The following is a 53449-nucleotide window of genomic DNA, read 5'->3' on the forward strand; positions in this document are numbered from 1 at the left end:
GCATCGGCATCACGACGTACTTGAAGCGGTCGTTGCCGGGCAGCGTAACCAGCGCGCTGGAGTTGGCGTCGTTGAAGCTCCACTGGATTTCGTCGGCATGCACGTTGTTCAGCACATCGAGCAGGTAACCGACGTTGAAGCCGACATCGATGGCATCGCCAGTGTAATTCACCTCGATCTCTTCCTGGGCTTCTTCCTGTTCGGCGTTGGCCGCGATCAGCTTCAGGCTGTTCTCACCGAGCACGACGCGTACACCGCGGAATTTCTCGTTGGTCAGGATGGCGGCGCGCTGCATGGCCTGCATCAGCGTCTGCCGCGCCACGGTCATGTGATTCTTCAGCGTGGCCGGAATCACGCGTTCGTAGTCCGGGAACTTGCCATCGATCAGCTTGGAGACCAGCACGATGGAACCAAAGGCGAAACGCACCTGGTTGGGCGCCAGCGTGACGTTCAGCACATCGTCGGTATCGACCAGCAGACGGTTCAGTTCGAGCACCGTCTTGCGCGGCAGGATCATTTCCTGGCGCGGCAGTTCAGTTTCGATGCCGACGCTGGCATAGGCCAGACGGTGACCGTCGGTGGCCACGGCACGCAATTCCTTGCCATCGACCATCAACAACAGGCCATTCAGGTAGTAACGAACGTCCTGTGCCGCCATCGAATACTGGGTCTTGGCGATCAGCTGGCGGAAGTCCTTCTGCGTGATCTGGAAGGTCTTGGTTTCGCCATCGGCCAGCGTCATCCGCGGGAAATCGTCGGCTGGCAGCGTTTGCAGGCTGAAACGGCTCTTGCCACCCTTGACCTGCAGACGCTTGTCTTCCAGGTTGAGCGTGATCTCGGTGCTGTCCGGCAGCGAACGGAGGATTTCCTGAAGCTTGCGGGCACCGACCGTTACCGCACCGTCGCCTTCGCCGTTGCCGACATCGGTGCTGGTGGTGATCTGAATTTCGATATCGGTGGCCAGCAGGGTCAGCCGATCGCCCTTCTTTTCCAGCAATACATTGGACAGGATGGGCAGGGTGTGGCGACGTTCAACGATACCCGACACGGACTGCAGCGGTGCCAGAAGCGTGTCTCTTTGGCTTTTAATAAGAACCATAAATTAAATTCCTTTGTAGACAATATCGGGAACAGTTCTGTGGATAACTAAAAAATTCTTTTTCGTTTCATCAACTTGAAATCAAAAACAGGTTCTGCGAAAGCCTCTGAATTGGCTGTGGATGAAATCTGGACAATTTTCCCACAAAGCGGGTTTTGCCGGACCATCCACAATCCACCGACAGCTTGTCCACAGACTTGTCGACAATTTCATCCTTTCAGCACCTGCAACAGGACGTGTAGATCGTGATTGAGCTCGTTGTCCTTGGCGCGTAATGCGTCGATCGTCTTCACTGCATGAATCACGGTGGTGTGATCGCGGCCGCCGAAAGCATCGCCGATTTCCGGAAAACTGTGCGAGGTCACTTCGCGGCACAGCCACATGGCAACTTGGCGCGGCCGGGCGATGTTGCGCGTACGTTTTTTGGAGAACAGGTCGGCGACCTTGATCTTGTAGTAGTCGGCAACGGTCTTCTGGATGTTGTCGATACCGACGTTGCGTACCGAACCGATGACATCCTTCAGCGCTTCCTTGGCCAGATCGAGGGCGATGACCCGGCCGTGGAAGGACGAATAGGCCAGCACCTTCTTCAGCGCACCTTCGAGCTCACGAACGTTGGAGCGCAGGTGCTTGGCAATGAAGAAGGCAACTTCGTCGTCGAGCTGCAGGCCTTCGGCTTCGGCTTTCTTCTTCAGGATGGCGACGCGCATTTCCAGTTCGGGCGGCTCGATCTGGACGGTCAGCCCCCAGTCGAAACGCGTCACCAGGCGGTCGTCGAGACCGTTGATGTCCTTCGGATAGGTGTCGCAGGTGATGATGATCTGCTTGCGCGCTTCGATCAGCGCGTTGAACAGGAAAAAGAACTCTTCCTGCGAGCGGTTCTTGCCGTTGAAGAACTGGACGTCGTCGAGCAACAGCACATCGAGTGTGCGGTAGGCCCGCTTGAAGGCATCGAAGGATTTCTGCTGATAGGCGCGGACGACGTCGGAGTAGTAATCCTCGGCGTGTACGTAACGAACGATCTTGTCCGGGTTGTCGGCAATGATGTGATTGCCGATGGCGTGGATCAGGTGAGTCTTGCCGAGGCCGGCACCGCCGTAGATGAACAGCGGATTGTAGGCACCGCCCGGATTGCTGCCGACCTGCAGTGCGGCGGCGCGGGCCAGGTCGTTGGCCTTGCCGACGACCAGATTGTCGAAGGTGAAATTGGGAAACAGCCGCGATTTTTCGTAGGGGCTGTTGCCGCGACCGCGCGGCTTTTCCTGACTGGCCGGTCTGGCGGCGGGCTTTTCCGGTGCCGTCGCCGCGGTTTTTTCACCAATCGGGCTGTTGACCGCAGCCGGCATCATGCTCGGCTTGCTACTGCCGATGACCAGCGAAATGCTCACCGGTGCCGAGAAAAAGTTCTTCGAATAGTCTTCGATGCGCGACAGATAACGGTCGCGGACCCATTTCAGGATGAAGCTGTTCGGCGCGATCAGGCGCAAGCCGTCGTCGAGCGCCGTGCTTTCCCCTTCCAGGCGCAGGGGCCTGATCCAGGTATTGAATTGTTGCGCAGGCAATTCCTGTTCAAAGCGCTGCAGACAGGATTCCCAAAAACCGGCCATTGAAACGACAACTCCTCCCGGTGCCCCGTTGAGGATCGGGGCCGGTGAAATATAACACCATGATTATATGAGATTATTTTGGCCTGGAATCTTGTGGAAAGACGGCCGGGCAAGGGGCGATTCTATCCCTTATCAACAAAGTTATCCACAGCGTCAGTAAATAATTCAGGTTGACAGTACCGGGTGAAACAAGGTGTAATCACGCGTTTTTCTCAGTACATCAAGGAATTACGACATGAAACGCACGTATCAACCGTCGGTCGTGCGCCGCAAGCGCACCCATGGCTTCCTGGTCCGTTCGCGCACCAAGGGCGGTCGCGCAGTTCTCGCTGCTCGTCGCGCCAAGGGTCGCAAGCGTCTGGCCGTTTAATTAGCCGGACGCCCGGCGAGGTGGTTTCAAGCTTCGCCAGATGCCATCGCCTGACAAAAACGGATGAATTTTCATCCGTTTTTGGTTTTCGGCGGGCCATTCGCGGTCAGTGGCTGATGCTGCATTACCAGCCGAGCCAGGATGCCGCACGCGGTGCCCGGATCGGACTGGTGGTCGGCAAGAAGCAGTTCAAGCATGCGGTCGACCGCAATCGCGTCAAGCGCATCGTCCGCGAACAGTTCCGGCTTCGCCGCGCGGCATTGCCGGCTTTCGATCTGGTCGTCCGCTTGCATGCCAAGCAGGCGCCGTTGACCGGACCGGCGCTGGCCAGGGATCTGAACGATCTGCTCGACCGTCTGGTCCGACGTAGCAGGAAAGAGGAGGAAAACGGATGAAATGGCCCCTGATCGCGCTGATCCGCTTTTATCAATATGCGATCAGTCCGCTGTTCGGCCGTCGTTGCCGCTATTTCCCCACCTGTTCCGAATACACGCTCGAAGCGATCGGCAAGCACGGCGCGCTGAAAGGCGCCTGGCTCGGTGCCAAACGTATCGCCCGTTGCCATCCCTGGCAGCCGGGCGGGTATGATCCGGTACCCTGATTTTATATTGCAACCCAATTTAGGCCGCCCATGGATACCCGTCGCCTGATTCTCGTCATGATCTTCGCCTTCTCCAGCTTCATGCTGTGGGAAAACTGGCAGCAGCACAAAAATCCCAAGCCGGCGCCGGTTGCCGCGGCCAGCGTCGAAACCGGCGCTGCCGCCGGTAGTGCGACGCCGACGCCGTCGGTCAGCCTGCAGGCTGGCGGTTCGGCCGTCACCGCCAGCGCACCGGCTGCGGTTGCTACCGCCGAAACCTTCACGATCAGCACCGATCGCGTCAAGGCCATCGTTTCCTCGCAAGGCGGCGATCTGGTCGAACTCGAACTGCTCGGTTATCGCGAGCACGACGACAAGGACAAGCATTTCGTGTTGTTCGGCAACAAGCACCAGTATGTTGCCCAGAGCGGTCTGATCGGTGACGGTCTGCCGAATCACCGTACCGTGTTCAAGCGCGTGCCGGGTCCGGATGCGCTGGCCGATGGCCAGGACGAACTCCGTGTCCGCTTCGAAAGCGAAGGTCCTACCGGGATCAAGGTCGGCAAGACGCTGGTGTTCAAGCGCGGCAGCTATGTCGTGAATGTGATCTGGGATGTTGCCAACGGCAGCGACAAGCCGCTGGCGCCGCACGCTTACTACCAGATCCAGCGCGACGACGTGGCGCCGGTCGGCGATACCGCGATGATGCATACCTTTACCGGTATGGCCGTCTACACCGAAGCCGACAAGTACCAGAAGGTGGCTTTCTCCGACATCGCCGACAACAAGGCCAAGTTCGCCAAGACGGCCGATAACGGCTGGCTGGCCATGGTTCAGCATTATTTCGTCGCCGCCTGGGTGCCGCAGGCCGGTCAGCAGCGCGAGTTCTACATGCGCAAGCTGGACGGCAGCAAGCTGTTCCAGGCCGGCGTGATCGTGCCGGTCGGTGAAATCGCACCGGGCGCCAAGGTGGAAAGTACCGTCGAACTGTTTGCCGGTCCGCAGGAACAGGCTGCGCTGAAGCAGGTCGCGCCGGGTCTCGAGCTGGTCGTCGATTACGGCTGGCTGACCGTCATCGCTGCGCCGATCTTCTGGGCGCTGCAGGCAATCCACGGCCTGGTCGGCAACTGGGGCTGGGCCATTGTCGTGCTGACCGTGCTGATCAAGCTGGCGTTCTTCCCGCTGTCGGCCGCGTCGTACAAGTCGATGGCCAAGATGCGCCTGGTCACGCCGCGCCTGATGCAGCTCAAGGAACGCTACGCCGACGACAAGCCGCGTCTGAACCAGGAAATGATGAAGCTGTACCAGAGCGAGAAGATCAACCCGCTCGGCGGCTGCCTGCCGATCCTGATCCAGATTCCGGTCTTCATCGCGCTCTACTGGGTGCTGCTCGGCGCCGTCGAAATGCGCGACGCGCCGTGGGTCGGCTGGATCACCGATCTGGCTTCGCCCGATCCCTGGTACATCCTGCCGGTGATCATGATGGCTTCGATGTTCATCCAGATGAAGCTCAACCCGACGCCGCCGGATCCGATCCAGGCCAAGGTGATGATGATCATGCCACTGGTGTTCGGCGTGATGTTCTTCTGGTTCCCGGCCGGCCTAGTGCTCTACTGGGTGGTCAACAACATCCTGTCGATCGCCCAGCAATGGCAGATCACGCGGATGATGGAAAGCGGCGGCAAGGCTGCCAACGATGCCAAAGCCTGAGGTGTGAAGAACGACACCATCGCCGCCATCGCCACGGCTCCCGGCCGTGGCGGGGTCGGCGTGATCCGGGTTTCGGGCAGCAATTTGCTGCCCTTTGCTTTTGCGCTGACCGGCAAGACGCCAAAGCCGCGCTACGCGACCCTGGCCGATTTCCGTGCCGCCGACGGTGCTGCGGTCGACACCGGTTTGCTGCTGTTTTTCCCCGGCCCGAATTCGTTCACCGGCGAGGACGTGCTTGAACTGCAGGGCCACGGCGGCCCGGTCGTCATGCAACTGCTGCTGGCCCGCTGCCTGGACCTCGGCGCGCGGCTCGCCGAACCCGGCGAATTCAGCCGTCGCGCTTTCCTCAACGGCAAGATGGACCTGGCCCAGGCCGAGGCCGTCGCCGACCTGATCGACGCCGCCACCGCCAGCGCCGCCCGCTCGGCGGTACGTTCGCTGCAGGGCGAATTCTCGCGCGCCATCGGCGAACTCAACGAGGAACTGATCAACCTGCGCATGCTGGTCGAGGCGACCCTCGATTTCCCCGAGGAAGACATCGATTTCCTCAAGGCTGCCGACGCCTTCGGCCGACTCGACCGGCTACAGAAGAAACTGGCCGAGATCTTCGACCGCGCCGGCCAGGGCAAGCTGCTGCAATCCGGGCTGCACGTCGTTCTCGCCGGCCAGCCCAACGTCGGCAAATCGTCGCTGCTGAACCGCCTGGCCGGCGACGAGCTGGCCATCGTCACGCCGATCGCCGGCACCACCCGCGACGCCCTGCGCTCGACCATCCAGATCGAGGGCATTCCGCTGCACATCATCGATACCGCCGGCCTGCGCGATACCGACGACGAAGTCGAGAAGATCGGCATCGCCCGCAGCTGGCAGGAAATCGAGAAGGCCGACGTGGTCCTGCTGCTGGTCGACGCAAATCAGGGGATTTCTGCGGTCGACCGCGAGATTCTCGGAAAAATGCCGGCCCGGCTGCAGCGCATCACCGTCTACAACAAGATCGACCTCGCCGGCCGCGAACCCGAACGCCACGACGAAGCCGAGGGCGTTGCCATCTCGCTGTCGGCCAAGGCCAACCGCGGCGTCGACCTGCTGCGCAGCGAACTGCTGCGCGTCGCCGGCTGGCACCAGGCCGAGGATGTCTTCATCGCCCGCGAACGCCACCTGCGGGCCCTGGCCAGCGCCCGCGACCATGTCGACAGCGCGCGTGCCGTGGTCAGTGGCGCCCTGCCCGCCCTCGAACTGTTCGCCGAGGAACTGCGCCTGGCTCAGCAGGCGCTCGGCGAAATCACCGGCGAATTCACCGCCGACGACCTGCTCGGCGTCATCTTCAGCCGTTTCTGCATCGGCAAGTAAGCGCGGCCGGTCGGCCGTCGTTCAGGCCGCTGGCAGTGCGTCCAGCCAGTCGGCCAATGTCTGTGCGGCCACCGGCCATTGCGGGTCGAGGATCAGCATGTGGCCGGCTCCTTCGATGACGACCGTGCGCGCTTGCCAGACGGCGGCGGTGAAATGCAGCATCGACGCGGGAAACACCGCATCCCGGCTGCCGCCCATGACCAGCGCCGGAATCCGCGGCCGGGCGCTGCGCGCGCGCCACGGCGGGCAGACCATCTCGGCGACGGCCAGGTCCGACTCGGGGCCGATCAGCGGCAGATATTGCTCGGTTTCCTCGGCTTTCAGATCCGGCGAAAAATAGACCTGGGCCATCACCCGCAAGGTATTGGCGGTGGGCGTGCCGCCGACCGCGTTGGGCAATTCCGCGAAGAACTCGGGAACCTGCAGCAGCAGGCGGCTGGCCGAACCGCCAGTCCCGCTCGGCGGCACCGGTGCCAGCAGTGCAACGGCGACGGCGCGGGCATCGGCCCGGGCCAGGTAGCGCTCGATCACCATGCTGCCCATCGAATGACCGATCAGCACTGGTGCGCCGTCCAGTTGGTCGACGGCCCAGGCGAGATCTTCGGCATAGTCGTCCAGGCCGAAGCGATTGAGCTGTTCCCGGCCGCCGCTTTTTCCGTGTCCGGACAGGTCGACCGCAAAACAGTCGTAACCCAGCCCGTTCAGGAAGGGGATGAAGTTCAGTTGCCAGCCGCCAGCGTGCGTGTAGCCGCCGTGGACGAAAAGCAGCGGGGGATGGCCGGCGGATCGGGGAGCCGGGTGGCGATGCAGCGCGATGGTGGTTTGGGGCATTGGGGAAATTTTCGTTGGGGTGATCGGCCATCGTCCGTGGCCGTGAGGGCGATACCGGGGAAGGTTCAGCCGCGCTCCGATTCCATCCGGTTGCGGCGAACGATCGCATCGGCAATTTCGCGACCGATCGTGTCGGCGTCCGGCAGCTTGTTCGGGCGGAAGACGATCAGCGGTACGCCCAGACTCTGCAATGCTGCGCGCTTTTCATCTTCGGCGGTATCGCTGGCGGTGGTCGGCCAGGCCAGTTCGATGGCGGCGATGATCGAGAATTCCGTGTCGCAGACGACGAAATCGACGCCCCGGCCGGCCATCCGTGCCAGCCGCTGGGCTTCCTGGCGACCGCGGGCCAGCGCCAGCTGGGCGACGCCGACCTGGGCGAAGACCAGCATGTTGGGCATCGCTTCGCACAGCCGGTGGTAGAGTTCCTGCTCGCTGTCGTTGAGCAGCCGGTAAGGTTTCCGTTTCGGCATGTCGACGAAGCGCGTTTGCGGATCGAGATCGAGCTGCTGCTGCGCTTTTGCGGCAGGTCGCGGAGCTGCCGCCGGCATCGGCTGATAGGCCGGCTCGGGCAGCGGAGCCGCGTCGCGGCGGCGCAGCACCAGAAAGGCGACGAGCAGCACAGCCGCCACGACGAGACCCAGGCTCAGGTAATCCATGTTCGTGTTCCCCCTTAGATGCAAGCCATTATACCGACAGCGTAATGTCCGTTGCGGACGGCAAGCCCGATGAGTGCAGCCTTCGAGCATGCCGCTCCGCTGCTTCTGTTCGCCCTGGTCGGCGCGGCTTTCGTCGCCGGCCTGGTCGATGCGGTGGTCGGCGGCGGCGGTCTGGTACAGATTCCGGCCTTGTTCACCGCCTTTCCCGGCCAGCCGCCGGCCACCCTGTTCGGCACCAACAAGCTGGCCAGCGTGTTCGGCACGGCCAATGCCGCGTGGCGTTACGGAAGGCGCATCGCGATGCCCTGGACGACGGTGCTGCCGGCGGCGGCTGCTGCCTTCGCCATGTCCTACGCCGGTGCCGCGGCGGTCGCCTGGCTGCCGCGCGACGCGCTGCGGCCGTTGATCCTGCTCCTGCTCGTCCTGGCTGCGGTCTACACGCTGTGGCGCAAGGATTTCGGCAGCCTGCACCGGCCCAGCCGCGACGGCCGCAACGCTTTTTTCGCCGCCTGCCTGCTGGGCGGCGCGATCGGTTTCTACGACGGTTTCTTCGGACCGGGCACCGGCAGCTTCCTGATTTTCCTGTTCGTCCGTTTCTTCGGCTTCGATTTCCTGCACGCATCGGCCGCGGCCAAGGTGGTCAACGTGGCGACCAATCTGGCGGCCCTCCTCTTCTTCCTGCCGGCCGGTCATGTCCTGCTCGGACTGGGTATCGCCATGGCCGTTGCCAATATCGCCGGTTCGACTGCCGGCGCCTGGCTGGCCTTGCGGCACGGCAGCGGTTTCGTGCGCGGTGTGTTCCTGTTCGTCGTCGGCACGCTGATCCTGCGTTTCGCCTGGGACACTTTCGCCGCCTGAAATTGCGGGAACCGATGGCAACGGTCTTTTTCCAATAGAATCCAGCCCGTTCTCCGAGGATTTCCCATGCGCGTCACACTCGTTCATCCGGCCGGCTTCAACTTCGTTCCCGGGCAGCCCGATTTTTCCGTGCTGGCCAACCGCATGCCGCCGATCGGCATCATGCAGCTCGCGTCGTGGCTGGAAAAGTTCGGGCACAGCGTGCAACTGCACGATTGCCTCGGCCCCTACGCACCGCCGACGACGGCCGAGAACGCCGAGATCGTGCTGGCCACGGATCCGGAAATGGTCGGTTTTTCGGCGACCACCTCGGGTTTCATGGATGCCTTCGAGATCGCCGCCTACATCCGCGAACGCCGGCCGGAAATCAGGATCGTCTTCGGCAACGTGCATGTCTCGTCGCTCGGTGCGCCCATCCTCGAGAAGTTTCCGGAAATCGACTATCTGGTGATCGGCGAGGGCGAAGGCGCCATGCTCGAACTGGCCGACGGCAAGCCGCTGGCCGGGATCGGCAACCTGATCTGGCGCGACGCCGACGGCCGCATCGTCGCCAACCCGCGGCGCGACCGCATCCTCGATCTCGACGAACTGCCCTTCCCCGCCTACGAGAAGCTGGCCGGTTTTCCGCATGCCTACCATCTGCCGCTGTTCGCTTACGAAAAGCGGCACGGTGCGACGATGATCACCTCGCGCGGCTGTCCCTACACCTGCTCGTTCTGCGACCGGACGGTGTTCGAGCGCCTGTACAAGACCAATTCGCCGCAGTACATCTACGATCACATGAAGTACCTGCGGGACAACTTCGGCGTCTGGCACATCAACATGTACGACGACCTGTTCACCGCCAAGAAGCAGCGCGTGCTGGACCTCTGCGAACTGTTGATCGAGAAGCCGCTGGGCATGCAGTTCAACTGCGCGATCCGCGCCGGCCATACGTCGGACGAGATGCTGCACAAGTTGAAAAAGGCCGGTGCGCTGATGGTGTCGCTGGGTATCGAATCGGCCGACCCGGAGATGATGGATCGCCACAAGGCCGGCGTGACGCTCGACGCGGTGCGCGATACGGTGAAATCGATCCATGCCGCCGGTTTGCGCGCCAAGGGCCTGTTCATCTTCGGTATGCCCGGCGAGACGCCGGAAACGGTGCGCACGACCAGCGATTTCATCCTGTCGCTGGAACTCGACGAAATGAACATGACCAAGTTCAGCCCGCTGCACGGTGCGCCGATCTGGGACGAATGCGTCAACGACCCGAACGGCGATTTCGTCGAGGACTGGCGGCTGATGAACTGCCTGAACTTCGTCTACAAGCCGGAAGGCTTTGCCACCCGCGAAGAGATGGACGCGCTGTACAACTGGCACGTCAAGCGCTTCTACGACAGCAAGGGCTATCGACGCCGCTTTGCCAAACGTCTGTGGCAGCACCGCTGGAGTTTGTGGCACGTGTTGAAGCACCTGCCGGAAACCATCGCCGCGGCGCGCTATTTCAGTGCCAACAAGGAACAGCTTGAGAAGGCCAAGCGCGAATTCGCATTGCATCCGCGCCAGCCGCTCGGTCTGCAGCCGCAGTTGTCGACCGACCTGCAGATCGACAACATCGTGTCGATGTCGCCGGTCAAATTGACCCGGCGCGATGCCGCCAAGCTGATCATTCCCGTGGTGTACGAGGGTGCGGCGGCGGAATCCGCCTGTTGCACGCCGGCGGTCGCGCGCGCGGCGGTATAATCCCCGGTCGCCGGCGGGGCCATGTTGCACCGTACCGGTGCAGACAATAATGTGTGCCGCGACAGAGATGGCATGGACGGGGTAACCGGATGGATCAATTCACTCAGACGGTCGAGCGTCGCCAGTGCGACGTTCTGGTGATCGGCGGCGGGCCGGCAGGATCGACGGTGGCGCCGTTGCTGGCGGAAAAAGGCTACAAGGTGGTGATGCTGGAAAAAGCGCGGCATCCGCGTTTCCACATCGGCGAATCGCTGTTGCCGGCCAATCTACCGCTGTTCGAGCGGCTCGGCGTGGCCGACGAGGTGAAGGCGATCGGCATGGAAAAATGGGGTGCCGAGTTCGTCTCGATGTTCCATGACAACACATCGCAGGTCTTCCATTTTTCGGAAGCCTGGAACAAGTCCATGCCCTACGCCTACCAGGTCAAGCGCGACGAATTCGATACCGTGCTGATCCGCAATGCGGCACGCAAGGGGGTCGAGGTTCACGAAGGCTGCAAGGCGAAGACCATCGATTTCCTGCCAGACAACAGCGTGGCGATCCGCGCCGCGCACGATGACGGTCATGAAACCGAGTGGCAGGCCCGTTTCGTGGTCGACGCCTCCGGCCGCGATACTTTCCTGGCCAACCGTTTCCGCATCAAGCACCGCAACCCGAAGCACAACAGTTCGGCGATCTACGGTCATTTCCGCAACGCCCGCCGGCACGACGGCCAGGCGGAAGGCAACATCACCATCTTCTGGTTCGAGCACGGCTGGTTCTGGTTCATCCCGATGATGAACGACGTGACCAGCATCGGCATGGTGACCTGGCCCTACTACATGAAGACCAAGGGCGAGCGCAGCCTGGAGCAGTTCCTGCGCGACGGCATCGCGATGTGCCCGGCACTGGCCGAGCGGCTCAAGGACAGCGAGCTGATCAACGAGGTCGAGGCCACCGGCAACTTCTCCTACGTGTCGGACCGCAACCACGGCGCCAACTATCTGCTGCTCGGCGATGCTTATGCCTTCATCGATCCGGTGTTCTCGTCCGGTGTGTTGCTGGCGATGAACAGCGGCCTGATCGGCGCCGAGGCCATCGACACCTGCCTGCGCGATCCGGCGCATGCCCCGGCGGCGCTGAAGCGTTTCGATACGCTGATGAAGCATGGCCCGAAGGAATTCTCGTGGTTCATCTACCGGGTGACCAATCCGATCATGCGCGATTTCTTCATGTATCCGAAGAACATCTTCCGGGTGAAGGAAGCGCTACTGTCGGTGCTGGCCGGCGACATCTTCGGCAAGACGCCGATCTGGCGTTCGATCTGGATGTTCAAGTTCCTCTACTATTTCGCCAACCTGATCCAGCCGAAGCGCGCCTTCATGGGCTGGCGCCGTCGCCGGTTCAACATCCGGCGGGTCGACGATCCGGCGATGGATCCGGTCTAGGTGAGTTTGCATTTCCGTTTTCTCGATGCGGCGCTGGCGCCGGCCGACGCCGGCCGCGTGCTGGGCGGGGCTCTGCTCGGCGCGCCGGCGGTTGCGGTCGACTGGCCTGAACAGGCGATTTTTGCGCCTTTGCCCGGGTCGACCGCAGCAACGCTGCGCGAGGCCTGGCTGGTCGAAAGCGACTGCATCGCCGGGCGCGACGACGGCATCGTCTGGCGGCGCCACGGCGATCTGCTGTACGGCGTGCTGACGCTGGACGAGGCCGATTTCGCCGGCACCGCCGTGCCGCCGCTGCAGGCCGCCACCGATACCGCCTACCGGCGCATCTTCGGCCTGCTCGATGCCTGCGGCCTGCCCCATCTGTGGCGGGTCTGGAACTACCTGGCCGACATCAACGGCGAAACGCACGGGCTGGAGCGCTACCGCCAGTTCAACATCGGCCGCCAGGAGGCCTATGCCGCCTGCCGGCGCGACGCCGCCGACGGCAGCGCACCGGCCGCCTGCGCCATCGGCCTGGCCGGCGGTCCGTTGTCGATCGCCTTTCTGGCCGCTGCGCAACCGGCGCAGGCCATCGAGAACCCGCGCCAGGTCAGCGCCTATCATTACCCGGCCGACTACGGGCCGCGCAGCCCGACCTTCTCGCGCGGCGCGCTGGCCCGGACGGATGGACGGGAACTGCTGTTCGTATCGGGGACCGCCAGCATCGTCGGCCACCGCACCGTGCATGCCGGCGATGCCGCCGAGCAGACGCGTGAGGCGATGCGCAACATCGCCGTGGTCATCGACGAAGCGAACCGCCTTGCCGCCCGCCCGTTCGCCCTGCCGGCCGCCGACTATCGCGTCTACCTGCGACATGCCGCCGACTACGCCGCGGTGCGTGCCGCCCTGGCCGATACCCCGGGAATCGCCGAGGCTGCGGTGTTCGTGCAGGCCGATATCTGCCGCAGCGACCTGCTGGTCGAAATCGAGGCCCTGGCCGCTCATGTCCGCGTCGACGACTGAACCGGGTTTCTGCCAGCGCACCTTGTGGACCGCGTACGAAGCGCTGGCCATGGTGCTCGGCCTGTCGGCGCTGGCCGTCATCTGCCTGGCCTGGCTGCCGTTCGCGCTGCTGCTCAATCCGCTGCTGTCGCGACCGCTCGGCCAGCGCGTCGGCCGGCGGGCGATCCGCGGCGGCTTCCGGCTTTACCTCGGTTTTCTCGAAACCTTCTGCGCCTGCCGCTTCGAGATCGACGAACTCGACGCGCTGCGCGACGAAGCGCCGCTGATCCTGGCCGCCAACCATCCGTCGCTGCTCGATGCGGTGATGCTCCTGTCGCGCCTGCCGAACGCCGTCTGCGTGATGAAGGCGGCGCTGCTCGACAACATCCTGTTCGGCGCCGCCGCGCGCCTGGCCCGTTACATCCGCAACGACGCGGCGCTGCAGATGATCCTCGACGCGCGCGACGAACTGCGGCGCGGCGCGCACCTGGTGATCTTCCCGGAAGGCACGCGCACGACACACTTTCCGATCGACCGCTGCATGCCGACCGCCGGCCTGATCGCCAACCGGGCCAATGCGCCGGTGCAGACCCTGCTGATCGAATTCTCGACGCCGTATCTGGGCAAGGCCTGGCCGCTGTTCCGCCGGCCGGTGCTGCCGCTGCATTGCCGCATCCGGCTCGGCCGGCGTTTTCCGCCACCGGGCGACGTGACTGCGTTCACCGCCGAACTGGAACAGTATTTCCGCCACGAATTGCCGGTCGCCGGCCCGTCGACCGCAGCAACGCCGGCATGAGCGTCCCGATGAACCCTGCCTCGTCCACCCATCTCGTGCTGATCCCCAGCTACAACCCCGGCCCGCGCGTGGTCGCCACCGTCGAGGCGGCGCGGGCGCAATGGACGCCGGTCTGGGTGATCGTCGACGGCAGCACCGACGGCAGCGCCGCGACCTTGCAGCGGATGGCCGCCGCCGATGCCGGCCTGCGCATCGTCGTGCTGCCGGAAAACCGCGGCAAGGGCGGCGCCGTGCTCGAAGGCATGACGCGGGCCGCGGCCGAGGGCTACACCCACGTGCTGACCATGGATTCCGACGGCCAGCATCCGGCGGCGCTGATTCCGGCATTCATGGCCGCCTCGCAGGCCGCACCGGCGGCGATGGTGCTCGGCAAGCCGGTTTTCGATGCCGATGCGCCGGCATTGCGGGTCAACGGCCGCAAGGTGTCGAACTGGTGGGCCAACCTGGAAACCCTGTGGCAAGGCATCGGCGATTCGCTGTACGGTTTCCGCGTCTACCCGGTCGGCCCGCTGATGCGGATCATGCGGTCGACGCGTTTCATGCGCCGTTTCGACTTCGATCCCGAAGCCGTCGTCCGCCTGTGCTGGGCCGGCGTGCGGCCGATCAACATCGACGCCCCGGTGCGTTACTTCTCGGCCGGCGAAGGCGGCGTCTCGCATTTCCGTTATCTGCGCGACAATACCCTGCTGACCTGGATGCATACCCGGTTGTTCATTGGTTTCATCGTTCGCCTGCCCGCCCTGTTGTTCCGGCGCCGGCGCCATTGAGAGGAGAGTTGCCGTGCCCCGCGCCGCACTGAAGAAGGATGCCCGTCTGCAGAACTATTTTTCCGATGAGGCCGAGCGGCGCAGCGTCACGCGGGCCCTGTTCGACGAGGCGGCAGCCGGTTACGACCAGGCGGAATTCCTCACCGGCCTGGGCAGCGGCCCGTGGTACCGGCGCGAAGTGCTGCGCCGCTGCGGCCTGCAGGCCGGCATGACGGTGCTCGATGTGGCCGCCGGCACCGGCCTGGTCAGCGTCGAGGCACAGGCGTTGGTCGGCCCGGAGGGTCGTGTGCTGGCGCTCGATCCGTCGCCCGGCATGCTGGCCGAACTGGGCCGCAAGCTGCCGGTCGAGACGCTGGTTGCCTACGCCGAGGAAATTCCGCTGCCGGACGCCAGTGTCGACTTCATTTCGATGGGCTATGCGCTGCGCCACGTCGGCGACATCGACCGCGCTTTCGCCGAGTTCGCGCGTGTACTGCGACCGGGCGGCCGCGTCTGCGTGATGGAAATCAGCCGGCCGGTCAGCCGGCTCGGCCGCAGCCTGCTGCGCGGCTACATCGGCGGCGTTGTGCCGGTGCTGGCGCGGCTGACCGGCAGTCATCGCCAGGTCGGCCGGCTCTGGGAATACTACGGCGACACCATCGAGGCCGCGCTCGATCCCGAGGACATCCTCGCCGCGCTGCGTCGCAGCGGGCTGGGCGAGGTCGATTGCAGCATCACTTTCCGCATCTTCCGCGAGTACACCGCACGCAAGTCATGAACACCACGGAAATCTACCTGCTGGCGATGCTGCTGATCTTTGCCGTGCCGTGGCTGATCTGGCGGCTCGGGCGTACCGACTATTACGCGCCGCTGGTCGTCGTGCAGATCCTGACCGGCATCCTGCTCGGTCCGGGGCTGCTCGGGCAGGTTTTTCCGGACTACTACCGCTTCGTGTTCACGCCGGCGGTGATCCAGTCGCTGAACGGCATCGCCTGGTGGGCGGTGATGATCTTCGTGATGATTGCCGGCATCGAACTCGATCTGAAAAAGGCCTGGGCCCATCGCCGCGAGAGCGGCATCACCGCCGGCCTGGCGCTCGGCGTGCCGCTGCTGTTCGGTGGCATGGCCGCCTTCGTGCTGCTCGGTTTCGACGGCTGGATCGGCGAACGCGGCCGGCCCTGGCAATTCGTGCTCGGCATCGGCATGGCCTGCGCGGTGACCGCGCTGCCGATCCTGATCCTGTTCATGGAAAAGCTGGACATCCTGCGCCAGCCGGTCGGCCAGCGCATCCTGCGCTACGCCAGCCTCGACGACATTGCGATCTGGGGCGTACTGGCGCTGATCCTGATGGACTGGCAACGGGTCGGCCGGCAGGTCGTCTTCCTGATCGCCTTCACCGTCGTCGGCTGGCTGTTCCGCCAGCTGATGGTGCGGCTGGCCGAGCGCGACCGCTGGTACGTGATCTTCATCTGGCTGGCCCTGTGCGGTTTTGCTGCCGACTGGGCCGGGCTGCATTTCATGGTCGGCGCCTTCCTGGCCGGCGCGGTGATCGAGGCCGAGTGGTTTGACCAGGAACGCATGGACCTGCTGCGTCATTTCGTGCTGATGATCGTCATGCCGGTCTTCTTCCTGTCCACCGGCCTGCGCACCGAATGGGGCGTCGGCGGCGTCGCCGTGTTCCTGGCCGCCGGCCTGCTGCTGCTTGCCTCGGTCGGCGGCAAGCTGCTCGGTGTGCGGTTGGCCGGCCGCCTGCTCAACTGGGGGCCCGGCGAAGCCGGCCTGATCGGCTGGCTGCTGCAGACCAAGGCGCTGATCATGATCATCTTCGCCAACATCCTGCTCGACCGTCACATCATCACCAACGAGGCATTCACCGCCCTGCTGCTGATGGCCGTGGCCAGCACCATGCTCACCGTGCCGATGGTCGCACCCCGCCTGAAGAAGCTGGGCGAACTGATCGGCCGCGCGAGCTGAGGAAACATCGATGGCTTTTATCGCGACTTATGCGGTCGACCCCGCAACTCGGGAAGAAATCGATGCCCTGCCCGGCCTGACGCTGCTCGAATTCGGCGTCGCCTGGTGTCCGCATTGCCAGGCGGCGCAGGACGGCATCCGCGACTGGCTGGCCGGCCAGCCGCAGGTGGTCCATCGCAAGATCGAGGACGGCTCCGGCCGGCGCCTCGGGCGCAGTTACCAGGTCAAGCTGTGGCCGACCCTGATCCTGTTGCGCGACGGGCAGGAAATCGCCCGGCTGGTGCGGCCTGGCGGGCAGGACGAATTGCAGGAAGCGTTCGCCGGCTGAACCGCCGGCTCAGATCATCGCGCCGTTGATCGAGACGATCTGTCCGGAGATGTAGGCCGCCCGGTCGGAAGTCAGGAAGGCGACGAGATCGGCGACTTCCTCGGGCTTGCCGGCGCGCTGCATCGGCACCAGCTTCTTGATCGCGTCGGCGTCGAAGCTGCCTTCGATCATGCCGGTTTCGATAATGCCCGGCGCCACCGCGTTGACCGTGATGCCGCGGCTGGCCACTTCCAGCGCCAGCGACTTGGTTGCCGCGTGCAGGGCGCCCTTGGCCGCCGAATAATTCACCTGACCGCGGTTGCCGGCGACGGCGGCGACCGACGAAATATTGACGATGCGGCCCCAGCGGGTGCGGATCATCGGCAGGGTCAACGGCTGCGTGACATTGAAAAAGCCGTTCAGTGACACGTCGACCACGCTATGCCACTGCTCGGCGCTCATGCCGGGAAATACCGCGTCGGCGTGGATGCCGGCGTTGTTGACCAGAATCTGGATGGTGCCGGCTTCGAGCAGGCGCTCGAGCGCGGCGCTGGTCGCCGCCCGTTCGGTGACGTCGAAGGCGACCGCCTCGGCGCTGCCGCCGCCGGCGACGATCTCGTCGACCAGCGCCTGGGCGCGCTCGCTGCCGCGGTTGGCATGGACGATGACGTGATGGCCGTCGGCGGCCAGGCGGCGACAGATCGCCGCGCCGATGCCGCCGCTGCCGCCGGTGACCAGGGCGCGTTTCATGCAGATTCCTTGCAGAGGCCGGGGTCGGGATTTTTACCGTCGACCGGCGGTTGACCGGAAAAAACCGGCCGGTGGCCGGCGGCGTCGAGCACGACGGCGGCGCGCCCGTCGAGCAGACGGCGGCCGGCATGTTCGAGCGAGAACTGGTAGAGCAGCGTGTTGCCGTCGCCGGACAGTCGTTCGGCGCGCACCGCCAGTTCGCCGGGCAGATCGTCGAGCCGGTCGACCTGCAGCGCGACGCTGCGCACGCTGGTCAGGTAGCCCTGGCGCGGCGCTTGGTCGGCGGCGGCGAGCAGCGCGCCATGCACGGCCATTGCCTGCGCCGCGTATTCGATACCGCAGGCAGCGCCGAGGCGGCCGTCGGCGCGCAGCGGGTTGGCCGGGTCGGTGTGACCGGTGGCACGGCACAGCACGTGATCGGGCGACCAGTCGACGACGCCGTCGAGCAGGCACATGCTGCCCTGGTGCGGGATGCGGGCGGCGATCCAGGCGCGGTCGATCATGCCGTTTCAGGCGCCGACGGTGACGGCGAGCTGCATCGGCGGCAGGTAGTCGACGACGACGCGGTCTGGCCGGCCGGTGGCGATCGCCTGCAGCAGGGGCAGCGCGCGCAGGGCCGGAATCGCCGTGCGCAGGGCTTCCAGCGCGGGGTCGGCGAAGCGGGCGGCAGCTTCCTGCGTGGCGTCGACCGTGAGCGAGGCGAGCGAGCGCTCGCTTTTCTCCGGCGACAGCAGCAGCGCGACACCGGCGCAATCCGGCGTGTCGCGCTTGGCGTGCAGCGGGGCGGGGTATTCGCTGTCGTAGGCGATCAGCAGTACCGGCTGGCCGTCGACGGCGACCTGCGCCAGGGCGTCGAGCAGGCCGGCGCCGAAGCTGGCGTCGAAGGCGCAGATCACCTGACAGGGGGCGGTGGCGCCGGTGGCGATGCCCCAGTAGCCGGCGGCGGCGTTATGCACCGAATTGTGGAAACGGGTCGGCGAGATCTGGCGGTCGTCGCCGGCCAGCTGTTCGCACAGCGCGTGGCAGTTGTGACCGTCGGCGCCGGAGGCGGAAAACACCGTGGCCAGCGTCGCCGGGTCGGCGCCGGCCTGGGCGCAGGCTTCGAGGCCGAGAGCGAGCGCCAGCTTGACGACGCGACTGGCGCGCCGGCGTTCGGCCGGCGGCAGGATGGCCGGCGCCGGCAGCACCGATGGGGCTGCGGTCAACGCCGTTGCACCGCGCAAAACCGCGGCGGTCGTCGCCCAGTCGGGCAGGCCGGGGGCGATCAGGCCGATGCCGTCGAGCCAGGCTTTCATGGGGCGACGCCGAAGATCAGGCTGCAGTTGCTGCCGCCGAAGCCGAAGGAATTGCTCAGCGCGATGCGCGGTGCGGCGTCTTTGCGGTCGACCCGGTAATTCAGCGGAATTTGCGGGTCGACCGTGCGCGTGCCGGGGCTGCCGGGCAGGAAGCCGTCCTGCAGCGCCAGCGCGCAGATCACCGCTTCGACCGCGCCGGCGGCGCCGAGCGTGTGGCCGGTGGCGCCCTTGGTCGAGCTGCACGGCACGCGGTCGCCGAACAGCGCAGCGACGGCCTTGCCCTCGGCGGCATCGTTGGCCGGCGTCGAGGTGCCGTGCAGATTGATGTAGTCGATGGCGTCGACCGCAAGATCGGCCGAGCGCAGCGCCGCTTCCATCGCTTGCCGGGCGCCGCGGCCTTCCGGATGCGGCGACGACATGTGGTAGGCGTCGCTCGATTCGCCGGCGCCGAGCAGCAGCACGTCGCCGGCCCTGGCGCGGTCGACCCGCTCGAGCAGCGCAAAAGCCGCGCCCTCGCCGATCGAGATGCCGTTACGCGCCGCGTCGTAGGGCCGGCACGGCTCGCTGGAAGTCAGCTGCAGCGAAGCGAAGCCGTACAGCGTGGTCAGGCACAGGCTGTCCACGCCGCCGACCAGCGCCGCGTCGATGGTGCCCAGTGCCAGCTGGCGGGCAGCCGCGGCGAACACCTTGGCGCTCGACGAGCAGGCGGTCGAGATGGCCATGGCCATGCCTTCGAGGCCGAAGTAGTCGCGGGCGAACTCGGCCAGCGAAAAGGAGTTGTGCGTCGTGCGGTAGATGAAATCGTCGGGCAAGGCGCCGCTGGCCGGGTCGCGCCGGCGGTAGGCCAGCTCGGTCTGCAGGATGCCGGCGGTGCTGGTGCCGAGGAAGACGCCGACGCGCTGCCGGCCGTAGCGCTCGACGGCGGCACGCACGGCGTCGGCGAACCCGTCGGTTTCCAGCCCGAGTTGGCTCAGGCGGTTGTTGCGGCAGTCGTAACGGGCCAGCGACGCCGGCAGTTGCTGATCGTCGACCGCCGCCACCTCGCCGATCCAGGTCGGCAGATCCACCGTCTCGAAGGCACAGGGCGCCAGCCCGCTGCGCTGTTCGCGCAGGGCCGTGCGGGTTGCCGTAAGGCCCCGGCCCAGGCAGGTCGTCGCGGTGAAGGAGGAAAGCAGCAGCGGCGTCACGGTGGCAGGTCTGGTCGGAATGCCGCGATTCTAGCAGAGCGCTTGCGCCGCCCGTTCAGCGCGGGCGGCGTTCGTACTCGGCGATCACCTGGGCGCCGAACAGCAGCAATGTCGCCGCCAGTTCCATGACCAGCAACAGCATCACCGCGCCGCTCAGCGACCCATAGACCAGGCCGATCTTCGACAGGTTGGCGAAATACCAGATCAGCGCGTGGCGCATGCCCTCCCAGAGCAGCGCGGCGACCGCCCCGCCAAGCAGTGCGTGGCCCGGATGCGTGCGGCCGGGCGGGATCAGCAGGTAGAAGGCGCTCAGCACCAGCGTTGCGGCAACCAGCCCGATCCCTTGCGACAGCAGGTGCGAAGCGCCGGCCATCATCGTCGTCAGCACCGAGACGACGGTCAGTCCGAACAGTGCGCCGCCGAGCAGCAGCACGCAGCCATAGGGCAGCAGGAAGGCAACCAGGAAATGCCGCGAGCGCGCCGCCGGCCGCGCCGAGAAAATGCTGGCCATGGCCTTCTCAAGTACCGAGAAGGCCAGCGAACTGAAGAAGAAGAGCGTTGCCAGCAATACGAAACCGATGCTGCGCCGATGGTCGAGAAAACTGCCGATGTCGCCGAGCAATGCATCCGACAAACCCGGCAGCAGCCAGCCCAGGTAAGCCTGGAGCACGCCGAGCAGCACCTCGCGGTCGACCAGTTGCGACAGTCCGATCACCGACAGCGTCAGTAGCGGCAACAGCGACAGCAAGGCGTAATAGGCCACCGCCCCGGCCAGCAGCAAACCCTGGTTGCGGTGGAAGGCGCGTACCACGTCGATGGCGAAGGTGGCGAGTTCGGAGAGCGTGCGGATGCGCATGGTGTTCGTGATGGTAAGGCGCGGATTCGGTGGACAGGATAGCCCACGCTCGTTAAGCTCGATGCCATTTGTATATCCGTGCTGCCGGATCGACTTCCTGGTAACGAAAGCCGTGGTCGACGGGAGCAACGACTGCGATGATCCGAAAATCCGATTCCAGGGCTTCGTCCGAAGGCGTCAGCTTGCGCCGTATCCTTCTTGCCGTACTGATCGCCGTTGCTTTGGCGGGCGTGCTGTTCAGCCAGCGCGACGCCTTTCAGGAACACCGCCTGTACTTCACCCAGGAGCGGCAGGGTGTGGCCTTTCGCCTGGAGGAGCTTTCCGAAACCTGGACCGAGCAGTCCCTCGGGCAGCGATTTCCGGGCATTCCCATCCGCTGTTCGTACAATCCCGGCCCGGGTCTGGGCGATCGCGGATGTGCGCTGGATGCCAAATCGTTCAACGGCGTTCCCACCCTTTTCATTGCCTTTTTCTTTGAAGCCGGGCGTCTGCAGCAGGTTTCGATCAACATTCCGTGGTGGCATCACCAACGCGCGCACCGATATCTCCGCACTTCCCTGGGCGAGCCGACGGCTGCCCAGTTCCTCAATTTCTGGGATACCCGGTTGTACGGCTGGGCATTGCGCGACGGTGCCGGTGTTTTCTTCAATCGCGACAAGGCATTGAACCCGCTGGTCTGGAATGCGATTTACTGGCGCAGTGCGTCGGCCTGCCGGGCGATCGAATGCTTTCGGCAGTGATCGGAAGGTTCGCTCAGAACCCCCTGCCCCGTCCCAGGCAGTTCCGGTAGCGCCCTTCGACCCGGCCGGCGAACCATTCGGTGGTCAGCTTGCGCTGGATTTTCGGGCTTTTCAGCGCGATGCGGGGCATCGCCTGGCGCGGCAGCGACTTGCCGGCCCGGGCCTCGGCCAGCGCGAAGACGCGTTCGTAGAGCGGGCTGCGGGCGAAGGCGGCGGTTTTTTCCAGCAGCAAGTCGCGGCGGATCTGCGGCCGGCTCATGTCGAGCTCGCGGCTCAGGCCGATGGCCGCGTTTTCGACGCTGCTCGCCTGCGGGCCGGGTTCGCCGTCGACGTAACGCAACAGGTCGCCGTCGAGGTCGAGCGCCTGTCCGGTGAGGTGGGCCAGCGCCGCCTGGAAGGCAGCGTTGCGGCTGCTGAAGCGACCGGCATTGAAGTCGGCGAAGCGATACAGGATGCGGTCGTAGCCGGGAACGTAGTCGAGCAGGATGGCGCTGCCGAAATAGACGCCGCCGCGCCGCGAAAACACTTCGTCGCGCAGCGTCCGTTCGATCGGATAGGGGTATTTCCGTTCCTTGACCTGCTTTTCGGCGAAGGCGATGCTGACCTGCATCGGGCCGCCGGTCTTCACCGGGTTGAGGCCGGCCAGCAGGCGGCGGCCGAAGGGCAGTTCGCCGGCCATGTCGCCGAACAGCGCGTTGAGCTGCGTCTCGGTCTTCAAGGCGGCGATCCGCTCGTCGTAACTGCGGCCGTCCGGCGAACTTTTCTGCAGCGCGGCGCGCAATACCAGCGACGGAATGGCGTAGCGTTCGGCCCGTTCTTCCAGCTCGCGGCGCACGATGTTGCCCAGGCCGGGCACCGTCGGGTCGGCCTGGAAACTGGATTCCTGTTCGATGATGGCGATGGCCGCGCAATAGGTCTGCGTGGCGTGCGGCACCTGCAGGCTGGCGAAGGCGGTGTACAGGTCGCCGGCCCAGCCGTCGCGGTCGCGCGCGTAGTTGGGAATCAGGCGGCCGATGCGCCGGCGGACTTCGCCTTCGTCCAGCGTCTGCGGCCAGGCACGCGTCGTCTTGCCGTCGGCGCGGCTGGTCATGTCGGGCGGCAGTTGCGGGCCTTCGTTGTCCTGTTCGAACAGCGAACAACCGGCCAGCGCCAGCACGGCGCCGAACAGACCGACGACGATCGGGCGCATCGCCTCGTCCTCAGGCCGGCACGCGGCAGACCAGCATGACGTTGGCGAAGGGCTTGCCTTCGTTCATCGGATCGGTCTCGACGACGAAGCCCAGGCTTTCGATCAGCGCCACCCACTCGGCCAGCGGCCGGCAGTAGAGGCGCGGCAGGCGGTGGCCGCGGATGAAGGTGACCGTGTGGTCGACCCAGTTGCACAGGTGGTAAGGCAGGCCGGCCGAGGCGTCGCCGACGCGGGTCAGGAACAGGCCGCCCGGCGGCAGCGCGGCGCGGATCCGCTGCAGTACCGTTTTCTGGTGGGCGAAATCGAAGTAATGCAGCGCGTCGAGAATGGTCACCACGTCGACCTGGCCGAAATCGACGTGGTTCATGTCGCCCTGCTCGATGCGGACGATCGGATGGTCGCGGCCGAAGGCGCGGGCGGCACGGTCGACGTCGCGCTGCATCAGTTCGACGCCGCGCAGGTGTTCCGGCTTCGGCGGCGGCGCCCAGTCCTTCGGCCACTGGCCGGCGGCGTGCAGCTTGCCGGCGGCGAGCAGCCAGGCGAACAGGCTGCCCTGGCCGCAACCGAGGTCGAGGTAACGGCCGGCCGGCGGCAGCAGGCCGCGGCGCAGCATCTCGCGGAAGATGCTGTCGGACGACAGCTTGCCGCGGGCGTAGTGGTAGGCGAAATGGCCGGCGTTGCGGAAAGGCCGGCTGGCCTCGTCGAGCATGGCCTTGAAGAAGCTTTTCGGGTTCATGGGCAGGCAGCGTCCAGGGTGACGGGGTGCAACTGGAGATCGTTGAGCGTGGCGAGCAGTGACGGCAGCACGGCGAGGATGACCGCCTGGCCGTCGCCCGTGCGGGCGGCGTGGCCGTCGTGCAGCAGCAGGATGTCGCCGCCGGCGAGATTTCGCGTCAGGCGGGCGTGGACCGTGGCAGCGTCGGCGCAGCGTGTGTCGTAAGGCCGGCGCGTCCAGGCCGCCAGATGCAGGTCGAGGCCGGCCAGCACCGGTTCGAGAAAGGGATTGCGCAGGCCGGCAGTGGCGCGGAAGAAGCGCGGCGCCTGGCCGCAGGCGTCGGCGATGGTGGCCTGGGCGGCGGCGATGTCGCGGCGCAGCCGGCCGGGGCCGAACAACGAGAAGGTTTTTGAGTGCGAGTCGCCGTGGTTCTCGACGCGATGGCCGCGGGCGACGATCTCGCGGCACAGCGCCGGGTTTTCGCGCACCCGCCAGCCGATGCAGAAAAAACTGGCCTGCACGCCGGCGGCGTCGAGCAGGTCGAGTACGCGTGGCGTGACCTCGGGATCGGGACCGTCGTCGATGGTCAGCGCGATCTGCCGGGCGGCGCCGGCGCCGCCCGGTAGCCGGGTCAGGTTGGGACCGAGCAGCGTCGACCGCGGCAGCAGCCCGGCGGCGGTGAGCAGCGCGTGGTTGCCGGCCAGCGCGCCGAGTGCCCATGGCCAGATGGCCGGCGCCAGCGCGACGCCGAGCGCGGCGGCGCCGTGCAGCGCGAAGGTCGCGTGCAGCGTCGGGGTCGGTTTCCAGGGGCGGGGCATGGTCAGGAGCGGGTCGGGAAGTGGCCGGCGGCGACGAAATGTTCCCACAACTGGCGCCAGACCGGCCAGTCGTGACCGCCCGGCAGCGCACAGCGGGCCTTTTCCGGAAAGCATCCGGCGAGGTCGCGCATGCCGGCCGCGAAGCGGTCTTCCGTGCCATAACCGACGAATACCGGCAGCTCGGGCGGCGGTGCCTTGAGCCAGCGCCAGGCGCGGAATTCCGGGTCGGCCAGTTGGCTTGCGGTCGGTTGCCAGGCTGCGAGTCCGCCGGCCGCGGCGATCGCGTTGGTGGTCAGCCGGCTGCCCGGATACGGGGCGATCAGGCACAGGCCGTCGACGCTGGCGGGATGGTCCACCGCCTGGCACAGGCTGAGCAGGCCGCCAAGCGAGATGCCGCCGAGCCAGACGCGGGCGTAATCGCGGCGCGCCGGGGCGAGGATTTCGCCGGCCACGGCGGGCAGCGCGCGGCCGCTGGAAATCGCTTCCAGATCGAGGTCGACCGCGCACAGGTCGAGGTCCAGTCCGGCCCGTTCGACGGCCGCGAAGCAGCCCTGCGCGACGAAATCGGCGGCGCGCATGTAGGCGCCGGGCAGCAGCACGAGCAGGGTTTTTGCGCCGATCCTGCGGTCGACCGTGTTCAGCGGCATGTTTTCCGGCGCGGCACGAAGACCGCCGACAGGAGCAGCACGATCAGCGCGCCGGGACCGACGGTGACGCCGACCGCCTCGAGCACCGGCACCGACGACAGGCCGAGCGTGCCGAAACCGATGGCCGTGGTCAGCGTGGCGATCAGGGTCGAATTCAGCGTGCCGGCATCGGGCCGGCCGTCTTCGGCGAGGTCGAAGAACAGCGAGTAGTTGGAGCCGACGGCGACGATCAGCAGCAGGCCGATCAGGTGCAGCAGGTGCAGCCGCGTGCCGAGCAGGTGCAGGCCGGCGACGACGAACAGTACGGCGAGCGCCAGCGGCAGCGCGACGGTGACCAGCCGGCGCGGCGAGCGCAGCGTCGTGGCCAGCGTCAGCAGCACGGCAGCGATGCCGAGCAGCGACAGCACGATGGCTTCGTCGAGATAGCCGGCGTAGAGCGCGTCGAACTCGCCCTTCATGTCGACGAACAGCGCATCGCTGCCGGCCAGCGCGGCGCGCACCGCGGCGACCGGAATCGCCAGGTCGTCGCCCGGCGGCGGGTGCAGCGGCAGCAGCGCGCTCCAGCCCTGGCCGTGTTCCAGCATCAGTGCGTCGACGGCCAGCGCCAGATGGCTGCCTTGCAGCGTCGGGCGGTCGATCGGCGCGGCCCGGCGGGCCTCGTCGACGTCGTCCAGGAAGGCCGTCAGCCGGTCGGCCGGCAGCGGCAGTCCGGCGGTGGCCGCTGCCAGCCGGTGGGCCAGTTCGTCGCGCGCCGGCAATGCGGCGCGGCGGGCCGTCTGGGTCGCCAGGCTGGGCAGGAAACGGGTCGGCGTGTCGTAGCTGCCGATGGTGCCGTCGGCGACCAGCCGGTCGAGCCGGCCGGCGGCGCGTTCGGCTGCCTGCAGCACGCGCTCGCGGTCGACGCCCTGAACGACGACGAAATAGCGCGAGTCGGCGGCGCCGAGGTCGGCGCGCAGTTCGCCGTCGAGCCGTGCATCGGCCTCGCTGACCGTGCTCAGGGCCGACAGGTTGGCCTGCCACAGCGTTTTGTACTCGCTGGCCAGGTAGACCGCAGCCGCCAGCGCCAGGCCGAGGACCGGCCAGCGCCAGCGCTGCAGGTTTTCGATGCGCGCCGGGTCGATCAGCCGCCGTTCGGCGATGGCCGGCGGCAGCGGGCCGGCCAGATCGGGCAGCAGGTAGCGGGCGACCAGTGCCGCGGCGCCGACGCCGGCAATCGAATACAGGCCGAGCTGGGCGAGTCCGGGGAAGCCGGAGAAGAGCAGCGCGGCGAAGCCGAACACCGAGGTCAGCACGCCGAGCCGGATGGTCGGCCAGAAACGCTGGCGCCAGGCGTCGACGCCGTGGCGGCCGGATTGCACGAAGTAGTAGGTCGAGTAATCGACGGCCTCGCCGATCAGCGCCGCGCCGAAGCCGACGGTGATGCCGAACACCGTGCCATAGACCAGCGCGACGGCGACCACGCCGGCCAGCACGCCGCTGAGCATCGGCAGCAGGCTGAGCAAAATCAGCTTCGGCGAGCGGTAGACCGCGAACAGCACGGCGAAGATGGCCAGCGTACTGATCAGGGTCAGCCGGCGGATTTCGGATTTGATGGTGGCACGCGCGTCGACCGCGAACTTGCCGGGACCGGAGACGGCCAGCCGCAGGTCGCTGCCGTATTGCGGCGCCAGTTCGGCGAAGGTTTGTTCGATCAGCGCCAGTGCCGTTGCCTGGCCGTCGGTGTCGGAGCCGAGCGCCCGCGTCTGGGCCAGCAGCATGGCCCGCTGGCCGTCGCGCGAAGCCCACACGCCGTGGCTGCTGGCCGGCTGCGCGCCGAGGCTGAGCTGGCCGAGCAGCGCCGGCAGTTCGCCGGTCGGGTCGCGGGTCAGGAAGGGCTTGAACAGGTCGCCGAGCGGCGAGGCGAGCAGATCGATGCTGTCGGAAATCGCCGCCTTCAGGCCGTCGACCGTAAACCGTTCCGCGCTCACCGCCGGGCTCAACGCGTAGCGATGGGCGAGCAGCAAGTCGCGGTCGACGTCCAGGCTTTCCTGCGTGCCGTTCTGCACCGACACGAAATCCGGCAAGGCGGCCAGCCGCGTCTGCAGCGCCCGCGACAGGCCGGCGCGCTGCGCTGCGTCGCCGCCGGCAATGCCGGCCATCAGCAGGCGGGTCACCGCGCCCTCGCGGATCTGATCGACCAGCACTTGCTGTTCGGGCGTCGGATGGGCCGGCAGGAAGAAGCTCATGTCGGCCGTGAACCGCGCCTGCGAGGCGAGCAGCAGGCCGGCCGCCATCGTTGCCAGCCAGATCAGCAGGGCGCGCAGGGCCGGCCGCATCAGCGCTCCCCGACCGGCTCGATGGCCAGTTCGACGCGGTCGCCGTCGGCCTGCAGGTATTCGATGCTGCGCGTCTGACGCTGGCTGCCGCGCACGGTGATGCGCTGAACGATGCCGGCGATCTTCTGGTCGCGCGGCAGCAGGGTGAGCACCCACTTGTCCTGCGATCCCGACAGATGCAGCGCATAGTTGCGTTCCAGCGCGGCGCGGTCGCCGGCCAGCGTGCCGCGGATGCTGTCGACGAAGGCCAGCGCTTCGGGTTGGCTGGCCAGGTTGATCGACAGTTTCTGCTGGCCGCGTTCGAGCGTCAGCAGGTCGCGGTCGAGGATCAGCGTTTCGGCCTTCGGCGCCAGCGTGCGCTTTTCCAGCCGGTTGGGCGGCGTGTAGGTCATTTCGCCGCGCGCCACCAGCGGCTTGTCGAGCACCGCCAGGTAGCGGGTTTCGACGAAGCGCGCCTTGCCGCCGGGGTGCGCGGCGAGCAGTCGCATCAATTCGCCGAGTTCGAAGGCGTGGGCGGCGAACGGCGCGAGCAGCAGCGCGCCGGCGAGGAAGACGGAGGAGCACAGGCGCCGGATCATGGTTTTTTCCAGAAATCGAAGAAATTGAACCAGTTGTAGGGAGCGAGACGGCAGTAATGGGTCAGCCGGTCGGCGTAGGCATGGACCGCGTCGGCGATCGCCCGCTCGCGGTCGACGCGGCTGACGGCGGAAAAATCGGCCAGCGGCTCGAAATGGATGCGGTAGCGGTTGCCGCCGAGATACAGCGCGGTCATGAAGAACACCGGCCGGCGCAGCAGCGCGGCAACGCGCCAGGGGCCGACCGGGAAGCGCGCGGTTTTGCCGAGGAATTCGGCGTCGACCGTGGCATCGTCGCCCAGGCTGCGGTCGGCCAGCATGCCGACGAGGTAGCCCTGCGCCAGCTTTTCCTGTGCGGCGAGCATCGACTCGGGCCGGCCGAGCGGCAGGATGTCCTGCGTCGCGTTCGGGTTGATCGCTTCCAGCGTGGCGTTGATCTTGCGCGCGTTTTCCTCGTACATCAGCATCGCCACCTTGAGCCCGGCCTGGCCGCGGCCGACCGTGCGCAGCGCCTCGAAGCTGCCCAGGTGAGCGCCGATCAGCAGCGCGCCGGGCTGGCGTTCGAGCGCCGCGTGCAGCGCTTCGGCGCCTTGCACCTCGATGTCGAACAGGTCGAAACGGTCGTTGAGCAGGTAGATGCGGTCGTGGATGGTGCTGGCAAAGCTGAAGACGTGGCGGAAGCCGTCGTGCCATTCGGCCCAGCGGCCGAGCGCGCGGTGCAGGTAATCGCGGCTGGCGCGGCGGGCGGCCGGCGCGAACAGCGTGAAGTAGCCGGCGATGCCGAGCAGCACGATGCGTCCGACGGCGCGCCCGAAAGTCAGCGAGATCCAGACCATCAGCCGGAGGATGGCGAGGTTGCTGCGTTCCTGCTGGCGCAGCCAGTCCGGATTGCACTTCATGGCGCCGGGCTCAGGCTGCCGCTGGCCACGTCGCGGACTTCCGGGCCGGCGCTGCGGACGACGAAGGTGTAACCGCCGCCGGTGCGCGGCGTCAGCACGAAATCCAGCGTTTCGCCGGGGCCGACCGGGCTGAGGAACTTGGCGTTGCCGATCTGCCAGCGGGTGCCCGGCGTGCCGGCCGATGCCTCGGCGCAGAGGATCGCGCGGTCGAGCAGGACGACGCCGGGGACGATGGGATTGCCCGGAAAATGGCCGGCGAAGGCCGGGTGGTCGACCGCTGCGGTCCAGCGGAAAGGCGCGTCAGTCACGGCGTTTCCAGTCGGCGTAGAGGGCCTGCAGTTCGTTGCGCGGCAGCTTGCCGGTGGTGTTGCGCGGCAGCTTGTCGAGCAGCACCAGCGGGCGCGGCATGAACACCGGGTCGATGCGCCGGCGCAGTTCCGCCTGCAACTGGCGACGGTCGAGGCCGGGGGCGACGACGAAGGCAGCCAGCCGGGTGATGCCGTCGGTTTTCTCTTCTTCCGGCAGGTAGAACGCCGCGTCGACAACGCCGGCGATGGCCGTGGCCTGATGGTTGAGCCAGGCCAGCGAAGTGCGCTTGCCGGCGATGTTGATCAGGTCCTGGTGGCGGCCGAGCAGCACGAATTCGCCGTTGGCGCGCAGTTCGACGCGGTCGCCGAGCGGCAGACGGCCTTCGATGTGGCCGCCGTCGGCCCAGGTGGTGTCGCCTTCCTGGTGCAGCGCGATGCCCGGCATCAGCCGCCAGACCGGGCCGTCCAGCGTGCGCCGGGTGGCGATCTGGCCGGTTTCGGTCGACCCGTAGATTTCCAGCACCGGCGCGCCGGTTGCCGTTTCGGCGCGTGCCGCCAGCTCGGCCGACAGCGGCGCGGTGGCCGACAGGATGCTGTCGATGGCCGGCAGTTCGAGGCCGGTCTCGGCCTGCGCGGCGAGCAGCGTGGACAGGTGGAAAGGCGTCGTCACCAGCATGCGCGGCCGCGGTACGGCGTCCAGTGCGGCGACGATGTCCTGCGGGTAGAACGGCTTGCCGGCCCAGAAACCGGCGGCGCCATGCAGGGCCAGCAGCAGCGTCGATTCGAAGCCGTAGCTGTGCTGCACCGGCACGGTGCCGACCAGGCCGTGGCAGCCTTGCGTCATGCCCAGGCTAAATGCGCCGGCGCGGCCGTTGGCGACGATCTTGCCCCAGCGCTTGGCGTGCGGCTGCGGCAGCCCGGTCGAACCGGAGGTGAACAGGATGGCGGCCAGCTGGTCGGCCGGGAAATCGGGGATTTTTTCGATAATCGCCGGGTCGACCGCAGCAAGATCGGGAAAATCGAGGCACGGGATGTCGCCGGCGGTGAATCCGTCGTCGCGCAGGCAGACTGCGTCCGGATGCAGTTCGGCGATGCGGGCCAGCGTTTCGGCCGTTTGCGAGGCCGGTTGCAGGCTGACCTTGCCGGTCATCAGGCCGGCGGCAAAGCCGAGCGCGAAACGGTAGCGGTCCTGGCAGACGTTGAGCAAGCTGTTGCCGGGCGGCAAGCGGTCGGCCAATGCCCGGCTTTCGGCGATGAAACGGCGGGCGCCGACCGGGCCGTCGGCGCACCAGGCGACGGTGGCGTCCAGGTCATGCACCGAGAACAGCGGCAGCCTCATGCCTGGCCTCCGTCCTGCGGTGCGCGCCAGGCGCGGATCGCCGTGGCGAAGCTCGGCCGTTCCTCGATCGGCAGCTTGATCCGTCGGCACAGGTATTCGCCGACGAACATCAGGCCGATCAGCGGGCCGGTCAGCAGGTTGGCGTGGATCGACCAGATGTCGGTCGGGGCGAACAGGAACAGTGCGGTCGACAACGCCGCATTGCCGAAAAAGAAGGCCGTCCAGGCAATCGTCACCTGCCGCGTGTAGCGTACCTTGCGTGCCGAAATGCCGTGCCGGAAGACGCGGCGGGCCAGCTGGGTGACCAGCGCCTCGCCGGGGCCGAACAGCGTGCGGCCGAACAGCCAGCCGAGCGCCAGGTGCGTGCCGAGGTGCTGCAGCCAGTACAGCGTGGCGACATTGCCGCGCAACTGCGGCCACAGCCAGATCAGCAGCAGCAGGCCGGCGGCGGCGCCGAGCGGTGGCAGCGGCTGCGGCAGGCGGCGCAACAGCAGGCCGGCGACCAGCGCGATCGGCATCAGGCCGAGCGTCACGTTGATGTCGGGATGGCCGTTGCCGGCGCTGCCGACGTGGGCGGCGACGGCCCAGGCGGCGAACAGGACGACGACCGCGAGGCCGCGCAGTCGCTGGGCCGCCGCGTCGGTCATGCGCTGCGCTGGGCGGCGATGTGCGCGGTCAACGCGCGCAGCGACGAAAAAATGCGGATGTTGTCGGCGTTGTCCGACTTGAGCTGAAAGCCGTAACGCTTGGAGACGACCAGTGCGATTTCCAGCACGTCGATCGAATCCAGGCCCAGGCCTTCACCGAACAGCGGCGCATCGGGTTCGATCTCGGCCGGTGCCATGTCGAGGTTGAGCGCGCCGACGATCAGTTCGGCGACTTCCGGCAGCAGGGCTTCGATGGTTTCCGGGGCGATGGCGTCGGACATGGCAGGGGTTCCGTGAGACGTGTTTCAGGCCGGCGCGCGGAACGCGAGCACCGCGTTGCTGCCGCCGAAAGCGAATGAATTGGACAATGCGGCGCGCGGCCGGCTGCCGCGCAGGACTTCGGTCAGGTGGCCGAGGCCGGTACAGGCCGGATCGAGCCGGCCGGCCAGGTTGGCGGTCGGCGGCAAGGCGTCGTCGCGCAGCGCGAGCACGGTGGCGATGGCTTCGATGGCGCCGGCGGCGCCGAGCAGGTGACCGTGCATCGACTTGGTTGCGCTGACCGGCAGCGTTGCGGCGCGCTCGCCGAACACGGCTTGCAAGGCAGCGGCTTCAACCGGGTCGCCTTCGGCCGTGGCGGTGCCGTGGGCATTGATGTAATCGATCTCGTCGGCGCGCAGGCCGGCGTCGGCCAGCGTTGCGTTGAGTGCGCGGATCTGGCCGGCGGCTTCCGGGCGGACCAGATGGCTGTGGTCGCAGCTCGTGCCGTAGCCGGCGAGTTCGCCGTGGATGGTGGCGCCGCGGGCGACCGCATGATCCCAGTCTTCAAGGACCAGCGCCGCGCCGCCCTCGCCGAGCACCAGACCGCGGCGGTCGGCGGCGAACGGCCGGCAGGCGAACGGCGCGCTGTCGGCATCGCCGGGGGCGAGCACGCGCAGCGCTTCCCAGGCGCGGGCGACGCCATAGGCCTGCGGCACGTCGGAACCGCCGGTCAGCATCACCGTCGCCTCGCCGGAACGCACGCGGCGGAAGGCTTCGCCGATGGCGATGGCGGACGACGCACAGGCCACGGTATGGCTCATGCTGACGCCGCCGAGGCCGAGCTGGATCGAGATGTGGGCGTTGGCGGCGTTGTTCATGCCGAGCACGACGGCCAACGGCGACAGGCGCTCGCGGCCCTTCTGCCACAGTTCGCGGTAGCCCTTTTCGTAGGCCAGCGTGCCGCCCAGTGCGGTGCCCCAGGAACAGCCCCAGTTTTCGCGATTTTCGCCGTCGACCGCACGCGGCAGGCCGGCGTCGGCCCAGGCGGAAAAGGCGGCGGCCATCGCCAGCTGGGCGAAGCGATCCATCATCGAGGCCAGCGGTTTGCCGAGTGCGCTATCGGCATCGAAGGCCGGACAGCTGACGAAGGGCATCGACAACGGGCGCGGCAGGTCGTCGGTCAGCAGGTGGCGGATCGCCGATTCGCCGGCACACAGCCGGGCGAAGAAATCGGCCAGGTCGCCGCCGTAGGGACTGACCAGACCCAGTCCGGTGATTGCCACTCGCCGCTGGCTCATGGTTCAGTTCTTCTGTTGAGCGATCAGCCCTGTCATCAGCGTCACCAGCTCACCGACGGTTTTGGGCGTTGGCAGATCGGACGAGAGCTTGATGCCGAAGCGGTCCTCGAACTCGAACATCAGTTCGAGCATCATCAGCGAGTCGACGCCGAGATCGGCCAGCGCGGCCTCCGGAACAACCCTGTCCGGTTCGACGCCGAGGCGGTCCTTGAGAAAATCGCGAATCAGGCCAATGGAATCCATAGGCCGCGGATTTTAGCCGAAAGGTCCTGTTTTCCAAACGTTTCTTTACGTTTCTCCAGGGAGATACATTGCAAATATCAGCGATTTGCTACCATCGCCGCTCTTCTCGTCACGAAAGTCCCGATTCGCCATGAATCCTTCCCCTTCGACCGCCTGGTATCGGCAGATTGCCGGTCGCATCGCGACCTGGTGGCCGTTGAAGGCGGTCGGCACGACGGTGTTCATGGTGCTGTTCTTCGCGGCCTATTTTGCCGCGCTGCAGACGCCGCACGGTCCGGCGACGCTGATGCCGCTGACCTGGCTGGATGCGCACATTCCCTTTGCCGAGGCCGCCTTCCCGGTCTATGTCTCGCTGTGGGTCTATGTGTCGCTGCCGCCGGCGCTGATGGCCGGCCTGCGTGCGGCGCTGCTCTACGGCGTGTGGGTGGCGGCCCTGTGCCTGTTCTGCCTCGGCATTTTCTGGTTCCTGCCGACCGCCGTACCGCCGGCCGGCATCGACTGGTCGGCTTACCCCGAAATGGCGATGATCAAGGGCATCGACGCAGCCGGCAATGCCTGCCCTTCCCTGCATGTCGCGTCGGCGGTGTTCTCCGCATTCTGGCTGGCGCGGGTCTTCCGCAACGTCGGGGCACCCTGCTGGCTGCGCGCTTTCAGCGCCGTGCATTGCGCGGCCATCCTGTGGTCGACGGTGGCCACCCGCCAGCACGTGGTGCTCGATGTCGTCGCCGGCGCCCTGGTCGGCACGCTGTTCGCCGTCGCCTCGCTGTCCGCGATGGCTCGGCAGATCGGTCGCGAGCGCCTGTAGACGGCGCTCAGGCGGTCGTTCCGGCGACCTTTTCCAGCACCTTCAGGAAGCGTTCCGCTGCCTGGTAGCCCACCACGCGCCAGCCGGCGATTTCCTGGCCGCGGGCGTCGAAGAAAATGATGCCGGGCGGGCCGTACAGGCCGAAGCGGGCGAGCAGCGCCTTGTCGTCGGCGTTGTTGGCGGTGACGTCGGCCTTGAGCAGCGTGAAACCGGCCATCTTCGCCTGGACTGCCGGATCGCGGAAGGTGTAGCGCTCCATTTCCTTGCACGACACGCACCAGTCGGCGTAGAAATCCAGCATCACCGGCCGGTCGACCGCAGCCAGCCGGCTTTCCAGTTCGGCCAGCGAACGCACGGTGACGAATGCCGGCTGGCCGGCTTCGGCCGCGACGGCGCCGCCGCGCAGGCCGGCCAGCGGCTGCAGCGGGTCGCGGCCGCCGGCCAGCGCGCCGATCAGCAAGGCGGCGCCGGTCAGCAGCATGACGATGCCGATGCCTTTCCAGAAGCGCTGCCAGCCCTTGGCCAGCGGCGGCAGCGGATCGAGCGCGTGCAGGAAGATCGCCGGCACGATCAGCAGCAGCGCCCAGCCGATCATCACCGCAACTTCCGGCAATACCGGCGACAGCAGCCACAGCGCGGTGGCCAGCAGCGCGACGCCGAAGGCCTTCTTGACGCCTTCCATCCACGGGCCGGTGCGCGGCAGCAGCGAACCGCCGGCGGTGCCGACGGCGATCAGCGGCACGCCCATGCCGAGCGCCATGACGAACAGCGCCGTGCCGCCGAGCAGCGCGTCGCCGGTCTGGCCGATGTAGAGCAGCGCGCCGGCCAGCGGCGCAGCGACGCAAGGGCCGACGATTAGCGCCGACAGCGCGCCCATCAGGAACACCGAAATGCCGCGTCCGCCGCGCAGGTGGCCGGATTCTTCCGACAGCTTGCTCTGCAGCGCGGTCGGCAACTGCAATTCGTAGAAGCCGAACATCGACAGCGACAGCACGACGAAGACCAGGGCGAAGCTGCCGAGCACCCAGACGTTCTGCAATGCCGCCGACAACAGCGTGCCGCTCAGACCGGCGGCGACGCCGGCCGCCGCGTAGGTGATCGCCATGCCCAGCACGTAGGCCAGCGACAGCGCGAAGCCGCGGGCGTGCGACGCCTTGGCGCCCTGCCCGGCGATGATGCCGGAGAGGATCGGGATCATCGGGAACATACAGGGCGTCAGCGACAGGCCCAGGCCGGCCACGAAAAACAGCCCGAGCACGCTCCAGAAACCGGCGTTCTTCAGCGTCTGGGCGATTTTTCCGCTGTCGTCGCCGTCGACCGCAGCCGGCTCGCCGGCGGCCATCGGCGCGGCGGCCGGCGTGCTGTCCGGGTCCGGCAGGTTGACCATCACCGTCTGCGTTTGCGGCGGATAACAGACACCGGCCTCGGCGCAGCCCTGCGACACCAGATCCAGCGTCAGCGGCAAGGCGCCGGAACTGTTGCGTTCCACCGGCACGCGGAACACCGCCTGCTGGTGATAGACCTCGACGCGGCCGAAATTCTCGTCGTTCTTCTCCTGCCCGGCCGGCAACTGCAGCGGGCCGAGGACGATGGTTTCGTCGGCGGCGCGCACGCGGAACTTGTCCTTGTACAGGTAGTAGCCGTCGGCGATCTCGTAGCGGACCTCGACCGTCCGGCCGTCGACCGCCCGCGCCGAACCCTTGAAGGCAACGGCGGGATCGAGGAATTCCTGGGCCTGGGCCAGCCCGGCGAACAGCGAGAAGACGAAAAACAGGATACGCATGGTCATCGGACAGTCTCCTGGGCCAGCCAGTTCAGATACGCCGGCAGGCCGTGGGCGATCGGCAGCGCGACGATCTCCGGCACCGCGTGGGGATGCAGTTCGGCGAGGCGCTTTTCCAGCGCCGCGTAGCTTGCTGCGGTCGACTTGATCAGCAACGGAATTTCCGACGCCGATTCGACGGCGCCCTGCCAGCGATAGACCGACTGTACGCGCGGCAGGATGTTCACGCAGGCGGCCAGCCTTTCCTCGACGAGGGCCAGCGCGATGGCGTTGGCGCAGCTTTCGTCGGGACAGTTGGTGAGGATCAGCAAGGGTTCCATCGGCGAATTCCTCGGGAAAATCACTTGAGCAGCCGGCGGCGCGTCAGACGCAGCGCGATGGCGAAGGCCACCGCGGCCGTCGCCAGCAGCACGCCGACGTGCAGCAGGGCATCGGCCGGCACCTGACCGGCCAGCAACGGCCGGATCAGCGCCACGCCCTGCGCCAGCGGCAGGCACTGGCCGACGAAAGCCAGCCAGCCGGGCAACTGGTCGGTCGGGAAGAAAACGCCGGAAATCAGCGTCATCGGCGTAATGAACAGCGTGAAGTAATACATGAAGAAATCGTAGGACGGCGCCAGCGCGTTCCAGATCAGGCCCAGCGCCGCAAAGGCCAGGCCGGTCAGCACGATGGCCGGCAGCGCCCACAACGCCAGCGGGCCGCTGGTCAGTCCCATCACGGTGATCACCAGCAGGATGGCGGCACCGGAAAACAGCGACTTGGTCGCCGCCCAGACGAGTTCCCCGGCAACCACATCGGCCAGCCCGAGCGGCGTGTTGAGGATGGCATCCCAGGTCTTCTGCACGTGCATCCGCGAGAAGGACGAATACAGCGCCTCGAAGGTCGCCGCGTTCATCGTCGACGCACACACCGTACCGGCCGCCAGGAAAGCGATGTAAGGCTGGCCGTCGATGCTCGGCAACATCGCCCCCAGCCCGTAGCCGAGGCCGAGCATGTAGATCATCGGATCGGCCAGATTGCCGAGGATGGAAGGCAGCGCAAGCTTTCGCCAGACCAGGAAATTGCGTTGCCAGACAGGAAACCAGCCGGCGGTGGCGAGCAGGGAGACGGACATGGAGCGTGGCCGGATCAGCGAAGGAAGGCGAGCATTCTAACGCCGGGTGGGGGATGTGGGCGGTGTGGGGAGAAAGGTGGTAGTTGGGCGGCTATCGGCCAACGGCGGCCATTCAGATGATTTCTGCAAAGGAGACGCTCAGCAAAATGCCTATTGCATGAACGGCATCGGTACAATGGCAAGCTGTCCGTTTTAATTCTCACGCCCACATGCTGCATAAACGGATTTTTCTGAAAACGCCCAGCAGGCAAGGACTGCCGCCTGTCGCATATTCCAACTTATTGGACACTTCTGTCATCTACTACTAGTCAGGACTCATGAACCCATGAAGACCATCGTTTCAGCACTGATTGTCAGCTTTATCTCATTGTCTGCCGTTGCAAACGTCACCGATTCGCCACCGTATCACCCCTTGTACGGAAAGTGGATGTGGACCTATGCAAAGAACAACTGTCAGGAGGTGTACCACTACCGATCAGACAATACTTCCGTTGTAACTAGCGGCGAAGAAGTTGGAGAAAGTCGTTTTACTATTAGTGACAAGCACGATTTAAATGGGTTTTATCGAATGATTGATGTAGTAACGAAGAGCAACGGCCTTGCTGGCTGTGACGGCACGCCTGGTGGAACGCCAGTAGGCGATACAGTTACGCTATACATTTTCTTCAGCCCCACAAAAAGCGAAATGGCCATATGCCAGGAGCCGTCTCTAAAAGCTTGTATGGGGCCGCTTCGCCGCATTTCGGAATGAGCCCTAACATTCTGCTCAAGGTGCGGCCTTCGATCGTTGGGCCGCCCCGCAAGCGGGCCGTCCCTTAGCTTGTACGTTGAGGCTTTAGAAAACCTTGTTTGGCGAAAAATGACTGCGACCCAGAAAAATCCGACTTTCACAATCCATAAAAAATTAATGGTTGTAACGACCGTTGTATTTTCACTCTCTTCGTTCTGCGTGTTTGGAGAGGAGGTGTCCGAGAAGTATGTCAACGAAACGACTGAGAAGCTTAATGGAATTTTAGACTGCGCAGAGCTATATAAAGGAAATAATATGGAGCTTTTCGCGGGTACAAAATGCGCAATTGTAAAAGGAAATTCTGCGGGAATGGAGAATGCTGTAAAAACTATTTGTCAGTCAGATTTTCGAGATATAGGCTGCCCTTCGCAATTGTTGCAGCTCGCATATTTTTATTCGGATAAAACTAATCCAGTAAAGAGTATTCAAAAATCAATAAGTACAATTCAAAAAATATTTTCAGAATATCCAAATTGGAATGGATTATCTGATGCAAAGGTTTTGCTTTCGGAAATAGAAAAATCACAGTAAATAATTTAACTGAAGTCCAAGATCTCAATCCGCTGGATCTCCGGCAAGCTAAGCTTGTCTGCGTCCGGTTATTTTCAACGTTAAGAGATTCTCCATAGACTGCCCAAACTGCCAACAGAAAATCCCCTTCTTTTCAAAAGCGATCCATTCATTGGGAAAGGTCAAAACATGCCCACATTGCACTGCTCCGATGCGCCAAGATTTTGCCTATGGAAAATTCTTCAAACTGGCGTTCGCTGTTGGCCTACCAATTAAGTTGCTTGGTGTATTTATTCCTGCCTTAGCTTTCTTAAAATGCTCGTTGGCCACGGGACTCATCGTGGGAGTTTTCATCATGTTCAGCATGCGTTTCAAGCAGATCGAACATGAGCCCTCCAGACCTTCACTTCGTAACATCCTGACCCAGCCGACCGTCAAAATGCTCCGCTTTTTGTCGTCGTGAGCTAGCACGTTGAATGTCCGCTTCTTCAAGCTAGCTAATTTCCTTTTGGGTTGTTTCACCCCGTTAAATCAGTACCCTTTTCAATCTCCCGCCCCAAACTTTTCGCCCTGCCCACGGTCATCACCTAAGATGACAGACGTTGCGGACAGGAGGGCGTGTCGATGGAAATGCCGAATGACGTGAAGGCGGTGCTGATCGATCTGGCCGGGGTGCTGCACACCGGCGACGAGGCGCTGGCGGGGGCGGTGCCGGCGTTGAAGCGTTTGCGCGGTGCCGGGCTGGTGTTGCGCTTCCTGACCAATACCACGCGCACGCCGGGCAGCGTGTTGTTCACCAAGCTGTGCCGGATGGGTTTCGAGTTGTCGGCCGGCGAGATCCAGACCGCCGCGCTGGCGGCCCGCACGGTGGTGCGCGAGCGCGGCTTGCGGCCGCACTGGATGGTGCATCCGAACATCGCCGGCGAGATGGGGCCGGACGCCGCCGAGCCGGATGTCGTGGTCCTCGGTGACATGGGTGAGCATTTCAGCTACGCCGGCCTCAACCGCGCCTTCCGTTTGCTGATGCAGGGCTGTCCGCTGATCGCCATGGCGCGCAACCGCTATTTCATGGAAAGCGACGGGCTGGCGCTGGACATGGGGGCTTTCGTCGCCGGGCTGGAGTATTCGGCGGGCGTCAGGGCCGAGATCGTCGGCAAGCCGGCGCCGGCCTTTTTTGCCGCGGCGCTGGCCGAGCTGGGTGTGACGGCGGATCAGGCAGTGCTGATCGGCGACGATCTGAGCGACGACATCGGCGGCGCGCAGGCGGCGGGCATCGCCGGCATTCTGTTGCGTACCGGCAAGTTCCGGCCGGGCGACGACGCCAGTCCGGACATCCGGCCGGCGCTGACGGCGGACGATTTCGCGGCTGCGGTCGACCGGCTGGTCGGCTAGAAATTCAGTCGCGCAGTTCGCGGCCGGTCAGCTTGATGAAGACGTCTTCGAGGTTGGCGGCGCGGTGCATGTAGCGCAGGCCGTCTTCGTCGGCCAGCGCGGCGAGCAGCGGCGCGGCGTCGCGGCAGTAGAAGAAGGCGGTTTCGCCGCTGGCTTCGACGCGTTCGGCAAGCTGGCGGTGGTTTTCGACGAATCCGGGCAGTCGACCGCAGCTTTCGTCGAAGACTTCGACGACTTGCGGTTCGATGTGCGTGGCGATCAGTTCGCGCGGGCTGCCTTCGGCGATCTTGCGTCCGTGGTCGACGACGATCAGCGTGTCGCACAGCCGTTCGGCTTCGTCCATGAAATGGGTGGTCAGGATCAGCGTCTTGCCGGCCGCCTTGAGTTGCTTGAGCCGTTCCCAGATCAGGTGGCGGGCCTGCGGGTCGAGGCCGGTGGTCGGTTCGTCGAGGAAGACGATGTCCGGGTTGGCGACCAGCGCGCGGGCCAGGGTCAGGCGCCGTTTCATGCCGCCGGACAGCGTGGCGATGCGCGCATCGGCCTTGCCGGAGAGGCTGGCGAATTCGAGCAGTTGCGGGATGCGGGCGCGGATTTCGGCGTCGGGCAGGCCGAAGTAGCGGCCGAAGACCAGCAGGTTTTCGGCGCAGGTGAAATCCGGATCGAGGTTGTCGAACTGCGGCACGACGCCGGCACGCGCCCGTGCCGCCTGCGCGTCCTGCGGAATGGCATGGCCGCCGAGAGTGATCCGGCCGGCGTCCGGCGCGGTCAGGCCGAGGCAGAGGCGCAGCGTGGTGGTCTTGCCGGCGCCGTTCGGGCCGAGCAGGCCGAAGCAGGTGCCGGGCTGGACGGCGAACGACAGGCCGGCGACGACTTCGCTGTCGCCGTAGGCCTTGCGCAGCGAATCGACGCTCAGTGCCGCCATGCGCGGGTCACGATGTCGCGGATGTGGTGCAGCCGGCGATGGAAGAAGTGGTCGGCGCCGGGCACCACGACGACCGGCAGGTCGAGCGGCTGGGCCCAGGCGAAGACGTTGTCCAGCGGCACCGTGTCGTCGGCCGAGCCGTGGATGACGATGGTGTCGTGCGGCACCGCTTCGGTGTCGTACTGGCGGCTGTTTTCGACGTAGCCGGCGGCGGTGCCGACCAGCACCAGGCGCTGCGCCGGGTGGCCGGTGTCGGCCAGCCGTTTGGCGACGCGCGTCTGGCAGTAGGCGCCGAAGGAGAAACCGGCCAGCGCCACCGGCAGGTCGCCGCAGCGCCGTTTCGCTTCGTCGAGGACGACCAGCAGGTCGTCGGTTTCGCCGATGCCTTCATCGTGCTCGCCCTCGCTCAGGCCGACGCTGCGGAAATTCGGCCGGAAGGCGGCATAGCCGAGCGCGACGAAGGTCTTGGCCAGCGTGTAGGCGACCTTGTTGGTGTTGGCGCCGCCGCCGATCGGGTGCGGATGGGCGACCAGCGCGATGCCGCGCGGCGCGTCCGGGCGTTCCATGATCAGCTCGATCTTGCCGGCCGGGCCGTCGATCAGCAGTTTTTCCTCGATGACTTTCATTTTTCAGATTTTCAGGCGGTCGACCGGACGACCGTTGATCAGGTGTTCCTGGATGATTTCCTCGACGTCGTCGTTATCGACGAAGGCGTACCAGGTTTCTTCGGGGTAGACGACCATCACCGGGCCCTGGTCGCAACGGCCCAGGCAGCCGGCCTTGTTGATGCGCACGGCGCCGGGGCCGTTCTTCTTCAGTTGGCCGATGCGATCCTTGGCGTAGGCGAAGGCCTCGCTGCCGCCGACACGGTCGCAGCAGGCTTCGCCGTTCGGGCGCTGGTTGGTGCAGATGAAAACGTGATGCTGGAAATAGCTCATGGGTCTCTCCGTTCGGATCGGCATTATAGTCGCCGGCCGCTGCGCTCAGCCGGCGCGTCCTTGCGGTCGACCGAGGGCCAGCAGCAAAAACGGCAGCGCCAGCAACGGCCACAGCGCGGCGACCAGCCGGGTTAGACCGTTGAAGTTGAGAAAGTGCCCCTGTCGCCAGGCGGCTAGCGCCGCCGCCGAATACGGATTGGCCGGTGCCAGGTTGACCAGCACGCTGCCGGCGATCAGCACCGGGACGGCCAGCCACAGCGCCAGCCGGTTCGGCAGCCAGAGCAGCAGCAGCAGCGCGATGCCGGCCACGCTCAGCCCCTGCCGCGCACCGGGCGTCAGCCAGGCCATCGCCTCGGCCGGTCCGACCAGCACGGCGGCGCTGACCGCGCGCACGGCCAGTCCGAGCAGCAGGAAGATGGCGACAGTCGGATAGGCGGTCCACCGCCGGGCGCACAAATAACGCAGCATCAGCCCGACGGCCAGCGCGTTGCAGGCGGTGACGCCGGCCTCGACCGCGGCAAAGCTGTCTACCGAGAACGGCAGCAGCGGATCGACGGTGATCAGGTGGCGGATGTCGCCGGCGCCGAACAGCAGGATTTCCGGCGACAGCGGTACCAGCAACCACAGGCCGAGCAGCGTCAGCCCCAGTTCGGCATGCGGCACCGGCGCGATCAGCCGCTGTTCGACGGCGATCAGCCGGGCAAAGATGCGCGGGCCGACGATCTGCGCCCAGATCGCGCCGATCAGCACGCCCAGCGTGTTGCACGCCAGGTCGAGGTTGGACGGTACGCGCGTCGGCAGCCAGTTCTGCAGCGTTTCCAGCCCCAGGCTGACAGCGCCGCCGAGCAGCGTGGCCAGGATCGGGGCGGTGTAGCGACCGGGCAGCCGACGCAGCGCGAGCGTGAAAAAGAAGCCGAGCGGCACGTAGACCGCAACATTGGCCAGCAGGTCGAAGAGCGTCCAGTAACGCGGCCAGTCGGTATTCAGGAAAGCCCACGGCGAGACACCGCTGTCGCGCCAGCCCGAGAACGGGTGCAGGCTGCCGTAGACGGTCAGCCCGAGCCAGGCGAGCGCCAGATAGCGGGCGAGAACGATGGGGCCGTTGCCAGATCGGGACATGCCCCGATTTTAGGGCCTGCCGCCGGATACGTCAGCCGTTGCCCGCCACAATGTCTCGGAAAGCTCAGCCGTGATGGTGCGGATGCTGGCCGACATGGTGGGTTTCCGCCGCCGCGCGGTGATGCAGCGCCTCGTGGATGTCCTCGACCGGCGTCGGCCGGCCGACCCACTGCGGCAGCAGCGAGCCGGCGATCATCCCGGACAGGCTGACGGCGAGGCCGATCAGTTGCGGCGGCACCAGGCTGGCCTCGCCGACCAGGAACTCGATCAGCAGCCACGAGGCAACGCCGCCGATGGTGGCGAACAGCGCTCCCTGCGTGGTGGCGCGCGTCCAGAAGGCGCCGAGGAAGAGCGGTACGAAAGCACCGGCCAGCGTCACCTTGTAGGCGTTCTCGACCATGTGGAAGATGCTCGATTCCGAATTCAGCGCAAAGGCCAGCACCGCCGCCGTGAAGCAGACGATGGTGATGCGCATGACGCGCAGGAACTCGCGGTCGCCCATGTGCGGCAGGAAGCCGCGGACGATGTTCTCGGCGAAGGCGACCGATGGCGCCAGCAGCGTTGCCGACGAACAGCTCATGATCGCCGCCAGCACGGCGCCGAAGAAGATGGCCTGGGCGAATACCGGCGTATGTTCGAGGACCAGCGTCGGCAGCACCAGTTGCGTGTCCTGGGCCATCAGCGCGTGGTATTGCTCGGGGTTGATCAGTGTTGCCGAGTAGGCGATGAACATCGGCACGAAGGTGAAGCAGAAGTAGATCGTCGCGCCGATGATCGATCCCCACAGCGCGATCGTCGCGGTACGGGCCGAGGTGATGCGCTGGAACACGTCCTGTTGCGGGATCGAGCCGAGCATCATGGTCATGCCGGCGCCGAGGAAGGCGATCCATTGCCAGAGGTCCGCTTCCGGGAAGAACTGGAGCTTGCCGGCCGCCGCCGCGTGTTCGATGACCGGCATGACGCCGCCGGTCTGGCCGGAAATCAGCCAGCCGATGAACAGCATGCCGCCGATGATCACGCCCATCTGCACGAAGTCGAGGATGGCGACCGACAGCATGCCGCCGAGCGTGGTGTAGGTGAGCACGATCAGTGCGCCGAGCACCATCCCGGCTTCCTGGCTGATCGCGCCGCTGGTGACGACGCTGAAGATCAGCCCGAGCGCCTTGATCTGGGCGGCGACCCAGCCGAGGTAGGCGAGCACGATGCAGATCGTCGTCAGCACCTCGACCGTCCGGTTGTAGCGCAGCCGGAAATAGTCGCCCAGGGTCAGCACGTTGAGTTTGTACAGTTTGCGCGAGAAGAAGATGCCGCCGATGATCAGGCACAGCGAGGCGCCGAAAGGATCGGCGACGACGCCGCGCAGGCCTTCCTTCACGAAGGTCGACGAAACGCCGAAGATGGCTTCGGCGCCGAACCAGGTGGCGAACACGGTGGCGGTGACCACCGGCAGCGGCAGGTGGCGGCCGGCGACGGCGAAGTCCTTGGTGCTATGTACGCGTGTAGCGGCAAGCAGACCGATGCCGATGGAAACGAGCAGGTAGAGGGCAACGAACCAGATCAGCATGGTGGGTGTCCGCCCGCGGGCAAGGGGTTGTAAACGCGCGGATTATAAGGGTATTGGCGGTTGTTGCGCCGCAGCAGCCGGGGAAAAAGGCGGCGGGCTGGAAATTTCGAGGCGGGCTGCGGTCGACGGGTGGATGAAGGCAATTTTTGCCGCATGCAGCAGCAGGCGTTCGGCTCGGGTGGTTGCCTCGCCGCCGTACAGGTCGTCGCCGAGGATGGGATGGCCGAGCGAGGCCAGGTGCACGCGCAATTGATGCGAACGGCCGGTGACCGGTTCCAGTTCGACCAGCGTGCATTGCCGCGCCGGACAGCGCTCCAGGATGCGGAAACGGGTCAGCGACGGCTTGCCGATGCTGTGGTCGACTTTCTGCCGGGGGCGATTCGGCCAGTCGCAGATCAGCGGCAGGTCGATCTCCCCGGCCTCGACGGCCGGCAGGCCGTCGACCACCGCGATGTAGCGCTTGTCCACCAGTCGCTCGCGAAACAGCCGGGACAGTTCGCTGTGCATCGCCTTGCCGCGCGCCAGCACCAGCAGGCCGGAGGTGGACATGTCGAGCCGGTGCACGGCGAGTGCGTCGGGATAAGCGACCTGGACGCGCGACAGCAGGCAATCCTGCTTGTCGTCGCCGCGGCCGGGCACCGACAGCAGGCCGGACGGCTTGTCGACGATCAGCAGGTCGGCGTCGACATGGCGGATCGCCGGTTGCTCCGGGGGCGGCAGGTAGGCGCTCATCGCCGCCGTTCGTCCGGGATGCTGCAGCGGGCGTCGCGATAGGCAAAGCTGACCCGCGTCCAGCCCTTGCCGGGGCTGGTCTGGCTGCATACCCGCGTGTCGTCGCGTTGCCCGGCCCACCAGTACCATGGGGCCGGGGCGCCGGCGGCAAGGCCGCTGGCCAGTAACAGGAGCAATGCGGTCAGGCGATTGAACATCGGTCGGAATACTGTATAGTTGTCCAGTATGTGATGACGGGTCGGCGGGGTGCGAAGCATATACCGATCGGCACGCAATCTTCCGTAAAATCGGGAGTTGCCAATGGCATATTGTCGATGGGCGACATCTGTCATGCCAAAAGCAACTTCTGTTCCATCATTTGGCCATGTGCCATAATCCGCTCAACGTTTCGAGGTAAATCATGGACGACAACAAGGCAAAGGCGCTCGCCGCAGCGCTGCAACAGATCGAAAAGCAGTTCGGCAAGGGCTCCATCATGAAGATGGGCGATGCCGAGATCGACGAAGGGCTGCAGGTCGTATCGACCGGCTCGCTCGGTCTGGACATCGCGCTGGGCGTCGGCGGTCTGCCGCGCGGCCGTGTCGTCGAGATCTACGGTCCGGAATCCTCGGGCAAGACCACGCTCTGTCTGCAGGTCGTCGCCGAAATGCAGAAGCTCGGCGGTACCGCCGCCTTCATCGACGCCGAACACGCGCTCGATCCGCAATATGCGCAGAAGCTCGGGGTCAACGTCGGCGATCTGCTGATTTCGCAGCCGGATACCGGCGAGCAGGCGCTGGAAATCGCCGACATGCTGGTCCGTTCCGGCTCGGTCGACATCATCGTCGTCGACTCGGTCGCCGCGCTGACGCCGCGCGCCGAAATCGAAGGCGAGATGGGCGACCAGATGGTCGGCCTGCACGCCCGCCTGATGTCGCAGGCGCTGCGCAAGCTGACCGCCAACATCAAGAAGACCAACACGCTGGTCATCTTCATCAACCAGATCCGCATGAAGATCGGCGTCATGTTCGGTTCGCCGGAAACCACCACCGGCGGCAACGCGCTGAAGTTCTACGCCTCGGTGCGCATGGATATCCGGCGCATCGGCGGCATCAAGAAGGGCGACGAGGTGATCGGCAACGAAACCAAGGTCAAGGTCGTCAAGAACAAGGTGTCGCCGCCGTTCCGCGAAGCCATCTTCGACATCCTGTACGGCGAGGGCATCTCGCGCGAAGGCGAGATCGTCGAGATGGGGGTCGCCCACAAGCTGATCGACAAGTCCGGGGCCTGGTATGCCTACAACGGCGAGAAGATCGGCCAGGGCAAGGACAACGCCCGCGAATTCCTCCGGTCGCACCCGGAAATCGCCCAGGAGCTTGAAGCCAAGATCCGCGAGGCGGCTGCGACCACCGTCATCAAGCCGACCAAGTCGGCGCCGGCGAGTGCCTGACCTGCGGGTCCGCGCGCTGCAGTTGTTGGCCCGGCGCGATCACAGCCGGGCCGAACTGCGTGCCAAACTGGCCGTCCATGCCGAGTCGGCCGATGAAGTCGAGTCCGTACTCGATACCCTGCAGGCCGAGCGCCTGCTCTCCGATCATCGTTATGCCAGCCAGCGCGTCGCGGCACGCGCCGGCCGCTACGGCAATGCCCGGTTGCGTCTGGAACTGAAGCAGCAGGGTGTGGCCGAGGAAGACATCGACGCCGCCCTGCCGGAAGCCGGCGACGAGGTCGAACGCTGCCGTTCGATCTGGGCAAAAAAGTTCGGTCAGCCGCCGTTGACCGCAGAAGCGCGTGCAAAACAGATGCGTTTCCTGCAGTATCGCGGCTTTTCCGCAGACGCCATCCGCCAGACACTGCGTGGAGCCGAAGACGAATGACCCTGCCGCCAGCCACCCTGACCGCCAGCCACCTGAAGAAACGCTATAAATCGCGTACCGTCGTCGAGGACGTTTCGTTCGCCGTCAAATCCGGCGAGGTGGTCGGGCTGCTCGGACCCAACGGCGCCGGCAAGACCACCTGTTTCTACATGATCGTCGGCCTGGTTGCCGCTGACGGCGGCGATGTGCACATCGACGACGAGCGGCTGACCCATCAACCGATCCACGCCCGGGCGCGCCTCGGCCTGTCCTACCTGCCGCAGGAAGCGTCGGTGTTCCGCAAGCTCAACGTCGAGGAAAACATCCTCGCCGTGCTCGAACTGCTCGGCCTGCCCAAGAGCGAACTGCAGGAACGTCTGGAAACCCTGCTCAGCGAACTGCACATCGGCCATGTCCGGCATGTCAATGCGGCGGCGCTGTCGGGCGGCGAGCGGCGGCGCGTCGAAATCGCCCGTGCCCTGGCCACCGATCCGCGTTTCATCCTGCTCGACGAACCGTTTGCCGGGGTCGACCCGATTGCCGTGCTGGAAATCCAGAAGATCATCCGCTTCCTCAAGGAGCGCGGCATCGGTGTGCTGATCACCGATCACAACGTGCGCGAGACGCTCGGCATCTGCGATCACGCCTGGATCATCAATGCCGGCAAAGTCCTGGCGGCTGGACGGCCGGACGAAATCGTCGATAATGAAAGCGTACGCAGGGTTTATCTCGGCGAGAACTTCAAGCTCTGACCGGGCAGCAAAACGACCCCACCGATGAAACCGGCACTCCAGCTCAAACTTTCCCAGCACCTCGCCCTGACGCCTCAGCTGCAGCAGTCGATCAAGCTGTTGCAGTTGTCGACCGTCGAAATGCAGCAGGAAATCGAGCGTTACCTGCTCGAGAACCCGATGCTGGAGCGGGAAGACGACAACGGCGGCGAATCCTTCTCGTCGGCCCAGCAGTTCGACTCGCCGGCCAGCAACAACGAACGCGAGCGCGAGCGTGAGGAGCCGACCGGTGCCCAGGCCGACGATCGCGATGGCGAAGCCCCGGCGACGCCATCCGAAATCGATGACGACCGGTGGACCAGCGATGCCGGCACGTACAGCGGTGCCGGGCGTGACGATGACGACGACAGCGACGCGCACGACACCCACGCGGCCAACGTCAGTCTGCGCGAACATCTTGGCTGGCAGCTCGGCATGACGCAGATGTCGGAGCGCGACCGCAGCCTGGTGCGCTTCCTGATCGAAGCGCTGGACGACGACGGCTACCTGTCGACGCCGCTGCTCGAACTGTGGGAAACCCTGCCGCCCGAGTACGAGATCGAGCCGGAAGAGCTGGAAATCGCCCTGCGCCATATCCAGAATTTCGATCCTACCGGTATCGGTGCGCGCAACTTGCAGGAATGCCTGCTACTGCAGCTGAAGGCGCTGAACGACGAAATCGACGGGCCGCTGGCCATGGTCATCGTCGACAAGCACCTCGAACTCCTGGCGGCCCGCGATTTCACCAAGATCAAGCGGCTCACCGGCTGCGACGACGAAGACCTGAAAGCCGCCCAGGCCCTGATCACCAGCCTCAATCCGCGGCCGGCGGCCGGTTATGCCCAGCTCGATGCACGCTACATCACGCCCGACGTGATCGTGAAGAAGCTGAAAGGCAAATGGACCGCCTACATCAATCCGGACGCCTATCCCCGTCTGCGCATCAACCGCCTGTATGCCGACATCCTGGCCAAACAGCGGCGCGGCAACGGCAACCTGTCGGCCCAGCTGCAGGAAGCGCGCTGGCTGATCAAGAATGTCCAGCAACGTTTCGACACCATCCACCGCGTGACGCAGGCCATCGTCGATCGCCAGCGCCAGTTCTTCGAGCACGGCGAAGTCGCCATGCGGCCGCTGGTGCTGCGCGAGATTGCCGACATCCTCGGCCTGCATGAATCGACCGTGTCGCGGGTGACCAGCCAGAAATACATGGCCACGCCGCGCGGCATCTTCGAACTGAAGTATTTCTTCGGCAGTCATGTCGCCACCGATACCGGTGGCGCCTGTTCCGCCACTGCCATCCGGGCGTTGATCAAGCAGTTGATCGCCGCCGAGGACGGCAAGAAACCCTTGTCGGATAGTCAATTATCCGAAATACTAGGCCAGCAGGGAATCGTGGTTGCCCGACGCACGGTTGCCAAATACCGTGAATCGCTCAACATCCCGCCGGTCAATTTACGTAAGACCCTGTAGAGAGAGGAGAAAAAATGAACCTGCAGATCAGTGGCCACCATATCGAAGTTACCCCGGCACTCCGCGAGTATGTCGAGAGCAAGCTGGATCCTGTGCTGCGCCACTTCGACAAGGTAACTGGGGTCAACGTCGTGTTGTCCGTCGAAAAGCTCAAGCAGCAGGCCGAAGTCACCGTGCATGTGCCGGGCAAGGACCTGCATGTCGAGGAAGCGGCCGACGACCTGTATGCCGCCATCGACGCCATGTTCGACAAGTTGGACCGCCAGGTCCAGAAGCACAAGCAGAAGCTTCAGGACCACCACCGCGGCGACAAGGCAGCGAATCACATCGCCGATTGATTGCCGTTCGGGGACAGCCTTTGGGCTGTCCCTTTTCGCATCCATTTCCCCATGAACCCACTCATCAACATTCTGTCCGTCGAACAGGTGCTTCTCGACCTGGACGCCGGCAGCAAGAAACGGGTTTTCGAGCAGGCCGGCATGCTTTTCGAAGCACGTCTCGGCGTTGCCCGTTCCGTCATTTTCGATAGCCTGTTCGCGCGCGAAAAGCTTGGTTCGACCGGGCTGGGCCAGGGCGTTGCCATTCCGCATGGCCGCATCAAGGGCCTCAAGCAGGCTGCCGGTGCCGTCATTCGCCTGGCGTCGCCGATTCCCTTCGATTCGCCGGACGGGCGTCCGGTCACGCTGTTGTTCGTGTTGCTGGTGCCGGAACAGGCGACCGAGGAACATCTGCAGATTCTTTCCGAGCTGGCCCAGCGCTTTTCCGACCGCAATTTCCGGGAATCCCTGCAGGCCGCACCCGATGCCGACTCGGTGATCGCCCTGTTCAAGGCCTGAGTCTCGCCCGTGCGCCACATCAGCCTGCAGCAGCTGTTCGAGGATAACCGCGAGAAACTGCTGCTGACCTGCCTGTCTGGCGATCCTGCCGGGCGACGTATCGAGCTCAGGGTGGCCAGTACCTACGGGGCCGACGTCGTCGGGCACATCAACATCATCCACCCCGAACGCCTGCAGGTCATGGGGCTTGCCGAATACGAGTGGGCGACACGGATCGGCGAACGCCGGTTCTCCCAGTTGTTTTCCGATCTGCTGGCCGCCAATACGCCGGCCGTGATCATTGCCGACGGACTCAAGCCTCCTGAAGTGCTGGTCGACGCATGCCGGGCGGCCGGGACGCCCTTGATCCAGTCGCCCAAGCCCTGCTCGGCGGTGATCGACTACCTGCGCATCTACCTGTCGGCGCGTCTGGCGGATACTGTCAACCTGCATGGTGTGTTCATGGACGTGCTCGGCATGGGCGTGCTGATTACCGGCGATTCCGGGGTCGGCAAGTCGGAACTCGCACTGGAACTGATTTCCCGCGGCCATGGCCTGGTGGCCGACGACGTCGTCGAAATGGCCCGGATAGCGCCAACCACCGTCGAAGGCCGTTGTCCCGGGATGTTGCGGGATTTTCTCGAAGTACGCGGCCTGGGCCTGCTGAACATTCGCACCATCTTCGGCGAGACCGCTTCCCGCCGGAAGATGAAGCTGAAGTTGATCGTCCATCTGCAGCGGGTCACCACCGCACCCGATGCGCCCCGTCTGCCGCTCGATGCGCAGACCCAGGAAATCCTCGGCGTGCCGGTCCGCAAGGTGGTGATCCCGGTTGCCGCCGGCCGCAATCTGGCCGTGTTGCTCGAAGCGGCAGTGCGCAACACCATCCTGCAGTTGCGTGGCATCGACAGCATGCAGGATTTTGTCGACCGCCAGCAGCGTATGATGCTCGACGAGGATGCATAAGGCATTCCCGATGACTCTCAACTGGAGATTGGTATGAGCAAATACGTCGTGATGTTGATCGCTGCGCTGATTGGCAATGCCGCCATGGCCGCGGATGATTGCGAAGCCCGGGCCGCCGAGAAGAAACTGGCCGGTGCGGCCAAAACCTCGTTCCTGAAGAAGTGCCAGGCCGACGCTCCCGCAGCCGGCAACGACTGTGAAGCGAAGGCGGACGGCAAGAAACTGGCCGGTGCCGCGCGCAACAGCTTCGTCAAGAAATGCACGGCCGATGCCGGCAAGGCTTCGGCAGCGGCAGGCTGTGAAACCACGGCTGCCGAGAAGAAGCTGGCCGGCGCGGCAAAGAACAGTTTCGTGAAGAAGTGCGTGGCCGACGCGGCAAAATAAGCCGGAATTGCGGGTCGACCGCAGCAGGATGGCCGTCTTCGGACGGCCATCCTGCGTTTACAGGTGTTCGTATTCGATCCGGTCGGCGCCTGGATCGTTGGCCGAACTGCCGAAGCAGATCGTGCCTTTTTCCTCGAGCAGCACCTCGTGCTTGCGGACGAGGATTTCCTGCCGGCCGCCGATGGTCACGAAACTGCCGTTGGTGCTGGTGTCGATCAGGTGATAGCCGTTGTGCCGGCGTTCGATGCGGCCATGCTGCCGCGACGCCTTGCGGTCCTCGATCACCAGCTTGCTGGCCGGGTCGCGGCCGAGCGTGAGCACCGGCGATTTATCGTCGAGCAGATAGGCCTTGCCACGATAACGGATGCACAGCCGATCGAGCGCCATGGCGGACAGCGGGCCGAACATCGAATGCAATTGCGAATTTTCGTTCTTGGCGGGCCAGTGCAACAGGCAGACGCCCTGTGCCGCCGTGCCTTCCCCGAACTGCCCGAGGTCCGGCCGGGGGATGGTGTTCAGCAGACCGCTGGCCGGCAAGGCATCGACCAGCGACTGGCTGCACAGGATCTGATCGGCGCGGGCCATGCCGCCAACCCGGGCGACATCGGTGAACAGGGCCTCGGGCGTCGCATCGCCGCAATGAAGCCCGATGCGGATGCTGAGCTTGTGGCCGGACACCGGCGGCAGGTCGGCCAGCCGCTGATGCATGTCGATGGCGGCCTGACAGGCCGATTCGCCATTATCGAAGGCGGCCAGCAATTCATCGCTGACTTGCTGCACGATGCGCCCCCGGTAAGCTTCGACCGAACGGATCATCCGTTTCAGACAGCGATCGACGGTATGGGCGGCCTCCCGTTCGCTGAGTTTTTCGTAAAGGCCGGCACTGCCGGCAATGTCGGCGACCATGACGAAAGAACGGTTGGGCGAGGCACTCATCGGGGGTGCGGGGCTAAATGATTGAGGGCCCGATTATAAGTCGAAGCCGGGTTTCCCGCATTATGCCGTATGGCTTATCGGGATCATGCCGACAATCGGCATCTCCGGGGCGTCGAACACGATGTCGCCTTCGGCGACTTCCGTCTCCAGCGTCAGGCCGCGGAAATCGAACAGATCGTTGTCGGCCAGATGCGACGGCACGATGTTCTGCATCGCCGTGAATACCGATTCGGTGCGGCCGGGATAGCGTTTGTCCCAGTCGGCCATCATTTCCTTGATTTTCTGGCGCTGCAGATTTTCCTGGGAGCCGCACAGATTGCACGGAATGATCGGGAATTCCATGCCGCGGGCAAACTTGGCGATGTCGGCCTCGGAACAGTAGGCCAGTGGCCTGATCACCACGTGCGCCTTGTCGTCGGTAACCAGCTTGGGCGGCATGCCCTTCATCTTGCCGCCGAACAGCAGGTTCAGGAACAGCGTGTGCACCATGTCGTCGCGGTGGTGGCCGAGGGCGATCTTGTTGGCGCCGAGTTCCTTGGCGGTACGGTAGATGATGCCGCGGCGCAGGCGCGAGCACAGCGAGCAGGTAGTCTTGCCCTCGGGAATTTTGTCCTTGACGATCGAGTAGGTGTCGGCCTCGACGATACGATATTCGATGCCGATCGACTGGAAATACGCCGGCAGCACGTCTTCGGGGAAACCCGGTTGTTTCTGGTCGAGGTTCATCGCGATCAGCCTGAACTTGACCGGCGCCCTCTTCTGCAGTGCCATCAGCATGGCCAGCAGCGTGTACGAATCCTTGCCGCCGGAGCAGCACACCAATACGGTATCGCCGTCCTCGATCATGTTGTAGTCCATGATGGCCTTGCCGGTGCGGCCTTCGAGGAATTTGCGGAGTTTCTGCAGGTTGTGCGAACTGTTCATGGCGAAAAATGGGCAAAGACTGCGGTCGACCGCAAGAGGCGGCAAGTTTACACGCATCGTCCGCCGACGCGGCGGCTGACGCTAAAATGCAGCCTTTTGCCCGAACCATGAGCGCCCTGCCCCGCCCTTCCGAAGACGCGCTCGCGCACAGCCGTCGCCTGCAGGCCCACATTGCCGAGGATATCGCGGCCGCCGGCGGCTGGATTTCCTTCGCGCGTTACATGGAACTGGCGCTCTACGCGCCCGCGCTGGGCTATTACGCGGCCGGGGCGCGCAAATTCGGCAGTGCCGGCGATTTCGTCACGGCGCCGGAAATGAGTCCGCTGTTCGGCCAGGCGCTGGCGCGGCAGGTGGCGGAAGCGATGCGGCTGTCGGCCGCCGAAGTGCTGGAAGTCGGTGCCGGTTCCGGGCGTCTGGCCGCCGATCTGTTGCTGGCGCTGGAGGCTGGCGGCGAGTTGCCCGAACGCTACGCCATCCTCGACCTGTCGGCCGACCTGCGTGAGCGCCAGCGGGAGACGATCGCCCGGGCGGCGCCGCACCTGCTGTCCCGCGTTGTCTGGCTGGATCGTCTGCCGGAACGT

At 65.4% G+C, this 53449-nt stretch carries 63 protein-coding genes (2 of these 63 cut by a window edge); 29 read left to right on the top strand and 34 right to left on the bottom strand.

Annotation, left to right across the window (positions count from 1 at the left end; genetic code table 11):
• On the bottom strand, positions 1-1099 hold the 5' portion of the coding sequence (dnaN, locus tag L0962_RS01910) for a DNA polymerase III subunit beta (RefSeq protein WP_234083243.1). The gene continues 8 nt to the left of window position 1, outside the view; only the first 1099 of its 1107 coding nucleotides appear in the window; it begins with the start codon at positions 1097-1099; its stop codon lies beyond the left edge, outside the window.
• 209 nt (positions 1100-1308) lie between these two features.
• Positions 1309-2706: a chromosomal replication initiator protein DnaA gene (gene dnaA, locus L0962_RS01915; RefSeq protein WP_234083246.1), complete on the bottom strand. Its 1398-nt coding sequence runs from the start codon at positions 2704-2706 to the stop codon at positions 1309-1311.
• 235 nt (positions 2707-2941) lie between these two features.
• Here dnaA and rpmH point away from each other — a divergent pair, with 235 nt between their 5' ends.
• From rpmH to mnmE, 5 genes are read left to right on the top strand one after another with little or no spacing between them, the layout of a single operon-like run.
• Complete coding sequence (gene rpmH / locus L0962_RS01920; RefSeq protein WP_027457001.1) at positions 2942-3076, top strand: 50S ribosomal protein L34; 135 nt, start codon at positions 2942-2944, stop codon at positions 3074-3076.
• Between the two features lie 20 nt (positions 3077-3096).
• A complete protein-coding gene (rnpA, locus tag L0962_RS01925) occupies positions 3097-3471 on the top strand; it encodes a ribonuclease P protein component (protein WP_234083249.1) in 375 nt (124 codons plus the stop codon).
• Positions 3468-3677: a membrane protein insertion efficiency factor YidD gene (gene yidD, locus L0962_RS01930; RefSeq protein WP_234083253.1), complete on the top strand. Its 210-nt coding sequence runs from the start codon at positions 3468-3470 to the stop codon at positions 3675-3677. Before rnpA ends, yidD begins: the two co-directional genes overlap by 4 nt.
• Before the next feature lie 30 nt (positions 3678-3707).
• On the top strand, positions 3708-5366 hold the full coding sequence (gene yidC / locus L0962_RS01935; protein ID WP_234083256.1) for a membrane protein insertase YidC: 1659 nt from the start codon (positions 3708-3710) through the stop codon (positions 5364-5366).
• A 3-nt stretch (positions 5367-5369) separates the two neighbouring features.
• Positions 5370-6716, top strand: a complete 1347-nt coding sequence (gene mnmE, locus L0962_RS01940) for a tRNA uridine-5-carboxymethylaminomethyl(34) synthesis GTPase MnmE (protein ID WP_234083259.1) — start codon at positions 5370-5372, stop codon at positions 6714-6716.
• Between the two features lie 21 nt (positions 6717-6737).
• Here the strand turns inward: mnmE and L0962_RS01945 are convergent, their stop codons facing one another.
• Together L0962_RS01945 and L0962_RS01950 are read right to left on the bottom strand one after the other, a co-directional pair.
• Complete coding sequence (locus tag L0962_RS01945; RefSeq protein ID WP_234083266.1) at positions 6738-7547, bottom strand: alpha/beta hydrolase; 810 nt, start codon at positions 7545-7547, stop codon at positions 6738-6740.
• Positions 7548-7612: 65 nt separating this feature from the next.
• On the bottom strand, positions 7613-8203 hold the full coding sequence (locus tag L0962_RS01950) for a DUF2726 domain-containing protein (RefSeq protein ID WP_234083274.1): 591 nt from the start codon (positions 8201-8203) through the stop codon (positions 7613-7615).
• A gap of 69 nt (positions 8204-8272) precedes the next feature.
• Here L0962_RS01950 and L0962_RS01955 point away from each other — a divergent pair, with 69 nt between their 5' ends.
• From L0962_RS01955 to L0962_RS01995, 9 genes are all read left to right on the top strand, one after another.
• Positions 8273-9061 carry a TSUP family transporter gene (locus L0962_RS01955; RefSeq protein WP_234083292.1) on the top strand — a complete coding sequence of 263 codons (789 nt, stop codon included), beginning with the start codon at positions 8273-8275 and terminating at the stop codon, positions 9059-9061.
• A gap of 66 nt (positions 9062-9127) precedes the next feature.
• Positions 9128-10786: a radical SAM protein gene (locus tag L0962_RS01960; protein WP_234083299.1), complete on the top strand. Its 1659-nt coding sequence runs from the start codon at positions 9128-9130 to the stop codon at positions 10784-10786.
• 89 nt (positions 10787-10875) lie between these two features.
• Positions 10876-12213 carry an NAD(P)/FAD-dependent oxidoreductase gene (locus L0962_RS01965; RefSeq protein ID WP_234083305.1) on the top strand — a complete coding sequence of 446 codons (1338 nt, stop codon included), beginning with the start codon at positions 10876-10878 and terminating at the stop codon, positions 12211-12213.
• Complete coding sequence (locus L0962_RS01970) at positions 12214-13215, top strand: Rid family hydrolase (protein WP_234083311.1); 1002 nt, start codon at positions 12214-12216, stop codon at positions 13213-13215.
• Complete coding sequence (locus tag L0962_RS01975; RefSeq protein ID WP_234083317.1) at positions 13196-13990, top strand: 1-acyl-sn-glycerol-3-phosphate acyltransferase; 795 nt, start codon at positions 13196-13198, stop codon at positions 13988-13990. The genes L0962_RS01970 and L0962_RS01975 overlap by 20 nt, the downstream gene beginning before the upstream one ends.
• Positions 13987-14757, top strand: coding sequence for a glycosyltransferase family 2 protein (locus tag L0962_RS01980; RefSeq protein WP_234083323.1), 771 nt, complete (start codon positions 13987-13989; stop codon positions 14755-14757). The genes L0962_RS01975 and L0962_RS01980 overlap by 4 nt, the downstream gene beginning before the upstream one ends.
• Positions 14758-14770: 13 nt before the next feature.
• Positions 14771-15514 (top strand): class I SAM-dependent methyltransferase, encoded by a 744-nt coding sequence (locus tag L0962_RS01985; RefSeq protein ID WP_234083326.1) that lies wholly within the window; start codon positions 14771-14773, stop codon positions 15512-15514.
• Entirely contained in the window at positions 15511-16710 is a 1200-nt protein-coding gene (locus tag L0962_RS01990; protein WP_234083334.1) for a cation:proton antiporter, read from the top strand. The genes L0962_RS01985 and L0962_RS01990 overlap by 4 nt, the downstream gene beginning before the upstream one ends.
• Before the next feature lie 10 nt (positions 16711-16720).
• Positions 16721-17038 carry a thioredoxin family protein gene (locus L0962_RS01995; protein WP_234083341.1) on the top strand — a complete coding sequence of 106 codons (318 nt, stop codon included), beginning with the start codon at positions 16721-16723 and terminating at the stop codon, positions 17036-17038.
• 9 nt (positions 17039-17047) lie between these two features.
• Here L0962_RS01995 and fabG read toward each other — a convergent pair whose 3' ends face one another.
• The 5 genes from fabG to L0962_RS02020 are packed head-to-tail and all read right to left on the bottom strand — an operon-like array spanning position 17048 to position 21105.
• Positions 17048-17767, bottom strand: a complete 720-nt coding sequence (gene fabG / locus L0962_RS02000) for a 3-oxoacyl-ACP reductase FabG (RefSeq protein ID WP_234083347.1) — start codon at positions 17765-17767, stop codon at positions 17048-17050.
• Positions 17764-18270, bottom strand: coding sequence for a hotdog family protein (locus tag L0962_RS02005; RefSeq protein ID WP_234083353.1), 507 nt, complete (start codon positions 18268-18270; stop codon positions 17764-17766). Before L0962_RS02005 ends, fabG begins: the two co-directional genes overlap by 4 nt.
• A 6-nt stretch (positions 18271-18276) precedes the next feature.
• The gene (locus L0962_RS02010; protein ID WP_234083360.1) at positions 18277-19062 is read right to left on the bottom strand and encodes a beta-ketoacyl synthase chain length factor; all 786 of its coding nucleotides are present in this window, start codon (positions 19060-19062) and stop codon (positions 18277-18279) included.
• Positions 19059-20249: a beta-ketoacyl-[acyl-carrier-protein] synthase family protein gene (locus tag L0962_RS02015; RefSeq protein WP_234083367.1), complete on the bottom strand. Its 1191-nt coding sequence runs from the start codon at positions 20247-20249 to the stop codon at positions 19059-19061. The genes L0962_RS02010 and L0962_RS02015 overlap by 4 nt, the downstream gene beginning before the upstream one ends.
• Before the next feature lie 55 nt (positions 20250-20304).
• On the bottom strand, positions 20305-21105 hold the full coding sequence (locus tag L0962_RS02020) for a YihY/virulence factor BrkB family protein (protein ID WP_234083374.1): 801 nt from the start codon (positions 21103-21105) through the stop codon (positions 20305-20307).
• A 137-nt stretch (positions 21106-21242) separates the two neighbouring features.
• Between L0962_RS02020 and L0962_RS02025 the strand changes: the two genes are divergently transcribed.
• Entirely contained in the window at positions 21243-21845 is a 603-nt protein-coding gene (locus L0962_RS02025; RefSeq protein ID WP_234083381.1) for a hypothetical protein, read from the top strand.
• A gap of 13 nt (positions 21846-21858) precedes the next feature.
• On the opposite strand, the gene L0962_RS02030 is transcribed toward L0962_RS02025, so the two are convergent.
• The 13 genes from L0962_RS02030 to L0962_RS02090 are packed head-to-tail and all read right to left on the bottom strand — an operon-like array spanning position 21859 to position 33096.
• On the bottom strand, positions 21859-23034 hold the full coding sequence (locus L0962_RS02030) for a DUF1615 domain-containing protein (protein WP_234083387.1): 1176 nt from the start codon (positions 23032-23034) through the stop codon (positions 21859-21861).
• Between the two features lie 10 nt (positions 23035-23044).
• The gene (locus L0962_RS02035; RefSeq protein ID WP_234083392.1) at positions 23045-23770 is read right to left on the bottom strand and encodes a cyclopropane-fatty-acyl-phospholipid synthase family protein; all 726 of its coding nucleotides are present in this window, start codon (positions 23768-23770) and stop codon (positions 23045-23047) included.
• The gene (locus L0962_RS02040) at positions 23767-24567 is read right to left on the bottom strand and encodes a polysaccharide deacetylase family protein (protein ID WP_234083397.1); all 801 of its coding nucleotides are present in this window, start codon (positions 24565-24567) and stop codon (positions 23767-23769) included. The genes L0962_RS02035 and L0962_RS02040 overlap by 4 nt, the downstream gene beginning before the upstream one ends.
• A 2-nt stretch (positions 24568-24569) precedes the next feature.
• Positions 24570-25214 carry a hypothetical protein gene (locus tag L0962_RS02045; protein ID WP_234083403.1) on the bottom strand — a complete coding sequence of 215 codons (645 nt, stop codon included), beginning with the start codon at positions 25212-25214 and terminating at the stop codon, positions 24570-24572.
• On the bottom strand, positions 25205-27529 hold the full coding sequence (locus L0962_RS02050; RefSeq protein WP_234083409.1) for an MMPL family transporter: 2325 nt from the start codon (positions 27527-27529) through the stop codon (positions 25205-25207). The genes L0962_RS02045 and L0962_RS02050 overlap by 10 nt, the downstream gene beginning before the upstream one ends.
• The gene (locus L0962_RS02055; RefSeq protein ID WP_234083415.1) at positions 27529-28107 is read right to left on the bottom strand and encodes an outer membrane lipoprotein carrier protein LolA; all 579 of its coding nucleotides are present in this window, start codon (positions 28105-28107) and stop codon (positions 27529-27531) included. The genes L0962_RS02050 and L0962_RS02055 overlap by 1 nt, the downstream gene beginning before the upstream one ends.
• The gene (locus L0962_RS02060; protein ID WP_234083421.1) at positions 28104-29003 is read right to left on the bottom strand and encodes an acyl-CoA synthetase; all 900 of its coding nucleotides are present in this window, start codon (positions 29001-29003) and stop codon (positions 28104-28106) included. Before L0962_RS02060 ends, L0962_RS02055 begins: the two co-directional genes overlap by 4 nt.
• Positions 29000-29311 carry a hypothetical protein gene (locus L0962_RS02065; RefSeq protein WP_234083429.1) on the bottom strand — a complete coding sequence of 104 codons (312 nt, stop codon included), beginning with the start codon at positions 29309-29311 and terminating at the stop codon, positions 29000-29002. The genes L0962_RS02060 and L0962_RS02065 overlap by 4 nt, the downstream gene beginning before the upstream one ends.
• Positions 29304-30650, bottom strand: a complete 1347-nt coding sequence (locus tag L0962_RS02070) for an AMP-binding protein (RefSeq protein WP_234083436.1) — start codon at positions 30648-30650, stop codon at positions 29304-29306. The genes L0962_RS02065 and L0962_RS02070 overlap by 8 nt, the downstream gene beginning before the upstream one ends.
• Positions 30647-31297 carry a hypothetical protein gene (locus tag L0962_RS02075; RefSeq protein ID WP_234083443.1) on the bottom strand — a complete coding sequence of 217 codons (651 nt, stop codon included), beginning with the start codon at positions 31295-31297 and terminating at the stop codon, positions 30647-30649. The genes L0962_RS02070 and L0962_RS02075 overlap by 4 nt, the downstream gene beginning before the upstream one ends.
• Entirely contained in the window at positions 31294-31578 is a 285-nt protein-coding gene (locus L0962_RS02080; RefSeq protein ID WP_234083449.1) for a phosphopantetheine-binding protein, read from the bottom strand. Before L0962_RS02080 ends, L0962_RS02075 begins: the two co-directional genes overlap by 4 nt.
• Positions 31579-31602: 24 nt before the next feature.
• Positions 31603-32853, bottom strand: coding sequence for a beta-ketoacyl synthase (locus L0962_RS02085; protein ID WP_234083454.1), 1251 nt, complete (start codon positions 32851-32853; stop codon positions 31603-31605).
• A gap of 3 nt (positions 32854-32856) precedes the next feature.
• Positions 32857-33096 (bottom strand): acyl carrier protein, encoded by a 240-nt coding sequence (locus tag L0962_RS02090; RefSeq protein WP_234083458.1) that lies wholly within the window; start codon positions 33094-33096, stop codon positions 32857-32859.
• 130 nt (positions 33097-33226) lie between these two features.
• Between L0962_RS02090 and L0962_RS02095 the strand changes: the two genes are divergently transcribed.
• Positions 33227-33901 (top strand): phosphatase PAP2 family protein, encoded by a 675-nt coding sequence (locus L0962_RS02095; RefSeq protein ID WP_234083476.1) that lies wholly within the window; start codon positions 33227-33229, stop codon positions 33899-33901.
• A 7-nt stretch (positions 33902-33908) separates the two neighbouring features.
• Here the strand turns inward: L0962_RS02095 and dsbD are convergent, their stop codons facing one another.
• From dsbD to L0962_RS02110, 3 genes are read right to left on the bottom strand one after another with little or no spacing between them, the layout of a single operon-like run.
• On the bottom strand, positions 33909-35684 hold the full coding sequence (gene dsbD / locus L0962_RS02100) for a protein-disulfide reductase DsbD (RefSeq protein WP_234085059.1): 1776 nt from the start codon (positions 35682-35684) through the stop codon (positions 33909-33911).
• Between the two features lie 2 nt (positions 35685-35686).
• A complete protein-coding gene (gene cutA, locus L0962_RS02105) occupies positions 35687-36004 on the bottom strand; it encodes a divalent-cation tolerance protein CutA (RefSeq protein WP_234083479.1) in 318 nt (105 codons plus the stop codon).
• A gap of 20 nt (positions 36005-36024) precedes the next feature.
• Positions 36025-36798 (bottom strand): ABC transporter permease, encoded by a 774-nt coding sequence (locus L0962_RS02110; RefSeq protein WP_234083482.1) that lies wholly within the window; start codon positions 36796-36798, stop codon positions 36025-36027.
• Positions 36799-37123: 325 nt separating this feature from the next.
• Here L0962_RS02110 and L0962_RS02115 point away from each other — a divergent pair, with 325 nt between their 5' ends.
• From L0962_RS02115 to L0962_RS02130, 4 genes are all read left to right on the top strand, one after another.
• Positions 37124-37549: a hypothetical protein gene (locus L0962_RS02115; RefSeq protein ID WP_234083497.1), complete on the top strand. Its 426-nt coding sequence runs from the start codon at positions 37124-37126 to the stop codon at positions 37547-37549.
• Between the two features lie 108 nt (positions 37550-37657).
• Positions 37658-38119 carry a hypothetical protein gene (locus L0962_RS02120; RefSeq protein ID WP_234083500.1) on the top strand — a complete coding sequence of 154 codons (462 nt, stop codon included), beginning with the start codon at positions 37658-37660 and terminating at the stop codon, positions 38117-38119.
• A 190-nt stretch (positions 38120-38309) separates the two neighbouring features.
• Positions 38310-38561, top strand: a complete 252-nt coding sequence (locus L0962_RS02125) for a hypothetical protein (RefSeq protein WP_234083502.1) — start codon at positions 38310-38312, stop codon at positions 38559-38561.
• 161 nt (positions 38562-38722) lie between these two features.
• Positions 38723-39490: a TIGR01458 family HAD-type hydrolase gene (locus L0962_RS02130; protein ID WP_234083505.1), complete on the top strand. Its 768-nt coding sequence runs from the start codon at positions 38723-38725 to the stop codon at positions 39488-39490.
• 4 nt (positions 39491-39494) lie between these two features.
• Here the strand turns inward: L0962_RS02130 and L0962_RS02135 are convergent, their stop codons facing one another.
• From L0962_RS02135 to L0962_RS02165, 7 genes are all read right to left on the bottom strand, one after another.
• Positions 39495-40412, bottom strand: a complete 918-nt coding sequence (locus L0962_RS02135; protein ID WP_234083508.1) for an ATP-binding cassette domain-containing protein — start codon at positions 40410-40412, stop codon at positions 39495-39497.
• On the bottom strand, positions 40400-41038 hold the full coding sequence (locus L0962_RS02140) for an alpha/beta hydrolase (protein WP_234083511.1): 639 nt from the start codon (positions 41036-41038) through the stop codon (positions 40400-40402). Before L0962_RS02140 ends, L0962_RS02135 begins: the two co-directional genes overlap by 13 nt.
• Before the next feature lie 3 nt (positions 41039-41041).
• A complete protein-coding gene (locus L0962_RS02145) occupies positions 41042-41350 on the bottom strand; it encodes a ferredoxin (RefSeq protein ID WP_234083514.1) in 309 nt (102 codons plus the stop codon).
• Between the two features lie 45 nt (positions 41351-41395).
• Positions 41396-42469 (bottom strand): VanZ family protein, encoded by a 1074-nt coding sequence (locus L0962_RS02150; protein WP_234083518.1) that lies wholly within the window; start codon positions 42467-42469, stop codon positions 41396-41398.
• A 64-nt stretch (positions 42470-42533) separates the two neighbouring features.
• Positions 42534-44033: a sodium:solute symporter family protein gene (locus L0962_RS02155; RefSeq protein ID WP_234083521.1), complete on the bottom strand. Its 1500-nt coding sequence runs from the start codon at positions 44031-44033 to the stop codon at positions 42534-42536.
• 42 nt (positions 44034-44075) lie between these two features.
• The gene (locus L0962_RS02160) at positions 44076-44765 is read right to left on the bottom strand and encodes an RluA family pseudouridine synthase (protein ID WP_234083524.1); all 690 of its coding nucleotides are present in this window, start codon (positions 44763-44765) and stop codon (positions 44076-44078) included.
• Positions 44762-44962 (bottom strand): hypothetical protein, encoded by a 201-nt coding sequence (locus L0962_RS02165; protein WP_234083527.1) that lies wholly within the window; start codon positions 44960-44962, stop codon positions 44762-44764. Before L0962_RS02165 ends, L0962_RS02160 begins: the two co-directional genes overlap by 4 nt.
• Positions 44963-45165: 203 nt before the next feature.
• Here L0962_RS02165 and recA point away from each other — a divergent pair, with 203 nt between their 5' ends.
• From recA to L0962_RS02205, 8 genes are read left to right on the top strand one after another with little or no spacing between them, the layout of a single operon-like run.
• Complete coding sequence (recA, locus tag L0962_RS02170; RefSeq protein ID WP_234083530.1) at positions 45166-46194, top strand: recombinase RecA; 1029 nt, start codon at positions 45166-45168, stop codon at positions 46192-46194.
• Complete coding sequence (gene recX / locus L0962_RS02175; RefSeq protein ID WP_234083533.1) at positions 46187-46621, top strand: recombination regulator RecX; 435 nt, start codon at positions 46187-46189, stop codon at positions 46619-46621. Before recA ends, recX begins: the two co-directional genes overlap by 8 nt.
• Positions 46618-47352: an LPS export ABC transporter ATP-binding protein gene (gene lptB / locus L0962_RS02180; protein ID WP_234083536.1), complete on the top strand. Its 735-nt coding sequence runs from the start codon at positions 46618-46620 to the stop codon at positions 47350-47352. Before recX ends, lptB begins: the two co-directional genes overlap by 4 nt.
• Positions 47353-47376: 24 nt before the next feature.
• Positions 47377-48843, top strand: coding sequence for an RNA polymerase factor sigma-54 (locus tag L0962_RS02185; RefSeq protein WP_234083539.1), 1467 nt, complete (start codon positions 47377-47379; stop codon positions 48841-48843).
• A 14-nt stretch (positions 48844-48857) separates the two neighbouring features.
• Positions 48858-49181 carry a ribosome-associated translation inhibitor RaiA gene (gene raiA / locus L0962_RS02190; RefSeq protein ID WP_234083542.1) on the top strand — a complete coding sequence of 108 codons (324 nt, stop codon included), beginning with the start codon at positions 48858-48860 and terminating at the stop codon, positions 49179-49181.
• Between the two features lie 51 nt (positions 49182-49232).
• The gene (gene ptsN / locus L0962_RS02195; protein ID WP_234083545.1) at positions 49233-49679 is read left to right on the top strand and encodes a PTS IIA-like nitrogen regulatory protein PtsN; all 447 of its coding nucleotides are present in this window, start codon (positions 49233-49235) and stop codon (positions 49677-49679) included.
• Between the two features lie 9 nt (positions 49680-49688).
• On the top strand, positions 49689-50624 hold the full coding sequence (hprK, locus tag L0962_RS02200) for an HPr(Ser) kinase/phosphatase (RefSeq protein WP_234083547.1): 936 nt from the start codon (positions 49689-49691) through the stop codon (positions 50622-50624).
• Between the two features lie 33 nt (positions 50625-50657).
• The gene (locus L0962_RS02205; RefSeq protein WP_234083550.1) at positions 50658-51008 is read left to right on the top strand and encodes a hypothetical protein; all 351 of its coding nucleotides are present in this window, start codon (positions 50658-50660) and stop codon (positions 51006-51008) included.
• A gap of 57 nt (positions 51009-51065) precedes the next feature.
• On the opposite strand, the gene L0962_RS02210 is transcribed toward L0962_RS02205, so the two are convergent.
• Together L0962_RS02210 and ttcA are read right to left on the bottom strand one after the other, a co-directional pair.
• Positions 51066-51944 (bottom strand): adenylate/guanylate cyclase domain-containing protein, encoded by an 879-nt coding sequence (locus L0962_RS02210; RefSeq protein WP_234083552.1) that lies wholly within the window; start codon positions 51942-51944, stop codon positions 51066-51068.
• 60 nt (positions 51945-52004) lie between these two features.
• On the bottom strand, positions 52005-52868 hold the full coding sequence (gene ttcA, locus L0962_RS02215) for a tRNA 2-thiocytidine(32) synthetase TtcA (RefSeq protein ID WP_234083555.1): 864 nt from the start codon (positions 52866-52868) through the stop codon (positions 52005-52007).
• Positions 52869-52975: 107 nt separating this feature from the next.
• Between ttcA and L0962_RS02220 the strand changes: the two genes are divergently transcribed.
• Positions 52976-53449, top strand: partial view of a class I SAM-dependent methyltransferase gene (locus L0962_RS02220; protein ID WP_234083558.1) — the 5' portion only. 687 nt of this gene lie beyond the right edge of the window; only the first 474 of its 1161 coding nucleotides appear in the window; its start codon is at positions 52976-52978; the stop codon falls past the right edge of the window.

The sequence above is a fragment of the Azonexus sp. R2A61 genome, from assembly GCF_021401135.1.
Lineage (GTDB): Bacteria > Pseudomonadota > Gammaproteobacteria > Burkholderiales > Rhodocyclaceae > Azonexus.

Excerpts from the sequence above, each read along its gene's own strand:
- dnaA (WP_234083246.1), bottom strand. The coding sequence starts at position 2,706 with ATGGCCGGTTTTTGGGAATCCTGTCTGCAGCGCTTTGAACAGGAATTG.
- rpmH (WP_027457001.1), top strand. The coding sequence starts at position 2,942 with ATGAAACGCACGTATCAACCGTCGGTCGTGCGCCGCAAGCGCACCCAT.
- yidD (WP_234083253.1), top strand. The coding sequence starts at position 3,468 with ATGAAATGGCCCCTGATCGCGCTGATCCGCTTTTATCAATATGCGATC.
- yidC (WP_234083256.1), top strand. The coding sequence starts at position 3,708 with ATGGATACCCGTCGCCTGATTCTCGTCATGATCTTCGCCTTCTCCAGC.
- L0962_RS01945 (WP_234083266.1), bottom strand. The coding sequence starts at position 7,547 with ATGCCCCAAACCACCATCGCGCTGCATCGCCACCCGGCTCCCCGATCC.
- L0962_RS01950 (WP_234083274.1), bottom strand. The coding sequence starts at position 8,203 with ATGGATTACCTGAGCCTGGGTCTCGTCGTGGCGGCTGTGCTGCTCGTC.
- L0962_RS01955 (WP_234083292.1), top strand. The coding sequence starts at position 8,273 with ATGAGTGCAGCCTTCGAGCATGCCGCTCCGCTGCTTCTGTTCGCCCTG.
- L0962_RS01960 (WP_234083299.1), top strand. The coding sequence starts at position 9,128 with ATGCGCGTCACACTCGTTCATCCGGCCGGCTTCAACTTCGTTCCCGGG.
- L0962_RS01965 (WP_234083305.1), top strand. The coding sequence starts at position 10,876 with ATGGATCAATTCACTCAGACGGTCGAGCGTCGCCAGTGCGACGTTCTG.
- L0962_RS01975 (WP_234083317.1), top strand. The coding sequence starts at position 13,196 with ATGTCCGCGTCGACGACTGAACCGGGTTTCTGCCAGCGCACCTTGTGG.
- L0962_RS01980 (WP_234083323.1), top strand. The coding sequence starts at position 13,987 with ATGAGCGTCCCGATGAACCCTGCCTCGTCCACCCATCTCGTGCTGATC.
- L0962_RS01990 (WP_234083334.1), top strand. The coding sequence starts at position 15,511 with ATGAACACCACGGAAATCTACCTGCTGGCGATGCTGCTGATCTTTGCC.
- L0962_RS01995 (WP_234083341.1), top strand. The coding sequence starts at position 16,721 with ATGGCTTTTATCGCGACTTATGCGGTCGACCCCGCAACTCGGGAAGAA.
- fabG (WP_234083347.1), bottom strand. The coding sequence starts at position 17,767 with ATGAAACGCGCCCTGGTCACCGGCGGCAGCGGCGGCATCGGCGCGGCG.
- L0962_RS02005 (WP_234083353.1), bottom strand. The coding sequence starts at position 18,270 with ATGATCGACCGCGCCTGGATCGCCGCCCGCATCCCGCACCAGGGCAGC.
- L0962_RS02010 (WP_234083360.1), bottom strand. The coding sequence starts at position 19,062 with ATGAAAGCCTGGCTCGACGGCATCGGCCTGATCGCCCCCGGCCTGCCC.
- L0962_RS02020 (WP_234083374.1), bottom strand. The coding sequence starts at position 21,105 with ATGCGCATCCGCACGCTCTCCGAACTCGCCACCTTCGCCATCGACGTG.
- L0962_RS02025 (WP_234083381.1), top strand. The coding sequence starts at position 21,243 with ATGATCCGAAAATCCGATTCCAGGGCTTCGTCCGAAGGCGTCAGCTTG.
- L0962_RS02030 (WP_234083387.1), bottom strand. The coding sequence starts at position 23,034 with ATGCGCCCGATCGTCGTCGGTCTGTTCGGCGCCGTGCTGGCGCTGGCC.
- L0962_RS02035 (WP_234083392.1), bottom strand. The coding sequence starts at position 23,770 with ATGAACCCGAAAAGCTTCTTCAAGGCCATGCTCGACGAGGCCAGCCGG.
- L0962_RS02040 (WP_234083397.1), bottom strand. The coding sequence starts at position 24,567 with ATGCCCCGCCCCTGGAAACCGACCCCGACGCTGCACGCGACCTTCGCG.
- L0962_RS02045 (WP_234083403.1), bottom strand. The coding sequence starts at position 25,214 with ATGCCGCTGAACACGGTCGACCGCAGGATCGGCGCAAAAACCCTGCTC.
- L0962_RS02050 (WP_234083409.1), bottom strand. The coding sequence starts at position 27,529 with ATGCGGCCGGCCCTGCGCGCCCTGCTGATCTGGCTGGCAACGATGGCG.
- L0962_RS02055 (WP_234083415.1), bottom strand. The coding sequence starts at position 28,107 with ATGATCCGGCGCCTGTGCTCCTCCGTCTTCCTCGCCGGCGCGCTGCTG.
- L0962_RS02060 (WP_234083421.1), bottom strand. The coding sequence starts at position 29,003 with ATGAAGTGCAATCCGGACTGGCTGCGCCAGCAGGAACGCAGCAACCTC.
- L0962_RS02070 (WP_234083436.1), bottom strand. The coding sequence starts at position 30,650 with ATGAGGCTGCCGCTGTTCTCGGTGCATGACCTGGACGCCACCGTCGCC.
- L0962_RS02075 (WP_234083443.1), bottom strand. The coding sequence starts at position 31,297 with ATGACCGACGCGGCGGCCCAGCGACTGCGCGGCCTCGCGGTCGTCGTC.
- L0962_RS02080 (WP_234083449.1), bottom strand. The coding sequence starts at position 31,578 with ATGTCCGACGCCATCGCCCCGGAAACCATCGAAGCCCTGCTGCCGGAA.
- L0962_RS02085 (WP_234083454.1), bottom strand. The coding sequence starts at position 32,853 with ATGAGCCAGCGGCGAGTGGCAATCACCGGACTGGGTCTGGTCAGTCCC.
- L0962_RS02090 (WP_234083458.1), bottom strand. The coding sequence starts at position 33,096 with ATGGATTCCATTGGCCTGATTCGCGATTTTCTCAAGGACCGCCTCGGC.
- L0962_RS02095 (WP_234083476.1), top strand. The coding sequence starts at position 33,227 with ATGAATCCTTCCCCTTCGACCGCCTGGTATCGGCAGATTGCCGGTCGC.
- dsbD (WP_234085059.1), bottom strand. The coding sequence starts at position 35,684 with ATGCGTATCCTGTTTTTCGTCTTCTCGCTGTTCGCCGGGCTGGCCCAG.
- cutA (WP_234083479.1), bottom strand. The coding sequence starts at position 36,004 with ATGGAACCCTTGCTGATCCTCACCAACTGTCCCGACGAAAGCTGCGCC.
- L0962_RS02110 (WP_234083482.1), bottom strand. The coding sequence starts at position 36,798 with ATGTCCGTCTCCCTGCTCGCCACCGCCGGCTGGTTTCCTGTCTGGCAA.
- L0962_RS02115 (WP_234083497.1), top strand. The coding sequence starts at position 37,124 with ATGAAGACCATCGTTTCAGCACTGATTGTCAGCTTTATCTCATTGTCT.
- L0962_RS02120 (WP_234083500.1), top strand. The coding sequence starts at position 37,658 with ATGACTGCGACCCAGAAAAATCCGACTTTCACAATCCATAAAAAATTA.
- L0962_RS02125 (WP_234083502.1), top strand. The coding sequence starts at position 38,310 with ATGCGCCAAGATTTTGCCTATGGAAAATTCTTCAAACTGGCGTTCGCT.
- L0962_RS02130 (WP_234083505.1), top strand. The coding sequence starts at position 38,723 with ATGGAAATGCCGAATGACGTGAAGGCGGTGCTGATCGATCTGGCCGGG.
- L0962_RS02135 (WP_234083508.1), bottom strand. The coding sequence starts at position 40,412 with ATGGCGGCACTGAGCGTCGATTCGCTGCGCAAGGCCTACGGCGACAGC.
- L0962_RS02140 (WP_234083511.1), bottom strand. The coding sequence starts at position 41,038 with ATGAAAGTCATCGAGGAAAAACTGCTGATCGACGGCCCGGCCGGCAAG.
- L0962_RS02145 (WP_234083514.1), bottom strand. The coding sequence starts at position 41,350 with ATGAGCTATTTCCAGCATCACGTTTTCATCTGCACCAACCAGCGCCCG.
- L0962_RS02150 (WP_234083518.1), bottom strand. The coding sequence starts at position 42,469 with ATGTCCCGATCTGGCAACGGCCCCATCGTTCTCGCCCGCTATCTGGCG.
- L0962_RS02155 (WP_234083521.1), bottom strand. The coding sequence starts at position 44,033 with ATGCTGATCTGGTTCGTTGCCCTCTACCTGCTCGTTTCCATCGGCATC.
- L0962_RS02160 (WP_234083524.1), bottom strand. The coding sequence starts at position 44,765 with ATGAGCGCCTACCTGCCGCCCCCGGAGCAACCGGCGATCCGCCATGTC.
- L0962_RS02165 (WP_234083527.1), bottom strand. The coding sequence starts at position 44,962 with ATGTTCAATCGCCTGACCGCATTGCTCCTGTTACTGGCCAGCGGCCTT.
- recA (WP_234083530.1), top strand. The coding sequence starts at position 45,166 with ATGGACGACAACAAGGCAAAGGCGCTCGCCGCAGCGCTGCAACAGATC.
- lptB (WP_234083536.1), top strand. The coding sequence starts at position 46,618 with ATGACCCTGCCGCCAGCCACCCTGACCGCCAGCCACCTGAAGAAACGC.
- L0962_RS02185 (WP_234083539.1), top strand. The coding sequence starts at position 47,377 with ATGAAACCGGCACTCCAGCTCAAACTTTCCCAGCACCTCGCCCTGACG.
- raiA (WP_234083542.1), top strand. The coding sequence starts at position 48,858 with ATGAACCTGCAGATCAGTGGCCACCATATCGAAGTTACCCCGGCACTC.
- ptsN (WP_234083545.1), top strand. The coding sequence starts at position 49,233 with ATGAACCCACTCATCAACATTCTGTCCGTCGAACAGGTGCTTCTCGAC.
- L0962_RS02205 (WP_234083550.1), top strand. The coding sequence starts at position 50,658 with ATGAGCAAATACGTCGTGATGTTGATCGCTGCGCTGATTGGCAATGCC.
- L0962_RS02210 (WP_234083552.1), bottom strand. The coding sequence starts at position 51,944 with ATGAGTGCCTCGCCCAACCGTTCTTTCGTCATGGTCGCCGACATTGCC.
- ttcA (WP_234083555.1), bottom strand. The coding sequence starts at position 52,868 with ATGAACAGTTCGCACAACCTGCAGAAACTCCGCAAATTCCTCGAAGGC.